Source organism: Pseudorhodoplanes sp. (assembly GCF_046289595.1).
Classification (GTDB): Bacteria; Pseudomonadota; Alphaproteobacteria; order Rhizobiales; family Xanthobacteraceae; genus Pseudorhodoplanes.
This window is the reverse complement of the sequence record NZ_JBKBVB010000024.1, coordinates 1-43,995: the sequence shown is the minus strand read 5'-3', so window position 1 is coordinate 43,995 and position 43,995 is coordinate 1. Positions and strand designations below refer to the sequence as shown.

Annotated in this window: 45 protein-coding genes, 1 tRNA gene and 1 other RNA gene; 28 read left to right on the top strand and 19 right to left on the bottom strand. The window is 64.6% G+C overall.

Going from position 1 to position 43,995, the window contains the following annotated elements; all coding sequences use genetic code 11:
- Positions 1 to 534: pyruvate kinase alpha/beta domain-containing protein (locus ACK41X_RS07645; protein WP_409720892.1), on the top strand; the 534-nt coding region annotated here is incomplete at its 5' end.
- A gap of 73 nt (positions 535 to 607) precedes the next feature.
- On the opposite strand, the gene ACK41X_RS07640 is transcribed toward ACK41X_RS07645, so the two are convergent.
- The 5 genes from ACK41X_RS07640 to ACK41X_RS07620 all read right to left on the bottom strand — a co-directional run bounded on the left by ACK41X_RS07640 (position 608) and on the right by ACK41X_RS07620 (position 4,675).
- A complete protein-coding gene (locus ACK41X_RS07640) occupies positions 608 to 2,602 on the bottom strand; it encodes an HWE histidine kinase domain-containing protein (RefSeq protein WP_409720890.1) in 1,995 nt (664 codons plus the stop codon).
- A 225-nt stretch (positions 2,603 to 2,827) separates the two neighbouring features.
- Complete coding sequence (locus ACK41X_RS07635; protein WP_409720888.1) at positions 2,828 to 3,451, bottom strand: tetratricopeptide repeat protein; 624 nt, start codon at positions 3,449 to 3,451, stop codon at positions 2,828 to 2,830.
- A 118-nt stretch (positions 3,452 to 3,569) separates the two neighbouring features.
- A complete protein-coding gene (gene ykgO, locus ACK41X_RS07630; RefSeq protein WP_325609217.1) occupies positions 3,570 to 3,695 on the bottom strand; it encodes a type B 50S ribosomal protein L36 in 126 nt (41 codons plus the stop codon).
- 395 nt (positions 3,696 to 4,090) lie between these two features.
- Positions 4,091 to 4,333, bottom strand: a complete 243-nt coding sequence (locus ACK41X_RS07625; RefSeq protein ID WP_409720886.1) for a hypothetical protein — start codon at positions 4,331 to 4,333, stop codon at positions 4,091 to 4,093.
- A gap of 267 nt (positions 4,334 to 4,600) precedes the next feature.
- A tRNA-Val gene (locus tag ACK41X_RS07620) sits at positions 4,601 to 4,675 on the bottom strand.
- A 218-nt stretch (positions 4,676 to 4,893) separates the two neighbouring features.
- Here ACK41X_RS07620 and ACK41X_RS07615 point away from each other — a divergent pair.
- From ACK41X_RS07615 to ACK41X_RS07605, 3 genes are all read left to right on the top strand, one after another.
- Positions 4,894 to 5,673: an SAM-dependent methyltransferase gene (locus tag ACK41X_RS07615; RefSeq protein WP_409720884.1), complete on the top strand. Its 780-nt coding sequence runs from the start codon at positions 4,894 to 4,896 to the stop codon at positions 5,671 to 5,673.
- 104 nt (positions 5,674 to 5,777) lie between these two features.
- The gene (locus tag ACK41X_RS07610) at positions 5,778 to 7,118 is read left to right on the top strand and encodes an APC family permease (RefSeq protein WP_409720882.1); all 1,341 of its coding nucleotides are present in this window, start codon (positions 5,778 to 5,780) and stop codon (positions 7,116 to 7,118) included.
- Positions 7,119 to 7,168: 50 nt separating this feature from the next.
- Positions 7,169 to 8,785, top strand: a complete 1,617-nt coding sequence (locus tag ACK41X_RS07605; protein WP_409720880.1) for a phytoene desaturase family protein — start codon at positions 7,169 to 7,171, stop codon at positions 8,783 to 8,785.
- A gap of 19 nt (positions 8,786 to 8,804) precedes the next feature.
- Here ACK41X_RS07605 and ssrS read toward each other — a convergent pair.
- The 3 genes from ssrS to ACK41X_RS07590 all read right to left on the bottom strand — a co-directional run bounded on the left by ssrS (position 8,805) and on the right by ACK41X_RS07590 (position 9,808).
- Positions 8,805 to 8,963: non-coding RNA, 6S RNA (gene ssrS / locus ACK41X_RS07600), on the bottom strand.
- A gap of 152 nt (positions 8,964 to 9,115) precedes the next feature.
- Entirely contained in the window at positions 9,116 to 9,505 is a 390-nt protein-coding gene (locus ACK41X_RS07595) for a cell division protein ZapA (protein ID WP_409720878.1), read from the bottom strand.
- Between the two features lie 21 nt (positions 9,506 to 9,526).
- On the bottom strand, positions 9,527 to 9,808 hold the full coding sequence (locus tag ACK41X_RS07590; RefSeq protein WP_409720876.1) for a DUF4164 family protein: 282 nt from the start codon (positions 9,806 to 9,808) through the stop codon (positions 9,527 to 9,529).
- A 184-nt stretch (positions 9,809 to 9,992) separates the two neighbouring features.
- Here ACK41X_RS07590 and tkt point away from each other — a divergent pair, with 184 nt between their 5' ends.
- The 8 genes from tkt (at position 9,993) to ACK41X_RS07550 (ending at position 18,963) form a co-directional block, all read left to right on the top strand.
- Entirely contained in the window at positions 9,993 to 12,020 is a 2,028-nt protein-coding gene (tkt, locus tag ACK41X_RS07585) for a transketolase (protein ID WP_409720874.1), read from the top strand.
- A 117-nt stretch (positions 12,021 to 12,137) separates the two neighbouring features.
- Positions 12,138 to 13,145: a type I glyceraldehyde-3-phosphate dehydrogenase gene (gap, locus tag ACK41X_RS07580; RefSeq protein ID WP_409720872.1), complete on the top strand. Its 1,008-nt coding sequence runs from the start codon at positions 12,138 to 12,140 to the stop codon at positions 13,143 to 13,145.
- A gap of 289 nt (positions 13,146 to 13,434) precedes the next feature.
- On the top strand, positions 13,435 to 14,622 hold the full coding sequence (locus ACK41X_RS07575) for a phosphoglycerate kinase (RefSeq protein ID WP_409720870.1): 1,188 nt from the start codon (positions 13,435 to 13,437) through the stop codon (positions 14,620 to 14,622).
- Positions 14,623 to 14,707: 85 nt separating this feature from the next.
- The gene (locus tag ACK41X_RS07570; protein ID WP_409720868.1) at positions 14,708 to 15,733 is read left to right on the top strand and encodes a class I fructose-bisphosphate aldolase; all 1,026 of its coding nucleotides are present in this window, start codon (positions 14,708 to 14,710) and stop codon (positions 15,731 to 15,733) included.
- A gap of 127 nt (positions 15,734 to 15,860) precedes the next feature.
- On the top strand, positions 15,861 to 16,508 hold the full coding sequence (locus ACK41X_RS07565; RefSeq protein WP_409720866.1) for a thiamine phosphate synthase: 648 nt from the start codon (positions 15,861 to 15,863) through the stop codon (positions 16,506 to 16,508).
- Positions 16,508 to 17,488, top strand: a complete 981-nt coding sequence (locus ACK41X_RS07560; RefSeq protein ID WP_409720864.1) for a tetratricopeptide repeat protein — start codon at positions 16,508 to 16,510, stop codon at positions 17,486 to 17,488. Before ACK41X_RS07565 ends, ACK41X_RS07560 begins: the two co-directional genes overlap by 1 nt.
- Before the next feature lie 63 nt (positions 17,489 to 17,551).
- A complete protein-coding gene (gene efp, locus ACK41X_RS07555; protein WP_409720862.1) occupies positions 17,552 to 18,118 on the top strand; it encodes an elongation factor P in 567 nt (188 codons plus the stop codon).
- 44 nt (positions 18,119 to 18,162) lie between these two features.
- The gene (locus tag ACK41X_RS07550; RefSeq protein ID WP_409720860.1) at positions 18,163 to 18,963 is read left to right on the top strand and encodes an inositol monophosphatase family protein; all 801 of its coding nucleotides are present in this window, start codon (positions 18,163 to 18,165) and stop codon (positions 18,961 to 18,963) included.
- Between the two features lie 11 nt (positions 18,964 to 18,974).
- On the opposite strand, the gene ACK41X_RS07545 is transcribed toward ACK41X_RS07550, so the two are convergent.
- Together ACK41X_RS07545 and ACK41X_RS07540 are read right to left on the bottom strand one after the other, a co-directional pair.
- Positions 18,975 to 20,000 (bottom strand): SAM-dependent methyltransferase, encoded by a 1,026-nt coding sequence (locus ACK41X_RS07545; RefSeq protein ID WP_409720858.1) that lies wholly within the window; start codon positions 19,998 to 20,000, stop codon positions 18,975 to 18,977.
- The gene (locus ACK41X_RS07540; RefSeq protein WP_409720856.1) at positions 19,997 to 20,818 is read right to left on the bottom strand and encodes a DUF1295 domain-containing protein; all 822 of its coding nucleotides are present in this window, start codon (positions 20,816 to 20,818) and stop codon (positions 19,997 to 19,999) included. The genes ACK41X_RS07545 and ACK41X_RS07540 overlap by 4 nt, the downstream gene beginning before the upstream one ends.
- Positions 20,819 to 20,989: 171 nt before the next feature.
- Here ACK41X_RS07540 and ACK41X_RS07535 point away from each other — a divergent pair, with 171 nt between their 5' ends.
- The 3 genes from ACK41X_RS07535 (at position 20,990) to ACK41X_RS07525 (ending at position 23,580) form a co-directional block, all read left to right on the top strand.
- Entirely contained in the window at positions 20,990 to 21,967 is a 978-nt protein-coding gene (locus ACK41X_RS07535; protein ID WP_409720854.1) for a flagellar motor protein MotA, read from the top strand.
- 5 nt (positions 21,968 to 21,972) lie between these two features.
- Positions 21,973 to 22,995 (top strand): peptidoglycan -binding protein, encoded by a 1,023-nt coding sequence (locus ACK41X_RS07530; protein ID WP_409720853.1) that lies wholly within the window; start codon positions 21,973 to 21,975, stop codon positions 22,993 to 22,995.
- A 102-nt stretch (positions 22,996 to 23,097) separates the two neighbouring features.
- Positions 23,098 to 23,580 carry a GNAT family N-acetyltransferase gene (locus ACK41X_RS07525; protein WP_409720851.1) on the top strand — a complete coding sequence of 161 codons (483 nt, stop codon included), beginning with the start codon at positions 23,098 to 23,100 and terminating at the stop codon, positions 23,578 to 23,580.
- 14 nt (positions 23,581 to 23,594) lie between these two features.
- Here the strand turns inward: ACK41X_RS07525 and ACK41X_RS07520 are convergent, their stop codons facing one another.
- Positions 23,595 to 25,400 carry an ABC transporter transmembrane domain-containing protein gene (locus ACK41X_RS07520; RefSeq protein ID WP_409720849.1) on the bottom strand — a complete coding sequence of 602 codons (1,806 nt, stop codon included), beginning with the start codon at positions 25,398 to 25,400 and terminating at the stop codon, positions 23,595 to 23,597.
- Positions 25,401 to 25,571: 171 nt separating this feature from the next.
- On the opposite strand from ACK41X_RS07520, the gene rpmE reads away from it, so the two are divergent.
- On the top strand, positions 25,572 to 25,811 hold the full coding sequence (rpmE, locus tag ACK41X_RS07515; protein ID WP_409720847.1) for a 50S ribosomal protein L31: 240 nt from the start codon (positions 25,572 to 25,574) through the stop codon (positions 25,809 to 25,811).
- 145 nt (positions 25,812 to 25,956) lie between these two features.
- On the opposite strand, the gene ACK41X_RS07510 is transcribed toward rpmE, so the two are convergent.
- Positions 25,957 to 26,475, bottom strand: a complete 519-nt coding sequence (locus ACK41X_RS07510; RefSeq protein ID WP_409720845.1) for a DUF1465 family protein — start codon at positions 26,473 to 26,475, stop codon at positions 25,957 to 25,959.
- A gap of 415 nt (positions 26,476 to 26,890) precedes the next feature.
- Complete coding sequence (locus ACK41X_RS07505; protein ID WP_409720843.1) at positions 26,891 to 27,085, bottom strand: DUF1192 domain-containing protein; 195 nt, start codon at positions 27,083 to 27,085, stop codon at positions 26,891 to 26,893.
- A gap of 125 nt (positions 27,086 to 27,210) precedes the next feature.
- Between ACK41X_RS07505 and ACK41X_RS07500 the strand changes: the two genes are divergently transcribed.
- The 4 genes from ACK41X_RS07500 to ACK41X_RS07485 all read left to right on the top strand — a co-directional run bounded on the left by ACK41X_RS07500 (position 27,211) and on the right by ACK41X_RS07485 (position 31,804).
- Positions 27,211 to 28,212, top strand: coding sequence for an NAD(P)H-quinone oxidoreductase (locus ACK41X_RS07500; protein ID WP_409720841.1), 1,002 nt, complete (start codon positions 27,211 to 27,213; stop codon positions 28,210 to 28,212).
- Positions 28,213 to 28,247: 35 nt separating this feature from the next.
- A complete protein-coding gene (locus ACK41X_RS07495; RefSeq protein WP_409720839.1) occupies positions 28,248 to 28,502 on the top strand; it encodes an AbrB/MazE/SpoVT family DNA-binding domain-containing protein in 255 nt (84 codons plus the stop codon).
- Positions 28,503 to 28,838, top strand: a complete 336-nt coding sequence (locus ACK41X_RS07490; protein WP_409720837.1) for a type II toxin-antitoxin system VapC family toxin — start codon at positions 28,503 to 28,505, stop codon at positions 28,836 to 28,838. It begins immediately after the preceding gene.
- A 134-nt stretch (positions 28,839 to 28,972) separates the two neighbouring features.
- Positions 28,973 to 31,804: an EAL domain-containing protein gene (locus ACK41X_RS07485; RefSeq protein WP_409720835.1), complete on the top strand. Its 2,832-nt coding sequence runs from the start codon at positions 28,973 to 28,975 to the stop codon at positions 31,802 to 31,804.
- Positions 31,805 to 31,937: 133 nt separating this feature from the next.
- Here the strand turns inward: ACK41X_RS07485 and ACK41X_RS07480 are convergent, their stop codons facing one another.
- Complete coding sequence (locus ACK41X_RS07480; protein WP_409720833.1) at positions 31,938 to 32,567, bottom strand: YqgE/AlgH family protein; 630 nt, start codon at positions 32,565 to 32,567, stop codon at positions 31,938 to 31,940.
- Positions 32,568 to 32,672: 105 nt separating this feature from the next.
- Here ACK41X_RS07480 and ACK41X_RS07475 point away from each other — a divergent pair, with 105 nt between their 5' ends.
- Together ACK41X_RS07475 and ACK41X_RS07470 are read left to right on the top strand one after the other, a co-directional pair.
- Positions 32,673 to 33,524, top strand: coding sequence for a protein-disulfide reductase DsbD domain-containing protein (locus ACK41X_RS07475; RefSeq protein WP_409720831.1), 852 nt, complete (start codon positions 32,673 to 32,675; stop codon positions 33,522 to 33,524).
- Between the two features lie 85 nt (positions 33,525 to 33,609).
- Positions 33,610 to 34,092 carry a peroxiredoxin gene (locus tag ACK41X_RS07470; protein WP_409720829.1) on the top strand — a complete coding sequence of 161 codons (483 nt, stop codon included), beginning with the start codon at positions 33,610 to 33,612 and terminating at the stop codon, positions 34,090 to 34,092.
- A gap of 58 nt (positions 34,093 to 34,150) precedes the next feature.
- Here ACK41X_RS07470 and rnhA read toward each other — a convergent pair whose 3' ends face one another.
- The 3 genes from rnhA to ispH are packed head-to-tail and all read right to left on the bottom strand — an operon-like array spanning position 34,151 to position 36,585.
- The gene (gene rnhA / locus ACK41X_RS07465) at positions 34,151 to 34,609 is read right to left on the bottom strand and encodes a ribonuclease HI (RefSeq protein WP_409720827.1); all 459 of its coding nucleotides are present in this window, start codon (positions 34,607 to 34,609) and stop codon (positions 34,151 to 34,153) included.
- A gap of 25 nt (positions 34,610 to 34,634) precedes the next feature.
- Positions 34,635 to 35,612, bottom strand: a complete 978-nt coding sequence (locus tag ACK41X_RS07460) for a homoserine kinase (protein ID WP_409720826.1) — start codon at positions 35,610 to 35,612, stop codon at positions 34,635 to 34,637.
- 4 nt (positions 35,613 to 35,616) lie between these two features.
- Positions 35,617 to 36,585: a 4-hydroxy-3-methylbut-2-enyl diphosphate reductase gene (gene ispH / locus ACK41X_RS07455; RefSeq protein WP_409720894.1), complete on the bottom strand. Its 969-nt coding sequence runs from the start codon at positions 36,583 to 36,585 to the stop codon at positions 35,617 to 35,619.
- A 168-nt stretch (positions 36,586 to 36,753) separates the two neighbouring features.
- Here ispH and ACK41X_RS07450 point away from each other — a divergent pair, with 168 nt between their 5' ends.
- The 3 genes from ACK41X_RS07450 (at position 36,754) to ACK41X_RS07440 (ending at position 39,217) form a co-directional block, all read left to right on the top strand.
- The gene (locus tag ACK41X_RS07450) at positions 36,754 to 37,179 is read left to right on the top strand and encodes a hypothetical protein (RefSeq protein WP_409720824.1); all 426 of its coding nucleotides are present in this window, start codon (positions 36,754 to 36,756) and stop codon (positions 37,177 to 37,179) included.
- 207 nt (positions 37,180 to 37,386) lie between these two features.
- Positions 37,387 to 38,109 (top strand): DUF1013 domain-containing protein, encoded by a 723-nt coding sequence (locus ACK41X_RS07445; protein WP_409720822.1) that lies wholly within the window; start codon positions 37,387 to 37,389, stop codon positions 38,107 to 38,109.
- Positions 38,110 to 38,653: 544 nt separating this feature from the next.
- A complete protein-coding gene (locus ACK41X_RS07440) occupies positions 38,654 to 39,217 on the top strand; it encodes a L,D-transpeptidase (RefSeq protein WP_409720820.1) in 564 nt (187 codons plus the stop codon).
- A 124-nt stretch (positions 39,218 to 39,341) separates the two neighbouring features.
- On the opposite strand, the gene ACK41X_RS07435 is transcribed toward ACK41X_RS07440, so the two are convergent.
- Together ACK41X_RS07435 and ACK41X_RS07430 are read right to left on the bottom strand one after the other, a co-directional pair.
- The gene (locus ACK41X_RS07435) at positions 39,342 to 39,803 is read right to left on the bottom strand and encodes a hypothetical protein (protein ID WP_409720818.1); all 462 of its coding nucleotides are present in this window, start codon (positions 39,801 to 39,803) and stop codon (positions 39,342 to 39,344) included.
- Positions 39,804 to 39,814: 11 nt separating this feature from the next.
- Positions 39,815 to 41,728, bottom strand: coding sequence for a propionyl-CoA synthetase (locus ACK41X_RS07430; RefSeq protein WP_409720816.1), 1,914 nt, complete (start codon positions 41,726 to 41,728; stop codon positions 39,815 to 39,817).
- A 271-nt stretch (positions 41,729 to 41,999) separates the two neighbouring features.
- Between ACK41X_RS07430 and ACK41X_RS07425 the strand changes: the two genes are divergently transcribed.
- The 3 genes from ACK41X_RS07425 to ACK41X_RS07415 all read left to right on the top strand — a co-directional run.
- Positions 42,000 to 42,761 (top strand): sulfite exporter TauE/SafE family protein, encoded by a 762-nt coding sequence (locus tag ACK41X_RS07425; RefSeq protein ID WP_409720814.1) that lies wholly within the window; start codon positions 42,000 to 42,002, stop codon positions 42,759 to 42,761.
- An 18-nt stretch (positions 42,762 to 42,779) separates the two neighbouring features.
- Positions 42,780 to 43,541, top strand: coding sequence for a sulfite exporter TauE/SafE family protein (locus ACK41X_RS07420; protein WP_409720812.1), 762 nt, complete (start codon positions 42,780 to 42,782; stop codon positions 43,539 to 43,541).
- A gap of 156 nt (positions 43,542 to 43,697) precedes the next feature.
- Positions 43,698 to 43,995 (top strand): glycerophosphodiester phosphodiesterase family protein (locus ACK41X_RS07415; protein ID WP_409720810.1); only part of this gene is annotated, 298 nt, incomplete at its 3' end.

The following is a 43,995-nucleotide window of genomic DNA, read 5'->3' as shown; positions in this document are numbered from 1 at the left end:
GAAGGCGCCGATGCCATCATGCTGTCGGCGGAATCCGCGGCCGGACAATATCCGGTCGAGGCGGTCACGATGATGAACAGGATTGCCGGCGAGGTCGAACGCGATCCGACCTATCGCGCGGTGATCCAGGCGCAGCGGGGCGAACCGGAAGCGACCGGCGCGGACGCGATCGCCGCGGCCGCGCGCCAGATCGCCGAAACACTCGATCTGTCGGCGATCATCTGCTGGACTTTTTCCGGCTCGACCGCCTTGCGCGTGGCGCGCGAGCGTCCGCAGCCGCATGTGGTGGCGATCTCGCCGAATATCTCTACCGGCCGCCGGCTGTCGCTGGTCTGGGGCGTGCATTGCGTCGTGGCCCAGGACGCGCGGGATCAGGACGACATGGTCGAACGCGCCTGCCGCATTGCCTTCGCCGACGGTTTCGCCAAGGCCGGCCGCCGGGTCATTGTGGTCGCCGGTGTCCCGCTCGGCACGCCGGGCGCGACCAACATGCTGCGCATCGCCTTTGTCGGCGGCGAGCATGGCGACTCCTGAAGTCCTTTCGCGTTTCTTCGAGCCGCGAAAGGACTTCACGTTATCGGGTTGGCGCGCTTTCTTGACGCTGTCGTCACAGACCGCCGGCGGTGACCTGCTGGATCGCCCTGGTGAAGTCCGACAGGATAACCGGCTTCGGCAGGCAGGGAAGATCGCGGAAACTCTCGCTCATGGCGTCCACATTGGCGTAACCCGAGGCCAGGATGATGTGCGCGCCGCGAGCGCGCAACGCCTGCACCACCGGCTCCGACGACTCGCCCGCCAGATTTGCGTCGACGATGGCAAGGACAGGCGGAGCGCCCTTCCTCAGCAACGCCAGGGCTTCGGCGACATTCGACGCCGTTTCGACACTGTTATATCCGAGGATGCGGAGCATGTTGGCCAGGTCGAACGCAACCAGCGCTTCGTCCTCGACGATCAAAACCCGTCTTGCATCCGCAGAACGCTCGCCCGGTCCGGAGCCGTCATCGGCGGCGGGCTCTGGCGTACGCGCCAGCGTGGCCATCGGAATCGCAATCCTGCATTTCAGACCATGATCGAAGGTCCTGGAAATCGAGCCGCCAAGCTGCCTTTCGATCACGGACGTGATCAGCTTCGATCCGAAGCCGGTATGCGTGATGCCCGAAACGCCCGGCGCTGAGCCGTCGAGCGTTTCGAGCCAGTCAAGATGCAGATTGCCATCCTGCAGGCGCCAGCGAATCTCAAGCCGCCCCGCCGGGGACGAAAGCGCGCCATGTTTGGCGGCATTGGTGACGAGTTCGTGCAGCAGAAGGGCGATGGTCTGCGCCTGCTCGGATCGCATCATCACCTGGGGACCGCCAAGTTCGATGCCGCAATCGCCGGCGCGGTAAGCTTCGATTTCGCGCTCCACCAGAAGGCCGAATTCGATCGGACCCCAGCGCTTCGCGGATAACAGATCATGGGTCCGCATCAGCGCGGCAATACGGCCTTCTATCTTCTCCCTGAAGGACGTGATGTCTTCCGCGAGCGTCAGCCGGATAACCGCCTGAACAACGGCAAGGGCATTCTTGGCGCGATGGTCGATTTCGCGAATCATCAGCCGCTCGCGGTCGCCGGCCCGCTCGCGCTCGATAAAGCTCCAGATGCGCTCAAGGACCTGTTCGGCGGTGCTGATGTCGAACAGCGTCCAGGACCGTGGCGTGTGCGAATGCACAAACAGGATTGCGACCAATTCCCCATCGCCGAGCTTTGGGACGGCGATCGCGGCCTTCGCGCCCATGGCGGTGAATGCACGGATGGCCTTTTCCGATTTCAGCTCGGCTGCGACATCGTTGATGATGAGCATTCGCCCGGACGCGAGCTGTGCGCCGAGGTCCGGTCCGAGTTCGGACAACACGGCCTTGCCGCCGAGCGGGGCAAGATCGACGCCGCTCCATTCCTCGATCACCGGGAAATCGTCTCTGTGGCTGCTCGCCATTTCCCGCAATCCGACGCGGTCGGCGCCGAGATGTTTTCCGAGCATCGCGAGCGCGTGCTTGCGCGCGCTGTCGCTGTCGGAAGCGCCGCGCATGGCGTCGCCGAGCGCGAGCAGAAACTGCATCTGGCGCTGCGACAGGACGTTGCGGGTGGTTTCATAGCCGGAATTGAAGATACCGACGATGGCGCCGCTGTCATCGCGGATCGCGGTGAAGCTGTAGCTCCAGTAGGTCTCCTCCCGCTGCCCGAAACGCTGCATCGGCAGCAGGTAGTCCTGCACGAAAACGCCTTCGCCGGTTTCAATGACATGCCTGAATTGCGGCTCGATGATCTGCCAGATGTCGGACCACACCTCCCGCCCCGGCGCACCCAACGCCGCCGGATGGCGCGGTCCGGGGATCGGCGCCCAGGCGTCGTTGTAAAGCAGCCGAAGCTCCGGACCCCAATAGATCGCGGTCGGAAACTTGGATTGCAAACAGATGCTCAAGGCAAGCCGCAGCGGCTCCGGCCACGTGTCCGGCGGGCCGAGCGGATGATCGCTCCAATCGCGCTCGCGGATGAGGCGCGCCATATCGCCGACGCCGGCAAGAAAACTCAAGGCGTCGCGGTCGGAACGCTGGAGCCGTAGCATGAACCCGAAAACTCCATCGGTCGGACGCGACTTAGACCATCGCGCGATGGGTGCCGTAAAGAGCCTCGTTGCACCCGGGCGTCAGTTAGCCTTTACGCGTGGAGTGCGGCTTCGGTTCCATGCCGCGCGGCGCTGCATTGCGTGGCCATCACCGGCACAGGACGTGTCCTCACGATTCTGGTGGATGCACCACGACGCAGAGCGCCGCCGCGCATTGCCGGGCCTTCAGATTGGGCGGCCCTCGACCTTCTCGGTCAACGACTTGATCAGGTCGGGGATGCGCGGCAAGTGCGGGTTCACCTCAATCGCCCTGCGATAAATTTCCAGGGCGCGCTTGTCCTCGCCGAGTTCCTGAAGAATGAGTCCAAGGCCCGCCAGCGCCCCGAAATGCCGCGGCTCCCGCGCCAGGGTCTGGCGAATATCCTCAATCGAGCGGGTGAAATCCTTGCGCATGTAATGGATCGTAGCGCGCCGGTTCCAGGCCTCGACATAGTCCGGACGCAACGTCACGATGGAGTCGAGCAGCTTGACGGCCAAATCGAGATCTTTGGCTTCCAGCGCAATCCGAACCCGGCTCATCAGCAAGGTGGCGGTATCGCTCGGCGACACCATCCATATCGCCCAGATCCGCCCCTCCACGGCTTTGGCCGCATCGGCGCTCGGTGCCGCCTTTAGCGCGCCGAACAGGAAATCGATATCCTGCCCGTGCTGCACCTTCGGCAGCTTGTCCGGCGGCTGGGCAAACGCGCGCGGCGGCTCCGGATCGCGGATCTGAGTCAGCGCCGGCGTCGGCAGGACCAAGGCCGTTGCGAGCAGCACTCCGGCGATGTTGAATCGATAACGGCGCATGCCGCCGAGCTTATGCCTTCAGGCCGGATGGGCAAGCCTGCAAAGCGGTCACGCATGCGTGAAAAAGGCACCAGGCGACGGCCGTCTGGCGCAGTGGAACCAAAAAGGCGTCTTTCGCTCAGCCTTGGCGGGCTTTGAAGCGCTTTTGGGTCTTGTTGATGATGTAGACCCGCCCCTTGCGGCGCACGAGACGATTGTCGCGGTGGCGGGCGCGCAGCGAGCGAAGCGAATTGCGGACTTTCATGGCCGTTCTCAAGACATCTGGCGGCCATGCGGGCCGCATCAAAAATGGCCGCGCAAGCGCGGCCGGGTCGGGGCGGAAACTAGGGGCATGCGCGGCCCAAGTCAACGCTGGCTCTGAAAAAGCGGTTCTTCATAGCGTTTTCGAGCGAAGTGGGCACCGGTCCGCGTGAAGAAAACGCGCCAACGCAACAACTTAGAGGCTTTTCGCGATTCGAAGAAAAGCAAAAAGACTCTCGTAGCTCAGCCTTCACCCTGCATGCGGAAACACCGTCCGGCCGCGGCCGCATCGGCGCTCGACCGCATCCCCAGGCAGCAAAACGGCGCCGGGAGCTCTGCGATCTCCGGCGCCGCCTTGTCCCATCAGGATGACAACCGCGTCACCCTAACCCAGGCTCGTTACTTGGGGCACCAGGGCTGCCAGCAGACGAACAACGACGGATACCACTTTCCGTCAGCCCAGCAGCGCTGCATGGTGCAGCCCGCCGGACCGCAGGCCGCCGTCTTCAGCGCGCCAGGGGTGCAGGCAGCGGCGGGGGCGCCCTTCTTCTTGCCCTTCGCCATCGAGTCGCCAGCCGAGCCGGCAATCGCAAGCGCGGCCACGGCGGCGGCCAGCGCAAGTTTCGAAACCAATTTCTTCATGATTCAGCTCCCCAGAGAGATGCGGTAAGTCGGACGCCCGCCGCGCCGAAAGACGCGTTGCAGCGCCGCGCCGCGCCCCGATCGGCAGACCGCACGCAGCCAAGATCGCTTTTGGGTGACTGGGGATGAACCGAATGTGAATGGGTTCCCGGCACGCCCGGGCGTCATGCGGTGTCCGCAAATCGGCGGATCGGCAGATCGGCGCCCGCATCCGCGCACGCGGTCCGGCGGCACGCTGCCATATCATGGTCGGGTCGGATTTCGCGGTGGTGGGCGCGACAGGGATCGAACCTGTGACCCCTACCATGTCAAGGTAGTGCTCTTCCGCTGAGCTACGCGCCCGTTCCAGACTGCGGACGCGCCCCTATAGTCGCTCGCCCGGTGCGAAGCAAGCAGCCGCAGCCCTCCCGCCGGGGCGGCAGACCGCCTCGCCTCTCCCCGGTTTCAATGCCGCCATAAAGGGAATAAGGAACGCGCATAGGGTGTACGCCCTTGCGACCCGGGCGACGGCCGGGACGCAGCGCCACCGCACACCCACAATGCCCATAGGGAGCCCTCGAATGATTTCGCGTTTGGTATCGATCCGTCCGACCGTCTATGCGCTGACCCTGGCCGCGGGCCTTGCCGCCGCGACCACGGTCCACGCCCAGCAGGAGCCGCGCCTCGACGTCATCTACGTCCCGACCCCGCAGGAAGTGGTGGACCGGATGCTGGAACTCGCCAAGGTCGGACCCGGCGACTACATGATCGATTTCGGCTGCGGCGATGGCCGCATGGTTGTGTCCGCTGCCAAGCGCGGCGCCCGCGGCTACGGCGTCGACATCAACCCGCAGCGCATCAAGGAAGCCAACGAGAACGCCGCCAAGGCGGGCGTCACCGACAAGGTCGAGTTCAAGATCGCCAATCTGTTCGAGGAAGACCTTTCCAAGGCCGACGTGATGGCGATGTATCTGCTCACCGACATCAATCTGCGGCTGCGTCCGAAGATTCTCGACACCATGAAGCCCGGCACCCGTATCGTGTCCCACGCCTTCGACATGGGCGACTGGAAGCCGGAAGTGCACGAGAATGTCAGCGGCCGGAATGTGTATTTCTGGATCGTACCCGCCAAGGTCGGCGGCAAGTGGCAGATTGACGGCGCCCAGAAGATGACGCTCGACATCGACCAGAAGTATCAGTTCTTCACCGGCAAGGCCGAGATCGGCGGCAAGACCGTCGAGATCACCGACGGCCAGCTCAAAGGCGCCGACATCTCGTTCAAAGTCGATGGCAAGACCTATACGGGCAAGGTCTCGGGCGACACCATTTCCGGCGACGGCTGGAAGGCCACAAAGGCCTGAGAGCTGAGGCCTGAGGACTTCCTAACGCTCCGGGAAACCGGCACAATCGCGAAGGACGCTTCGGCGTCCTTCCCTCCATTTGCGCGGCGCGCAGGGCAGTTTTCATGACAACACAGAATTCCGGCGCCCCACGCGCGAGCCTCTCGGTGACCGATGGCGCCCTGATGATGGTCGGCATCATCATCGGCATCGGCATTTTCAAGACGCCGCAACTCGTGGCGATGTTCAGCCCGAACGAATACGCGTTCGTGGCGCTCTGGATTTGCGGCGGCCTGACCACGCTGATCGGCGCGCTGGTCTATGCCGAGCTTGCCGCCGCCTATCCCTCCACCGGCGGCGAATATCACTTTCTCAGCCGCGCTTTTGGCCTGCCGGTGGGCTTCCTGTTTGCCTGGGCGCGTACCACGGTCATCCAGACCGGCGCGATCGCCGCCGTCGCCTTCGTGTTCGGCGATTATGCGCAGGAGCTGTTCTCGCTCGGCGCTTATGGCTCGGCGATCTACGGCGCAGCCGCACTTCTGATGCTGACCCTGCTCAATCTTGCCGGTACCTACCAGAGCAAGACGGCGCAGAACGTCCTGACGTCGCTCCTGGTTCTGGCGATGGCTTCCATGGTCGTCATCGGCCTGATGAATCTCGGCGCCAAGCCGCCCGCCCCGGCCGCCGGCGGCGGTCCGGGTTACGGCATGCTCGGCCTCGCCATGGTGTTTATCCTGCTGACCTATGGCGGCTGGAACGAGGCGGCGTACCTCTCCGGCGACGTCCGCAATGTCGGCCGCGACATGGTGCGTATCCTGCTCGCCGGCACCACCATAGTGACGCTGATTTATGTGCTGGTGAATATCGGCTATCTGTTCGCGCTCGGCCTCGACGGCATGCGCAAGAGCGACGCGATCGCCGCGGAGGTGATGCGGACCGCGTTCGGACCCTCGGGCGCCGTGATCGTCAGCGCGATCGTCTGCCTCGCGGCCCTGTCGACCATGAACGCCACCATCTTTACCGGCGCGCGGCTCTATCATGCGCTGGGCCAGGATCTGTCGCTCGCGCGGCTGCGGGTCTGGGATCAGGTCCGCAACAACCCGCGCAACGCGATCATCCTGCAAAGCGCGATTGCGTTTGTGCTGATCTGCTTCGGCGCGATGGCGCGCGACGGGTTCAAGGCGATGGTCGAATATACCGCGCCGGTCTTCTGGTTCTTCCTGATGCTGGTCGGCATCTCGCTGTTCGTCCTGCGACGTCGCGATCCGAAGCATCCAAGGCCGTTCAAGGTGCCGCTCTATCCGGTGACGCCGATCCTGTTCTGCCTGATCTGCGCCTATCTGATCTATTCGAGCCTCGTCTATACCGGCCGCGGCGCGCTGTTCGGAATTGCGGTGCTGCTGGTCGGCGTGCCGCTGATCGGTCTTGTGCGCAAGAAGCGGCGCGTGGCGGCGGCCGCTGAGTGAGCTAATCTCACCCACGGGTCCGGACCGCAGAAAGGTCCCGGGATGCCGGGATGGAAACCGTGAGTGACACCTACGACGCCATCGTCATCGGCGCCGGCCATAACGGCCTCGTCTGCGCCGCCTATCTCGGCATGGCAGGGCTGAAGGTGAAGGTGGTGGAGCGCCGCGACACGGTCGGCGGTGCTGCGGTGACGGGGGAATTTCATCCGGGCTTTCGCAATTCGGTCGCCGCCTACACGGTCAGCCTGCTCAACCCGAAGGTGATCCGCGACCTCGATCTCGCCGGACACGGGCTGAAGATCGTGGAGCGCCGCGCGCTCAATTTCCTGCCGACCGAGGATGGCCGCTATCTGCTCACCGGCGAGGGGCGCACCAAGGCGGAAATCGCGAAATTCAGCACCAGGGATGCCGAGCGCTACGACGCCTATGGCGCCGAGCTCGACGCCGTCACCGACGTGCTGCGCGATCTCGTGCTGGAGCAGCCGCCCAACCTGGTCGAGGGCTGGAGCCTGCGCAGCCTGCGCGAGGCGCTGCGCGCCGCGCTGGTCGGAAAGCGGCTGCGCAAGCTCGATCTCGAGCGCCAGCGCGCGCTGCTCGATCTGTTCGCCAAATCCGCCGCCGACTATCTCGACGGCTTTTTCGAGAGCGATCCGATCAAGGCGGTGCTCGGCTTCGATGCCGTGGTCGGCAATTACGCAAGCCCTTACACGCCGAACTCCGCCTATGTGCTGCTGCACCATTGCTTCGGCGAGGTGAATGGCAAGAAGGGTATCTGGGGCCACGCCATCGGCGGCATGGGCGCGATCACGCAGGCGATGGCGAAGTCGGCAGCCACGTACGGCGCCGAGATCGAGACCAGGATGGGCGTCCGCGACGTCATCGTCGAGAAGGACCGCGCCACCGGCGTGGTGCTGGACGATGGACGCAGCATCCGCGCCCGCGCCGTCATCGCCAACGTCAATCCGCGGCTTCTTTACGAGCGGCTCGTCCCGGACGCCGCGCTGCCGCCGGACTTTCTCGCCCGCATGAAGCGCTGGAAATGCGGCTCTGGCACCTTCCGCATGAATGTCGCGCTGTCGCAATTGCCGAGCTTCACCGCGCTGCCCGGCCGCGCGCTTGCCGATCATCACACTGCGGGAATTATCATCGCGCCGACACTTGGCTACATGGACCGCGCCTATGACGACGCCCGCAAGTCCGGCTGGAGCCGCGAGCCGATTGTGGAAATGCTGATCCCCTCCACGCTCGACGATTCACTCGCGCCCAAGGGTCAGCATGTCGCGAGCCTGTTCTGCCAGCATGTCGCGCCGCAATTGCCGGACGGCTCGTCCTGGGACGATCATCGCGACACGGTGGCCGACCTGATGATCGCGACCGTGGATAAGTATGCGCCCGGCTTCAAAGACAGCGTGATCGCACGCAGGGCGCTGACGCCGCTCGATCTGGAACGCGATTTCGGTCTGATCGGCGGCGACATTTTCCACGGCGCGATGACGCTCGACCAGATTTTCTCGGCGCGGCCGATGCTGGGCTATGCCGATTACCGCTCCCCGCTCGCGGGCCTTTATCTGTGCGGCTCGGGCACCCATCCCGGCGGCGGCGTGACGGGCGCGCCCGGGCATAATGCTGCGAAGGTGATCGCGGGCGATCTCGGCCGACGGCGGTAAGACTTTCCCTCAGGGAAAGCGCGGAGCCACGATGGCCGTCGGAATGTTCGACCCCGGGAACCTACAGAAGTAGGTGGGCGCCATATGCCCGGGTCCACGGACCCGGCCAGGGACAGCTCCCGTCAGGATCGTAAGGCCCCGGGGGTATGATGTTTCCAGTCGCACCACGCAGCCCCGCGCGTGGGAATGTAGTGCGTGAACGGCCGCGCCGCCAGACAGACGTGACCGCCGGGCAATCCCTATCCTCCGTTCATGCCCGCGAAAGCGGCAATCCCGCGCGGCGCGACGCTGGGTCCGCTTCGCGGAGACGGACGGAAAGCATTGATGGACCTATCCCATCGCCAGGCCGGGACCAGGCTGCACCGACTGGTTGATCTGGCGCGTGATTTCCTCGATCCGCTCCGCTGCCGCATTGAGCGCCGCGACCACCGCCGCCTGGGTTTGCTGGGCGCGCTCGGCGGCGACCACGCGAGCGTCCTGCAGCGCCGCGATCTCCTCCTCGAGCCTTCGGATCCGGCGCGCCGATTCGGTCAGTTCGTCGGCAACCGTCAGCGCCGCCATCACCGTGAGCCGCTGGTCGCCGATCTCGCCATGAGCGCCCCGCAATTGTTCGATGCGGCTGTCGATGTCCTGGGCGAGTTGGATAACATGGTCTTCCTGCCCGTCCTCGCATCCCATCCGGTAATGACGGCCGTTGATCGTGACATTTACCTGAGCCATGGCGTCGTCTCCCACAGCGTCTTACCGGTCGTGTTCGTCGAGCAGCTTCTGGATCGTGCCCATCGCAACATCGATGCGGCGCGCCACCTCGCGATTAATCCCCTCCAGCCTGCGCACCTGGGCGGAGGTATTGTCGAGTTCGGATGCGAGCCTCGCCCGGTCGATGCCAAGCGCCTGGAGCTGCATGGCGACGCCGTCTCCACCGGTCTCGGCCTCGCGCTTGCGCGCCACCGCCGCCTGCAGCGCGTCCAGCGCCAGCGCCAGTCTGCGGGTGGCGGCATCGATCGCGCTTGGATCGCTCATGTCACGCAGCACTCATCGAAAACTGTTGCCACACAAGGCGTTAAGGCAGCGAGCCTAAATTGATGGTTCAACCGCGTCAACGCCGCTGCGCGGTCATCCCCATCATCCTTGGCAAAAAGCGCATTTCGCGCCGCCCGTGTGCCCCTGCGTGCTGCCCCGCTGGACTCCATCGGAAAGCGTGACTATGCCCCCCCGCAATACTGGACCGTCCCGGATTCTCCCCATGTCGCGCGCACAACATGACCGCATGGCCAACGCGATCCGCGCGCTGGCAATGGACGCCGTCGAACAGGCCAAGTCCGGCCATCCCGGCCTGCCGATGGGCGCGGCCGATATCGCGACGGTGCTGTTCTCGCAATTTCTGAAATTCGATCCGTCCGCTCCCAAATGGCCGGACCGCGACCGCTTCGTGCTGTCGGCCGGTCACGGCTCGATGCTGATCTACGCGCTTCTGTACCTCACCGGCTACGAGGCGATGACGATCGAAGAGTTAAAGAACTTCAGGAAGCTGCACTCCAAGACACCGGGCCATCCGGAGAACTTCGTCACGCCGGGCGTCGAGACCACGACAGGCCCGCTCGGTCAGGGCATCGCCAATGCGGTCGGGATGGCAATTGCGGAGCGCCACCTCAATGCGGAATTCGGCGACGTGGTCGATCACCGTACCTATGTGCTCGCTTCCGACGGCGATCTGATGGAGGGCGTCAGCCAGGAGGCGATTGCGCTGGCCGGCCACCTCAAGCTCAACCGGCTCATCGTTCTGTTCGACGACAACGGCATCACCATCGACGGCAAGCTGTCGCTGTCGGACTCCGTCGATCAGGTCAAGCGTTTCGAATCCGCGGGCTGGATTGCCGAACGCATCGACGGACACGACCCTGACGCGATTGCATCGGCAATCGCACAGGCACAAAAGGCCGATCGCCCGACCATGATCGCGTGCAGGACCACGATCGGCTTCGGCGCGCCGAACAAGGCTGGCAGCGAAAAGTCGCACGGCTCGCCGCTCGGCGCCGACGAGATCAAGGGCGCGCGCGAGACACTCGGCTGGCCGCACGCGCCGTTCGTCGTACCGGAGGACATTCTCGGCGACTGGCGCAAGGCCGGCCGGCGCTCGACGGATATGCGCAAGGCCTGGGAGACGAAGCTCGCCAGCCTCGCGCCGGAGGCGAAGGCTGAATTCGAACGCCGCATCAAGGGCGACTTGCCCAAAGCGCTTGCCGACGCTGTTCAGAAGGTGAAGCGGACACTTGCAGAGGCCCCCAAGGAGATCGCGACCCGCGCGTCGTCGGAATTCGCGCTGGAGAGCATCGTGCCCGCGGTGCCGGAAATGGTCGGCGGGTCCGCCGATCTGACCGGCTCCAACAATACCCGCACCAAGACGATGAAAGCGATGTCGGCCGCCGATTACGGCGGGCGCTTCATCCATTACGGCATCCGCGAGCATGGCATGGCCTCGGCCATGAACGGCATGGCGCTGCATGGCGGCATCATCCCCTATTCGGGCACGTTCCTTGTGTTCTCCGATTACTGCCGTCCTGCCATTCGCCTTGCCGCGCTGATGGGCGAACGGGTGATCCACGTCATGACCCACGATTCCATCGGGCTTGGCGAGGACGGGCCGACACACCAGCCGGTGGAGCATCTGGCGGCGTTGCGCGCCATCCCCAATCTCAACGTGTTCCGGCCCTGCGATGCCGTCGAGGCGGTGGAGTGCTGGGATCTGGCGTTGCGCGCGAAGGACACCCCGAGCGTGCTGGCGCTCACCCGCCAGAACCTGCCGCAGCTTCGCACCTCGTACACAACCGAGAATCTCTGCGCCGCCGGCGCCTACGAAATTCTCCCGGTCGAGGGCGACAACGTCGATGTCTCGATCTTCGCGTCCGGCTCGGAGGTCGCGATCGCGGTCGAGGCCGCGCAGTTGCTGAACCGCCAGGGCAAGCCCGCGCGCGTGGTCTCGGTGCCCTGTTTCGAACTGTTCCTGGCGCTCCCCCCGGAGAAGCGGCACGCCGTCATCGGCGGCGCCGAGGTCAATGTCGGCGTCGAGGCCGGCATCCGGCAGGGCTGGGACGCGATCATCGGTTCGGACGGCGTATTCGTGGGCATGTCCTCGTTCGGCGCCAGCGCCCCCTACAAGGAACTCTATGCCCATTTCGGCATCACCCCGCAGGCGGTGGCGGCCGCGGCGCTGGCGAAGTTCAGACCGCGGTAAACCCTCGCCGGCATGCGCACCGGCCGGCATTGCCGCAATGCGGCGCGGTGAGTTGAGTTGGCCGGAAATACCGCTATACGGGAGCGCAAAATCTCATCAGCCGGGAGTCTGGAAACCATGACGGTACGCGTCGCCATCAACGGATTTGGCCGCATCGGCCGCAATGTCCTGCGCGCGATCGCCGAGGCCGGCCGCAAGGACATCGAGGTGGTCGGCATCAACGATCTCGGGCCGGTCGAGACCAACGCGCACCTGCTTCGCTACGACTCGGTCCATGGCCGGTTTCCGGGCGAAGTCACCGTCAAGGGCGACACCATCTCGGTCGGCAACGGCGCGATCAAGGTGAGCGCCGAAAAGGATCCCTCCAAGCTGCCCTGGAAGGATATCGGCGTCGATATCGCTCTGGAATGCACCGGCATCTTCACCGCGAAGGACAAGGCTTCGGCCCATCTGACCGCCGGCGCCAAGCGCGTGCTGGTCTCGGCGCCCGCCGACGGCGCCGATCTCACGGTCGTCTATGGCGTCAACCACGACAAGCTGACCAAGGATCACATGGTGGTCTCGAACGCCTCCTGCACCACCAATTGCCTCGCGCCGGTCGCCAAGGTGCTCAACGATGCCATCGGCATCGAGAAGGGCTTCATGACCACGATCCACGCCTATACCGGCGATCAGCCGACCCTCGACACCATGCACAAGGATCTCTACCGCGCCCGTGCAGCGGCGCTGTCGATGATCCCGACCTCGACCGGCGCCGCCAAGGCCGTCGGCCTGGTGCTGCCGGAGTTGAACGGCAGGCTGGATGGCGTCGCCATCCGCGTGCCGACGCCGAACGTCTCCGTGGTCGACTTCAAGTTCGTCGCCAAGAAGCAGACATCAAAGGACGAGATCAACGCCGCGATCAAGCGCGCCGCCGAGCAGCAGCTCAAGGGTATTCTCGGCTATACCGATGCGCCCAATGTCTCGATCGATTTCAACCACGACCCGCATTCCTCGGTGTTCCACATGGACCAGACCAAGGTGATGGACGGCACGCTGGTTCGCGTGATGTCGTGGTACGACAACGAATGGGGCTTTTCCAACCGCATGGCCGATACCGCGGTTGCGATGGGGAAGCTGATCTGAATGAGCCGCGCAAAAGCATTGGGAAGCATTCTAATGCTCGTTGCATTGTCTCATTCCGCTTTCGCGCAAACCTATTACTGTGATCGGCCGCGGAAGCCTTACATTCCTTCGTATTCGACTGACCGGAGCGGGATGGAAAACGCGCGCGACGAAGTGGAGCGATACACTCGTCGCATGCGGGAATATGTCGATTGTCTAAACAATGAGAACAACGACGCAATCGACGAACATCGCCGCGTCATCCGCGACTGGAATCGTACAGTTTCCTCCTACAACAATCGTTAGCTGAATGTTCCGCACCCTCGACACCGCCGACCTTCGCGACAAGCGCGTGCTTCTCCGCGTCGATCTCAACGTGCCGATGGAGAACGGCAAGGTCACCGACGCCACCCGCATCGCGCGCGTCGCTCCGACCATTACCGAGATCGCGGACAAGGGCGGCAAGGTCATCATCCTTGCGCATTTCGGCCGGCCCAAGGGACGCGACGAAAAGGATTCGCTGCGCCCGGTCGCAAATGCGCTGTCGCATGTGTTGAAGCGTCACGTCGATTTCGCCGCCGACTGCATCGGACCGGAAGCCAAAACCGCGGTCGACGCCATGAAGCCCGGCGACATCCTGGTGCTGGAAAACACCCGCTTCCACAAGGAAGAGGAAAAGAACGACCCCGCTTTCGTGCAGGCACTGGCCGCGCTTGGCGACATCTTCGTCAACGACGCCTTCTCTGCGGCGCACCGCGCGCATGCCTCCACCGAAGGCCTCGCCCGCAAGCTCCCGGCTTATGCCGGCCGCACCATGCAGGCCGAACTCGACGCGCTGACCAGGGCGCTGGTGGCGCCGGCAAAGCCCGTGATCGCCATCGTCGGCGGCGCCAAGGTCTCGACCAAGATCGATCTTCTCGAAAACCTGGTCGGCCGTGTCGATGCACTGGTGATCGGCGGCGGCATGGCCAACACGTTCCTGCACGCGCAAGGCGTCAAGATCGGCAAGTCGCTCGCCGAACGCGACCTCGCCGATACCGCACGCCGGATCATGGATAAGGCCGAAGCGGCAAAATGTGCGATCATCCTGCCGGTCGATGCGATCGTGGCGTTCCATTTCGAGGCCAATGCGCCCTCGCAAGCCTATGGGCTCGATGCGATCCCGGCCGACGGCATGATCCTCGACCTCGGCCCGCTCTCGGTCGAGCGCGTCAATCACGCGATCGACGATGCGCGCACCCTTTTGTGGAACGGCCCGCTCGGCGCGTTCGAACTGCCGCCTTTCGACCGCGGCACGGTTGCGGCGGCGCGTCACGCTGCGGAACGAACCAAGGCGGGCAAGCTTGTCTCGATCGCCGGCGGCGGCGACACGGTCGCGGCGTTGAACCATGCGAAGGTCGCGGACGATTTCAGCTATATTTCCACCGCGGGCGGCGCATTCCTGGAATTTTGCGAGGGCAAGCCGCTGCCGGGGGTCGAGGTCTTGCGGGTAAAGTGACCTCCCTCTTTTCCGGCTACCCGCGGAGGATGTAAAAGGCGGGCGAATTCTGCCGGTTTGTCCGGCCTTGCGAACGGAGCAACCGATGAACCTCACAGAACTGAACAAGATCGCCGAAGCTATGGTGGCGCCCGGCAAGGGCATTCTCGCCGCCGACGAATCGTCCGGTACCATCAAGAAGCGCTTCGACGCCATCGGTGTAGAATCGACCGAAGACAATCGCCGCGACTATCGCGAACTGATGTTCCGCTCGGCCGAAGCCATGTCGAACTATATTTCCGGAGTCATCCTCTACGACGAGACGATCTGGCAGAAGGCCAAGGACGGCACGCCGCTGGTCGAGATCATCAGGAAATCCGGCGCCATTCCCGGCATCAAGGTCGACGAAGGCACCAAGCCGCTGCCGCAATGCCCGGGCGAAGTCGTCACCATCGGCCTCGACAGGCTCGCCGACCGGCTGGCCAAATATTACGAGCAGGGCGCGCGTTTTGCGAAATGGCGTGCGGTCATCGATATCGGCGAGCGCAAGCCGAGCTATGCCTGCCTCTCGGCCAATGCGCATGCGCTCGCGCGCTATGCCGCGCTGTGCCAGGAGGCGCAGATCGTGCCGATCGTGGAGCCGGAAGTGCTGATGGATGGCGACCACGACGTCGACACCTGTTACGAGGTGACGGAATTCGTGCTGAAGGAGACCTTTCAGCAGCTCTATTACCAGAAGGTCGCGCTCGAAGGCATTGTGCTGAAGCCGAACATGGCGGTGCCGGGCAAGAAGAGCGCAAAGAAGGCAAGCGTCCAGGAAGTCGCGGAAAAGACCGTGAAGCTCCTGAAGAATTGCGTGCCGGGCGCGGTGCCGGGGATCGCCTTCCTGTCGGGCGGCCAGTCGGACGAAGAGGCGACCGCCCATCTCGACGCGATGAACAAGATCGGCAACCTGCCCTGGAAGCTGACCTTTTCCTATGGCCGCGCGCTGCAGGCTGCCCCGCAAAAAGCCTGGGGGGGCAGACCCGAAAATGTCGCGGCGGCGCAGCGCGCCTTCACCCATCGCGCGATGATGAACAGCCTCGCCTCGCTCGGCCAGTGGAAGCAGGATCTGGAAAAGAAGGCGGCCTGAGCATCCGTCGCCTTTGCCGAGAACGCAAACCCGGCCATGCTGACGGGCGCGCGGCCGGCAAAGGAACAGAACGATAGCGTCGCGCTCCGTCTCACTGCCGCCCGATTGCGGACACATCGGTAATCGGATGACACCGTCTCGACCCGTGGAGCACCGCCGCCCGACGCCGCGTCTCTATCTGGTGACGCCGGCGATGGTTGATATCCAGGCGCTCAAGTTCGATCTGCTGGCAGCGTTCGATTCCGCGGATATCGCAGCCGTGCTGATGCGCCTGCCTGACGGCGAGGACGAACGCGCGCTGATCAACTGCGCGAAGGCCGTCGCCCCGACGGTGCAGAAGGCGGGCGCAGCACTGATCCTCGACGGTCATGCGCGGATCGTCGCTCGCAGCGGTGCGGACGGGGCGCATCTGACCGGACTTGCCGCCTTCGAGGAGGCCGTGGACGCCCTGAAGCCCGACCGTATCGCCGGGATCGGCGGACTTGAGACGCGCCATGACGCCATGATCGCAGCCGAGGCCGGTGCAGACTATGTGATGTTCGGCGACAATGACCGGCCGTCTTTCGAAGCGCTCATCGAGCGCGTCTCCTGGTGGGCCGAAGTCTTCGAGACGCCCTGCGTCGCGTTCGCCACAGCACTCGACGAAATCGGCCCCCTGGTCGAAGCCGGCGCCGATTTCGTTGCGGTTTGCGATGCGGTCTTTTCCGATCCGCGGGGAATCGCGCAAGCGGCTGCGGACGCGGCGGGCCGGCTTTCGGTTGCGGAGACCGCCTGATGACGCGATGGCGCAGCCTGGCCGGCGTCTTGCTGCTGTCGCTCGTGGCGAGCGCAGCGCATGGCGCCCCGAAAAAGGCGACGCCATCGCCGCCCCTGCCGGAGCCGGCTCCGCATTCCGCGCCGAGCGATCCGGGAGACATCGCCTATGCCGCGTTCCAGCGCGGCTATTTCCTCACCGCGCTGGCCGAGGCAAAGAAGCGGGTCGACGCGACTGGCGACCCCAAGGCCATGACCCTGATCGGCGTGCTCTATGCCGGCGGATTGGGGATCGGGCAGGACGACGCCAAGGCGGTCGAGTGGTACGGCAAGGCGGCCGAGCGCGGCGATCGCGAGGCGATGTTCGCGCTGGCCATGATGCGCCTCACCGGACGCGGCGGGCCTCGCGACCCCGATGCGGCGGCAAAGCTTTTTGCCAGCGCGGCCAAACTCGGCCAGCCGGCCGCAGCCTATAATCTCGCCCTGTTCTATCTCGAGGGCATTCAGTTTCCGCGCGACTTCGGCCGCGCTGCGGAGCTGTTCCGTCAGGCCGCGCAGGCCGGCAATCGCGAGGCGCAATACGCGCTCGGCACGATGTACAAGGAGGGGCGTGGCGTTCAGAAGGACGACAAGGAAGCCACCCGCCTGCTCGGGCTTGCGGCGCTGGCCGATCACCTCGACGCCCAGGTCGAATATGCGATCGCGCTCTATAACGGCACCGGAATAGCGAAGGACGAAGCCGCAGCCGCCCAGTTGCTGCGCCGGGCGGCGCGGCGCGGGTCGCCGATCGCGCAAAACCGGCTGGCCCGTATTCTCGCCACCGGCCGCGGCCTGCCGGAGAGCCCGCAGGAGGCGGTCAAATGGCACATTGTGTCCAAGGCCGCCGGCGCCAGCGATCCCTGGCTCGACGACTATACGGGCCGGCAAAGCGAAGAGGTCCGCAAGGCGGCCCAGAAGGAAGCCGAACCGTGGCTGTTCGTCATCGCCAATTCGCGCTCTTGACGGCGGCGAAACCTGCGGGCACATGGCGCGTCAGATACTCCCGAAAAGCGCACGGAACGCCTTATGGCCAAGATCAATGGCAACGAAATCCGTCCTGGCTATGTGATCGAGTACCAGGACACGCTGTGGGTCGCGGTCAAGACCATGGCGGTGAAGCCCGGCAAGGGTCCGGCCTATAACCAGGTCGAACTGAAGAACCTGATCGACGGCCGCAAGCTCAACAACCGCTTCGGCTCCGACGAGCGGGTCGAGCGTGCCCGGCTCGAACAGAAGGACTTCCAGTTCCTCTACAAGCAGGGCGACAGCCTCGTGTTCATGGACACCGACAGCTACGAGCAGATCGAGCTGCCGGAGGATTTCGTCGGCGAGCGCGCCGCATTTCTGCAGGACGGCATGACCGTGACGCTGGAAATGCACGAGGAGCGCCCGATCGGCATCAAGCTGCCCGACCAGGTGACGCTCGAGATTGTCGAGGCGGATCCGGTGGTGAAGGGCCAGACGGCCGCCTCGTCCTACAAGCCGGCCAAGCTCGAAAACGGTCTGCGGGTGATGGTGCCGCCATTCATCACCACCGGCGAGAAGATCATCGTCGACACCAACGAAGTCACCTACGTCCGCCGGGCGGATTGATGTTCTTTCACCCCCGATCCGCGGGAGAGTGAAAGCCGGACACCATGCTCCATTCCGCCCTCCTCAACGTGATGATGAAAGCCGCGCGCAAGGCCGCGCGGCAGCTCAATCGCGATTTCGGCGAGGTCGAGAAGCTTCAGGTCTCGGTCAAGGGACCGGCGAATTTCGTCAGCGCCGCCGACCGAAAGGCGGAACAGACCCTGCGCGAAGAGCTGATGGCGGCGCGGCCGGGCTATTCCTTCGTCGGCGAGGAAGGCGGCCGCATCGAGGGACCGGACAAGACCCATACCTGGCATGTCGATCCGCTCGACGGCACCACGAATTTCCTGCACGGCATCCCGCATTTCGCGATCTCGATCGGGCTGGAGCGCGACGGCGCGATGGTTGCGGCGCTCGTCTACAATCCGATCTCCGACGAGATGTTCATTGCCGAAAAGGGCAAGGGCGCCTTCGTCAACGACCAGCGTCTGCGCGTCGCCGGCCGGCGTTCGCTGCAGGATGCCGTGGTTGCCTGCGGGCTGCCGCATCGCGGCCGCGGCGGCCTCGCCGAATTCCGCAGCGAGTTCGCCTTCGTCCAGGAGCAGGTCGCGGGTCTGCGCCGTTTCGGCTCGGCGGCGCTCGACCTTGCCTATGTCGCCGCCGGACGCTTCGACATCTACTGGGAACGCAACCTGCAATCCTGGGATATGGCGGCCGGCATTCTGCTGGTGCGCGAGGCCGGCGGCTATGTCACCGACTGCGACGGTACCGACGCGATGTTCGCCAAAGGCCATATCTGCGCCGGCAACGAGACGCTGCAGCGCGAGCTATTGACCATCCTGAAGAAAACCGGCGCAGCCGGCTGATCGCGCGAGGGTTACACCGCCCGCATCCGGTAATGGCTGACGCCCCATTCCTTGCCGCCGGCATGGCCGAACATGCCGGCCGTCGCCAGGAAGAAGATGCGCCAGCGCCTGAGCCAAATCGGCGTGTCGGCGCCGTAAATGCCGCGCAGCACCCTTTCGATCTCCTCGCGCCGGGCGTCGAAATTGGCGAGCCAGTCCAGCGCCGTGCGTTCGTAATGGGTGCCGTCCCAGAGCCAGTCCGCCTCCACGGCGAACAGATCGCCGAACTGCCGCGGCAGATTGTGGCTCGGCATGATGCCGCCGGTGAAGAAATAGTGCGCGATCCAGTCGTCGCGGTCCGCCGTTTCGTAGCGATACGGCATCCGGCGATGGCTGAACACATGCATGAAGAAGCGCCCGTCCGGCTTCATCCATGACCGCACCCGAGCAAACAACGCGCGCCAGTTCGACATATGCTCGAACATCTCGACCGAGACGATACGGTCGAAGCTCTGTTCGGCGGCAAATTCGTTCATGTCGCAGGTGACGACGCGCAGATTGCGGATCTGCCGCAATTGCGCTTCCTGCTCGATGAATTCGCGTTGCGAGCGCGAATTCGACACCGCAACGATGCGCGCCTTTGGGAAGGCCTGCGCCATGTAAAGGGACAGCGAGCCCCAGCCGCAGCCGAGCTCCAGGATCTCCTGCCCGTCCTTCAGGTCGGCATGTTCAACCGTCAGGGCGAGTGCGCGCTCCTCTGCATCGGCAAGCGATGCGGTCTTGCCGTCGTAATAGCAGCATGAATATTTGCGGTGCGGACCCAGCACGAGCCTGAAGAAATCCGAAGGAACCTCATAATGCTGGGCATTCGCCTCCGCCGTGGCGATCGCGATCGGACGCGCAGCCATCTCGCGTGCAAACAGCGCTTCTTCCCGCTCATCCATCCGGCGCAATGCGCGCGCGGTGCGCCCGCACAGCATATCGATCCCGGTGCGGGTCAGGGCGTCGGGAACCGGGACGCGCTCGATGATCTTCGATGCGACGGCGACAAGGCTCATGATGACGGCCTCATGAATTTCGGTGGTGCCGGAAAGAACAGGCTGGTGCGCCGCTGATACTCGGCAAAGGCCGCGCCGCGCGTACGCTCCATATGCGCTTCGAGATGCGGCACGCCGGTGGCGTAGCGCAGCACCCAATACATGACCGCAGGACCGATCAGGGCGAGCCAGCCATAGGGGTAGCCCCCGGACAGATCGATCGCGATCACCGGCCAGGCCAGCCATCCGAACCACTGGAAGAAGTAGTTGGGATGGCGCGACCAGGCCCAAAGGCCGGTATCGAGGATCTTGCCGCGGTTCGCCGGATAGCTCTGAAAGCGGCGCAACTGGCCGTCCGCGATCGCCTCCCCGACCACCGCAATCAGCACAATGGCGATGCCGAGATAATCCTGCAACCGCATCCCCGATGCCGGATTTTTCGCCGCGAGATAAATGGCAAGCACCAGCGGCAGGGAGCCGAAAGCCTGCTGCTGCAGGAACACGAACATGCGCCGGGACGCCTGCGCGCCCCAGTCAGCGGCGAGCTTGGCGTAACGCGGATCGTCGGAAATCTTGGCGCTGCGCGCGGCGATATGGATGCCGAGCCTGGCCGCCCATAGCGCGATCAGCACGGCGACAATCATCTCTCGCGGCGGAAAGTTGTGCGGCGGCAGGAGCAGCGCGGCGCCGATTCCCACAACACCGACACCGGCGGTCCAGGTGGTGTCGACCCAGCCGGAATTCCCGGTCCGCTCCCGAATCAGCCAAGCGCCGGACATGATGACGGACAACGCCACCGCCATGGCCGCGAGCGAAACAGCGAGAAATGCCAATGTCATAACGGAACCGTACACATTTGGGCGCGTTTTCGGCGCAATCTGCAAAAGATACGGGCCGGATTCCGATGCGTTTCAACAGCAGGGGCTCACGGCCAAGGCCCGGCGGGTTCAATTTCATCCCGCCTGTGCCATATTGAAGGCCGCTTTTTTGATTTGAAAGGCTGGCCAGTGATGGCTCGCAAACTGGATCCCCACAAGCTTTCCTCCCCGCGCATCTTTCTTGTGCGGATGCTGGTCTTTCTGGTGCTGTGCGGCCTCGTCATCGTCGTGCTGTACCGGCAGATTCTCGCAGCGTTCATGTCGAATCCGGGCCTGAACGGGCTCATCATCGGCGTCCTTCTGATCGGCATCCTGCTGTCATTCCGGCAGGTGTTGCGGCTGTTCCCGGAGGTCGCCTGGGTCAACGGCTTCCGGCTCGCCGATCCCGGCATCGCGGTCGAGCGCCCCCCGACCCTGCTTGCGCCGATGGCCACCATGCTGGGCGACCGGCTCGGCCGCATGGCGATCTCGACCCAGATGATGCGCGGCATCCTGGATTCCATCGCAACCCGGCTCGACGAGGCGCGCGACCTGTCGCGCTACATGACCGGCCTTCTGATCTTTCTCGGCCTGCTCGGCACCTTCTGGGGCCTGATCGAAACCGTGGGTTCGGTGGGAAGGGTTGTGGAAACGCTGAAGCCCGGCGGCGATTCCGGCTCGGTCTTCGAGACGCTGCGCGAGGGGCTTGCCGCGCCGCTCGGCGGCATGGGCATCGCCTTTTCGTCCTCGCTGTTCGGGCTCGCCGGTTCACTGATCCTCGGCTTCCTCGATCTGCAGACCAGCCAGGCGCAGAACCGCTTCTACACCGATCTGGAAGACTGGCTCTCGACCACGGTGCATGACATCAGCAGCCAGCCCTCGCCGGCTGCGTCCGCACCGCTCGCCCCCGACATGAAGGCTGCGATCGAGCGGCTGCGCGAGACCGTCGCCGAGACCGGCGGCAGCAAGGCCGCGACCGCCGCCATGGCCAATCTTGCCGAGGCGATCCAGGGCCTTGTGCATCACATGCGCGCCGAGCAGCAGATGATCCGCGACTGGGCGGATTCGCAGGCCGAGCAGAATCAGGAAATCCGCAAGGTGCTCGAGGCGCTGGCGCGGGAGAAGACGTAACACCCATGGCACTGGCGCGCACGCGCCGCGATCGCGGCGTCGATTACTGGCCAGGTTTCGTCGATGCGCTGTCGACGCTCCTGCTCGGCATCATCTTCCTGCTGTCGCTGTTCGCCGTGGTGCAATTCTATCTGTCGCAGGAAGTGACCGGGAAGGACACCGCCCTGCAGCGCCTGACCGCGCAGATCGCCCAGCTCACCGACCTCCTGGCGCTGGAGCGCACCAGCCGCGCCAACCTTGAGGAGTTGCTGGGCGGGGTGCGCGCCAACCTGTCCGCCACCGAAGCCGAGCGCGACCGCCTGCGCGGCCTTGCCGAGAGCGCCGGTGGCGCCGCCGCCGCCCAGGGCCGCGCCAACGAGCTGGCCGCGCAGCTCGACCTCGAAAAGCAGAGCGTGGCCCGTGCGCTGGCCCAGGTCGAAATCCTGAACCAGCAGATTGCGGCCTTGCGCCGGCAGCTCGGCGCGCTCGAAGCGGCACTCGAAGTCTCCGAGAAGCGCGAACGCGAATCCCAGACCAAGATCGCCGATCTTGGGCAGCGGCTGAATCTGGCGCTGGCGCAGCGGGTGCAGGAATTGCAGCGCTACCGCTCCGACTTTTTCGGGCGGCTGCGGCAGATCCTTGGCAGCCGTCCCGACGTGCGCATCGTCGGCGACCGTTTCGTGTTCCAGTCCGAAGTGTTCTTCGATCCCGGTCAGGCCGTGCTGAAGCCGGAAGGCCGCGCCGAGATCGACAAGATTGTCACCGCGCTCGTCGAACTGGAAAAGCAGATTCCGCCGGATATCCCCTGGGTGATGCGGGTGGACGGCCATACCGACATCCGCCCGATCGCCAATGTGCAATTCCCCTCGAACTGGGAATTGTCGTCGGCACGTGCGATCGCGGTCGTGCAATATATGATTTCGCGCGGCATCTCGCCGCAGCGCCTCGTCGCGGCCGGCTTCGGCGAGTTTCAGCCGCTGGACACCGACAAGACCGAGGAAGCCTTTCGCCGCAACCGCAGGATCGAGCTGAAGCTGACCGAACGCTAGCATTTGCAGTTGCGCGTTTTGTTGACGCGATCCGGTTCCCACCGCGCTTGAAAACGCGCTAACGTCCCGCCGCGGCAATATGCGGGGGGACATTGGCGAACCATGCCACAGACAGTGAAGCTCCGGCCGTACCGGCTGGCCGACGAGCCTGCAGCGGTCGGGCTTTGGCAGCGGTCCTGGCAGCTCGCCTATCCGCAGATCGATTTTTCGCAGCGGCTCGAGTGGTTTCGTGAACACTGGAGCGGGCTGCAGCTGGATTCACGCATTGTTGTCGCGGAATGCGAGACGGTGCCGGATCATCTGGCGGGCTTCGTCGCGGTATCGCCGCGTACCGGCTATCTCGACCAGATCGTTGTCGCGCCGGAAATGCAGCATCGCGGGATCGGCAAGGCGCTGATCGACGCCGCCAAGCACCTGGGACGTGAGGGCCTTTATCTTCATGTCAACAAGGACAACAGCCGCGCCATCGCGTTCTATCGCAAATCCGGCTTTACGATTGCAGGCGAGGACATCAACCGCAGGTCCGGCGCTCCGGTCTACATGATGACCTGGCGGCCAGCGGCCGACCTTCCGCCGGAGCCGTAACGGGCAACCGCACGTCAGGCCGCGCCGAACTGCAATCGCGCCAGCCGTGAATAAAGGCCGCCCGCTGCGGATAGCCGCTCGTGTGTCCCCTCCTCGACAATGCGGCCATGGTCGAGCACCAGAATGCGGTCGCACGACAATACGGTCGCCAGCCGGTGCGCGATCACGAGCGTCGTGCGCCCCTCCATCGAATGCGCCAGCGCCGCCTGCACCAGCGTTTCGCTCTCCGCGTCGAGCGAAGACGTCGCCTCGTCGAGCAGAAGGAGCGGCGCATCGCGCAGGATCGCGCGCGCGATCGCAATGCGCTGACGCTGCCCGCCTGACAGGGTGACGCCGCGCTCGCCGATCCGGGTGTCGAAGCCCTGCGGAAGACGGCGGATGAATTCGCTTGCCGCCGCCATGTCGGCGGCACGCGCGATCTCGGCATCCGTTGCATCCGGTTTGCCGAAGGCGATGTTGTCGCGCACCGAGGTGGCGAAGATCGCAGCCTCCTGCGGCACCAGCGCGATATGCCGGCGCAGATCGAGCGGGTCGGCCGAGGCGACATCGATACCGTCGAAGCTGACGCGCCCGGATACCGGATCGTAGAAACGCAGGATCAGATGGAAGACCGTGCTCTTGCCGGCGCCCGAAGGACCGACGATCGCGACCTTCTCGCCCGGAGCGACGCGGAACGAGACGCCATCGAGCGACGGCGCATCGGTCCTCGTCGGATAATGGAACGAGACCCTGTCGAAGGCGATTTCGGCACGCGGCTGGTCAGGCAGCCTCACGGGGTTGGCAGGCGCCTTCACATCCGGCTTGACGTGCATGATCTCGAACAGGCGTTCGGCCGCGCCTGCGGCCTGCTGCACTTCGCCCCAGGTTTCGCTGAGCTGGCCCAGACCGCCGGCGGCAAACACCGCATAGAGCACGAACTGGCCGAGCCGCCCCGGCGTCATCTCGCCCGCCAGCACGTCATTGGCGCCGACCCAGAGCACAAGAACCACACTGGCGAAAACGAGAAAAATCCCGATCCCGGTCAGCACCGCGCGCGACAATGTGGATTGCCGCGCCGACTCGAACGCCGCCTCCACTGCATCGCGGAAGCGCCGCGCGGCATAAGTTTCGCTCGTGAAGGCTTGCACGGTGCGCACCGCGCCGATGGTCTCCGCAGCATAGGCCGAGGCGTCCGCAAGCGAATCCTGCGCCTGGCGCGCGCGTTTGCGCACCGCGCGCCCGAAAGCCACAAGCGGCAGGACGATGACCGGGATCGCCGCCAGAACAAACAGCGACAGCTTCGGGCTCGTGATCACCATCATGGCGCCGGCGCCGACAAACAGTACGAAATTCCGCAATGCCACCGACACCGACGCGCCGACCGCGGCCTTGATCTGGGTGGTGTCGGCGGTGAGCCGCGACATCATCTCCCCGGTATGGGAGCGGTCGAAGAACGACGGCGACAGCCGCGTGAGGTGACTGAAAACCTCCTCGCGCAGATCCGAGACGATGCGCTCGCCGAGCGTGGTGACGAGGTAGTAGCGAAGCGCGCTCGCCGCGGCGAGGACGAAGACCACCCCGATCATGACTGCGAAATAGTCGTCGATCAGCGCCCGTTCGCCGGAAAAGCCGTGGTCGATCATCCGGCGGACCGCGACCGGCACCGCGAGGGTGGCCAGCGCCGCCACGATCAGCGCGGCGCAGGCAGACAGCGCACGGGTCCGGTAGCGCAGGAGATAGGGAACAAGGAGCCTCAGCGGCTTCAGGGACCGCCGCGCCGCCTTTGCCTGTGCGGGGCTGCCCGCCGCCGCATCTTTTCTGCTTTCCGCCACAAGGGCCATTCCGACCGCGCTCCGGCTCCGCTCGGCCCCCTGAATGCCGCGTGCCGGTGGGCCCCGCAAGGCGAAATCGCGCAACTTGTGCCGGCGCCGGGGTTGCGTTATAGACCCCCCGAATTTTCAACCAATCCGCTAGGTCCGACAGGCGCGGCGCAGAGCCCGCGGGAGCCCATCATGAAGTCCGGCATTCACCCCGATTACCACACCATCACCGTCAAGATGACCGACGGAACCGAATTCACCACCCGCACCACCTGGGGCAAGGCGGGCGACACCATGGCGCTCGACATCGATCCGAAGTCGCACCCGGCCTGGACCGGCGGCAGCCAGCAGCTGCTCGACCGCGGCGGACGCCTGTCGCGCTTCCAGAAAAAGTTCTCGGGCTTCATCAAGGAAGACGCCGGCAAGAAGTAGCCGGCCGAAGCAGCCGGTTTGGCCGGTGCGCCGCGCGGCGGCGCGATCCGGCCATCCTATCTGCGACGTCTGCCAACCGTCTCGCGAAGAATGATGGATCGCCGGGTCACGCCCGGCGATGATGTTTTGGGGCGACCGCTTTTGCTCAGCCTCTGCGCTCGAACGCAGCCTTGAGCATGTCGAGCTGGTGCTCGACCGGATTGTTGCCGTTATGCGGCGCGTCCGATGGCGCGTGGATCGTGGCGTCGAGCCGGCGCACCTGATCGGCGAGAACGATCGACCGGCGGATCAGCGACACCAGCGTGTCGGGCAAGAGCTCCAGGGTCTCCTCGTCGGCTGCAAAGGTCGGCGACAACTTTACCTTGGTCTTTTCCTGATTGACCTGGGAGAGCGACATCTCGCCTTCCTTCACCGCCCGATGCAGGAGCAGCCACGAAGCGAGCTGCATCAGCCGCGTCGTGAGGCGCATGCTTTCGGTGGCGTAGGTCAAGGCGCCCGCGCGCGACAGCGCCTTGGATTCCTTGCGGCCCGCGCCATCGAGATAGGCCGCGGTTTCCTCGACGAGCCCCATGCCGTCGCGAAACAATTGCGCGAAGGCCTGCGACCCTGCGAGCTTTTCCCGGAACAAGATCGGGCCGTTTGTCTCTGCGGACGTTTCCGACATTACGCTACGCCTCACCCCCACGCACCGGCAGGCCATGACGTCGCAGATAAGGACGTCAAAGAAGTCCAGGCCGGTGCAGCGCCACTTTCTGAATGCCGGAGCATAAAGGCAGGGCGCCAGCCGGGTAAAGCGCAGGCGGCAAGTTAATTTGCTGTCATAGTTGCCAAGCGGCGGCGGACGCATCCAGCTGTTCCGATTTGGCACAGAACAAAAAAGAGCCGCCGTTGCCGGCGGCTCAAGTGGATAACAGGGAGGCGTCAAACAGAGTGGACAGGAGCCACTCGATGTCCAGAAGATGGACGCCGACAGTAATAGCGGGGAAAGCTTAAAGACGGGTTAAATGCAAAACGATCGGTAAAGCCGAAGCTGAAAATATGGATGTATCGGGAACCGCATTCGCACGCGGTTAAGCTTGTTATTTCTTGAAGAACAGATCGGCAGCGCTGCGTGACGATTGCTTCTTCGCGATGTCCGCTTCGAGGCGCGCAATCTCGTCGCGCAACAGTGCGATGCGCTCGTTCAGTTCCGCGACCGAGAGCAGCATCAGATCCTGACCGATCTCGTGAACGATCTTCTTTTTCGGACGGTCGTCGTCGTCGAATGCGGGCATCGGTCCGGCCTCTCGTTGCGCCGCAAATTTAGCGGCAGCGGAGCGGGTTGTCACACCGGCGCGCGGCGATTATCAGAACCTCCGTTTCCCGCCGCGATCACCCACCGGATGTCAGGCAAAGCATCATGACCGATATTCCCGCCCGCATGACCGTCATCGGCATCAAGGAACCGGGAGGCCCCGAAATGCTGGTGCCCGAACAGCGCGAGGTGCCGAAGCCGGGCAAGGGCGAGATTCTGGTCAAGGTGGCCGCGGCCGGCGTCAACCGGCCGGACGTGCGCCAGCGCCAGGGCTCCTATCCGCCGCCGAAGGGGGCTGGCGACATTCCGGGGCTCGAAATCGCGGGCGACGTGGTCGCATGTGGCGATGGCGCGACCAAGTGGAGACCCGGCGACAAGGTCTGCGCGCTGGTCGTGGCCGGCGGCTATGCGGAGTATTGCATCGCGCATGAGAGCCACGCCCTTGCTGTACCGCCGTCGCTGACCATGGTCGAAGCTGCGGCGATGCCGGAGACCTTTTTCACCGTCTGGCAGCATCTCATGATGCGCTGTCACTTCAAGAGCGGCGAATGGGTGCTGGTGCATGGCGGCACGTCGGGCATCGGCACCACCGGCATCATGCTGGTCAAGAATTTCGGCGGCCATGTCGTCACCACCGCGGGCTCCGACGAAAAATGCGCCGCTGCAAAGACGCTCGGCGCCGATGTGGCGGTGAATTACAAGACGCAGGACTTCGTCGAGGAGACGAAAAAGGCGACCGGCGGCAAGGGCGCCGACGTCATCCTCGATATCGTCGGCGGCGACTATATCGACAAGAATTTCGACGCCGCCGCCGATCAGGGCCGGATCGCGCAAATCTCGTTCGCCGGGTCCGCGAAGGCGACCGCAAATTTCGCAAAACTGATGGCCAAGCGTCTGGTGCACGAAGGCTCGACCTTGCGGCCGCGCACGGTGGCCGAGAAGGCCGAGATCGCGAAGGGCATCGAGGAGAAAGTCTGGCCGCTGGTCGCCGCCGGCAAGATCAAGCCCGTCATCGATTCCACCTTCCCCCTGGCAAAGGCCGCCGACGCCCATGCCCGCATGGAATCGAGCCAGCATATCGGCAAGATCGTGCTGACGGTGGGCTGACGGACAATCGCCTGACGTGGGCACGCAATCGGCTGATGGCGCGCCCGATGGCCGCAATGCGCATCACATCGAAGGGGCAAGTCACGATCCCGGCCGACATTCGCGCCAAGGCGGGACTGCTGCCGCATACAGAGGTCGCCTTTGAGTTCGACGGCAAGTCCGTACGGATCGTCCGCGCACGGCCATCGAAAACGGATGGCCGGGGCGCGCGTCTCGTCGCCCATCTCCGCCGCCGCGGCGACGTCGCCATGACCACGGACCAGATCATGGCGCTGACACGGGGAGAGTGAATGGCCTCCGTCATGGTCGACAGCAATGTCCTGATCGACCTCTTGACGGAGGATGCCCGGTGGTTTGCATGGTCCTCGCAAGCCGTCGCGCTTGAGGCCGACCGTCAACGGCTCGTTATCAATGCAATCATCTATGCCGAAATCTCGGTCCGCTTCTCACGGATCGACGATCACGCGGGACGTGGCCCGATACCGGCGCTATTTTCGCAAGCTGTCCCTGATCGCGCCGGACTGAGTCGGGTGCGGCGGGGCTCGCCTGCTGCCCCTTCCCATTCGACGCGGGAACCCCCTATAACTGACGTCCTGCCGCACGGCTGCGCCCCGAAAACGGCGTAAATGTCGGACTTCTGTACCTCCACAGGACGGGGAACTTGCCGGAACGCCGCGACAGACACGCAACATCGCGACGCGGAGCAGGCCTGCGGCAAACCATGCCGCGGGCCGCCGCAGCGCTTGCATGCATCTGCGCAATGCTGTGGCTTGCGCTTGCTCCCGCCGCCGCGGTCGATGCCGTCAACGTCCGGACCGACGCCGCAGCCATCGATCTGACCGCGGTCGCGGAGCGGCCCAAGACCGACGGCGACCGCGTGCAGGTCTCCACCGCGCCCGGGCCCGACGGGATCGTGCGCCGCATCGAAGTGCGCGGCCGCGAGGCCGGCAACCATTGGGCGGTGTTCGCGCTCGCCAATACCGGCGACGAACAGCTCGACCGGCTGATCGTCGTTCCGCATTACCGCATGGTCGGATCGGGATTGTTCTGGCCCGATCTCGGGCTGTCGCGCGTCGTGACCGTCACGCCGAGCGCGGGCGAGCGGCCGGAGCGGCAGGACTCGGCCACCGCCGATGTCTATCGCATCACGCTCGATCCGGGCTCGGTCGTGACCTATGTGCTTGAGCTGCGATCCGAGAAGCTGCCCCAGCTCTATCTGTGGGAGCCCGATGCCTACAAAGACAAGGTCAATTCCTTCACGCTCTACTATGGCATCGTCATCGGCATTTCCGGGCTTCTCGCGCTGTTTCTGACCATCCTGTTCGTGGTCAAGGGATCGGTGATGTTCCCCGCGGCTGCGGCGCTCGGCTGGGCCGTCCTTGTCTATATCGGCATCGACTTCGGATTCTGGGGCAAGGTGTTCGACATGTCTGCGGGCGCCGAGCGCATCTGGCGCGCGATCGGCGAATGCGTGCTGGCGGCGACGCTCCTCGTCTTCCTGTTCGCCTATCTCAATCTCAGCCGCTGGCATGTCCGCTACGCGCATATCACCATCGCCTGGCTTGGCGGACTGGCGGCGCTGATCGCGGTCGCGCTCTACGATCCGGCGGTCGCCTCGGGCATTGCGCGCTTCTCGCTCGCCGGCGTCGCCTTCCTGGGCTTCGCGGTCGTGTTGCTCCTGTCGACCCAGGGCTTCGACCGCGCCGTCCTTCTCATCCCGACCTGGTTCCTGCTGTGCATCTGGACCGTCGCTGCGGGCCTCACGGTCGGCGGCCTCGTCACCAACGACATCGTCGGCCCCGCGCTGCTCGGCGGCCTGGTGCTGATCGTGATGCTGATCGGCTTCACCGTGATGCAGCACGCCTTTGCCGGCTCCATCGCCCACGGCATCGTGAGCGACGTCGAGCGCCGCGCGCTCGCCCTGACCGGCGCCGGCGACATGATCTGGGACTGGGACGTTTCCTCGGACAAGGTCTATACCAGCCCCGAAACCGAGGCGATGCTCGGCCTCAAGCGCGGCGCGCTGGAAGGTTCGGCAGCAAAGTGGCTCGACGTGCTGCATCCGCTCGACCGCGACCGTTTCCGCGCCACCCTCGACAGTGTAATCGAGCAGCGCCGCGGACGGCTGATGGAGGATTTCCGGCTGCGCACGCCGGACGGCCATTATCTGTGGTTCACGCTGAAGGCGCGTCCGGTGGTCGGCTCGGACGGCGAGGTGGTGCGCCTGGTCGGCACGCTGACCGACGTCACCGAATTCAAGACCGCGGAAGAGAGGCTCTTGCACGACGCCGTGCATGACAATCTCACCGGTCTGCCGAACCGGCAGCTGTTCCTCGACCGGTTCGAGGCGGTGCTGGCCTTCGCCAAGAACGATCCGGCGATGCGACCGACGGTGATCGTCATCGATCTCGACCGCTTCAAGCAGGTCAACGATTCCGTCGGCATGGCGGTCGGCGATTCGATCCTGCTGACGCTGGCGCGACGGCTGACCCGTCTGCTGAAGCCGCAGGATACCCTGGCGCGTTTGTCGGGCGACCAATTCGCGCTGATCCTGCTTTCCGAGCGCGATCCGGGCCGCATCATCGCCTTCGCGGAGAATGTGCGCCGCACCATCCGCGCACCGATCGCCTTCAACGACCGCGAAATCTTTCTCACCGCATCGATCGGGCTGTGCCTTGCCGATGCGCAGGCAAACCGCACCGAGGAAATCCTGAAAGACGCCGAGCTTGCGATGTATCACTCGAAGCGCATCGGCGGCGACCGCATCGAGGTGTTCAAGGCCGCCATGCGGGCGCGCAAGTCCGACCGGCTGACGCTCGAGTCCGAACTGCGCCGCGCCATCGAGCGCGAGGAGATCAAGCTTCATTACCAGCCGATCGTGCGGCTCGAAGACCGCACCATCGCCGGCTTCGAATCTTTGGCGCGCTGGGAGCATCCCAAGCTCGGCCGGATGTCGCCCGCCGAGTTCATCACCATCGCCGAGGAGATCGGACTGATCGTCGACCTCGGCATGTTCGTGCTGGAACGCACGGCGCGCCAGCTCAGCATCTGGCAGCGCACGATCCACGCCCAGGAAGCGCTGTTCGCCAGCGTCAATGTCTCATCGAAGCAATTGTTGCGACAGGATCTGATCGGGGATTTGCGCACCGTGCTCGCACGTTCGTCGCTGATGCGCGGCACCCTGAAACTGGAACTGACCGAATCCGTGGTGATGGAGAATCCGGAGCAGGCCGCGCAGATTCTGGCGCGCCTGCGCGAACTCGGCGCAGGTCTCGCCCTCGACGATTTCGGCACCGGGCATTCCTCGCTCGCCTATCTCCAGCGCTTCCCGTTCGACACCATCAAGATCGATCAGTCCTTCGTGCGCATGAGCGCCAAGGGCACCCGTCCGGTGATCCTGCGCTCGATCATCGCGCTGGCGCACGATCTCGGGATGGAGACGGTCGCGGAAGGCGCCGAGACGGACTCCGATGCGGTCGAGCTTTATCACATGGGCTGCGAATATGCGCAGGGCTTCGTGTTCGGGCAGCCGATGACCGCGGAGGCTGCAACCAAACTATTGTCCAGCGACCGGATGGAATTGGCGCGGTAGCACCACCGTCATTCCGGAGCATTCGCGAGGCCTGTGAACCCGGAATTCAGAAGGCATCGAATGCTCGTGATAGGTCCGCGCGTGGCGCTGGATTCCGGGCCGCCGCTGCGCGGCGTCGCGGAATGACAACGTTTCAAGCGTGCCCCGCCTCGCTCGACAGCATGCCCGGCGCGATGCCGAGCTTGCGCATGGCGCGCTCGTATTTGTATTGCGGATCGCCGAAGATCAGGTCGGAATCGGCGGAGCAATGCAGCCATCCGTTGTTCTGAATCTCGTTTTCGAGCTGGCCGGGCGCCCAGCCGGCATAGCCGAGTGCCAGGATCGCACTCGAGGGTCCGTCGCCACTGGCGATCGCCTTCAAAATGTCGATGGTCGCGGTGAGACAGATGCCGTCGTCGATCGGCAGCGTCGAGTTCTCGATAAAGAAATCGGCCGAATGCAGCACGAAACCGCGGCCGGTTTCGACCGGACCGCCCTTCAGAACCATGATGTCATCGTTGCGCGTCGCGACCTGGATGGCGTCGCGGTCGGGTACCACATTCAGCTGCACCAGAAGATCCGGGAACTTGATGTTGCTGGCCGGCTGATTGACGACGATCCCCATCGCGCCTTCCGACGAATGCGCGCAGATATAAACCAGCGTCCGGGCGAAACGGTCGTCGCTCATCGACGGGGAGGCGATCAGCATCTGCCCGTCGAGATAGCCGCGCGCCGACGTGCCGCCTGACGCCTTGAGGCCCAGTCCCGCTTTCGGAATCTTCATGCTCTGAAGGTTAGCCCCTTCACGCCGCCTTGTGAAAGGGAAGTTTGGCCACACCTCACGGCGAATTCAGTGGTCGCCGACGCCCAAATTGCCTAGATCACTGCCATGTTTCCGGCCCTCCCCCGCTTTGTCCTGATCGCTGCAATCGCCCTCTCCGGCGCGGTTCCGGCTGCGATATCCGCCCAAGCCGCGGAATCGGGGTGGGATGGAGACCCGCGCGCCGCCGTGCGGCTGATCTCGGGGGGTACCAAAGTCGACGATGGCGGTCCGACCCTGCGCGCGGGAGTTGAAATTCGCCTGGCACGCGGCTGGAAGACCTATTGGCGGTATCCCGGTGATTCCGGCGTTCCGCCCCATTTCGACTTCTCCAAATCCGAAAATGTGAAATCGGCCGACGTCTTGTGGCCTGCACCCGAGCGCTTCGTCGAGGCCGACGGCGTCATCATCGGCTATCGGGACAACGTGATTTTCCCGGTCCGCATCGAACCGAAGGATCCGGGCAGGCCGGTCACGCTGAGGCTCGCGCTCGATTATGCGATCTGCGAGAAGGTCTGCATTCCGGTTCAGGCCAAGGCCGTCCTGGCTCTGAAGGCGGGCGGCACCCCTGCACCCGCGGTCGCCGCAGCGGAAAAATCGGTGCCACGTCCGATGCCGCTCGGCGCCAACGCGCCGTTGTCGGTCAAGGCGGTGCATCGCGACAACGGGACGAGACCCGAACGCATTCTGGTGGATATTGCCGCCCCCGATGCGCCCGCCGTGACCGCTTTTGCGGAAGGCCCCTCCGCCGATTGGGCGCTGCCGGTGCCCGACAAGATCGAGGGCGCGCCGGCCGGACAGCAGCGCTTTTCCTTCGCACTCGATGGCCTGCCGCCCGGCGCAAGCGGCAAAGGCGCGGAGCTGAAAGTCACTGCAGTCGCCGGCACCGAAGCCATCGAGACCACCTTCCGGCTCGACTAACGCGCCGCCCCCGCCTATTTTGCCCCGCCTTTCCGTGCGGCCCGTCGGACCGCGCGACAACAACGTGACACGCAGAGAGGATTCCATGGCCATCAAGGTCGGCGATAGATTGCCCAACGCCACGTTCCGCGTCATGACCGCGGACGGCCCGAAGCCGAAAACCACGGACGAGGTCTTCAAGGGCAAGAAGGTCGTTCTGTTCGCGGTGCCGGGCGCCTTCACGCCGACCTGCACCAAGAACCACCTCCCCGGTTTCGTCGCCAATGCCGCTGCGATCAAGGCCAAGGGCATCGACGCCATCGCCGTCACCGCGGTCAACGATCCGTTCGTCATGGCCGCCTGGAAGAGCGCGGCCGGCTCCGACGATATCGAATTCCTCGCCGACGGCAGCGCGGACTTTGCCAAGGCGATCGGGCTTGAACTCGACGCCTCGGCCGGCGGGCTCGGCATCCGCTCCAAGCGCTATTGCATGGTGGTCGATGACGGCGTGGTAAAGTCGCTTGCGGTCGAAGACGCACCCGGCAAGGCCGACGTGTCAAGCGCCGAGGCGCTGCTGAAATCGCTTTAAGACGAGTAGCGAGTAGCGAGTAGCGAATGGCTTCTTCCTATTCGCTATTCGCCACGCACTACTCGCTAATTCCCTTCAACCGCAGTTCCGCGATGCCGGCACGCGCCAGTTCGTCGGCGCGCTCATTGAGGTCATGCCCGGCATGGCCCTTGACCCAGTGCCATTTGACCTCGTGGCGCGCCAGCGCCGCATCGAGCCGCTGCCACAGATCGACATTCTTCACCGGCTTCTTGTCGGCAGTGCGCCAGCCATTTCTCTTCCAGCCATGGATCCAGCCGGAAATGCCGTTCCGGAGATATTGACTGTCGGTGTAGAGATCGACGCGGCACGGCTTGTTCAACGCTTCCAGCGCCGAAATCGCCGCCATCAATTCCATGCGGTTGTTGGTGGTATGCGCCTCGCCGCCCTTCAATTCCTTGGTGTGCGCGCCCGATTGCAGAATGGCACCCCAGCCGCCCGGCCCGGGATTGCCCGAACAGGCGCCGTCAGTATGGACGATGACGTGCGGCAGGCTCATTGCGAGGGGTTCGTTTCCGGCAGACTCACGCGAGCTCCCGCGCCTCGATGCCGTAATCGTGCACGGACCTGGCGTGCTGATGGAAGCGCAGCTTGCGGAAATATTCCTGCGGCGCCTTCGGCCGCACCAGGGCGCCCGGCGGCACGTTCAGCCAGTCGACCACGCGCGTGGCGAGAAAGCGAAGCGCCGCGCCCCGGGCCAGCATCGGCAACGCCGAAAGTTCGCCGTCGGTCAGCGGGCGCACCCTGGCATAGCCCTGCAACAGGGCCCGCCCCTTGGTGACGTTGTAGGAATGATCGTTCTCGAAACACCAGGCGTTGAGACAGATCGCCACGTCATAGGCCAGCATGTCGTTGCAGGCGAAATAGAAATCGATCAGGCCGGTCAGCTCCTCGCCGAGAAAGAACACATTGTCCGGAAACAGGTCGGCATGGATCACGCCCTGCGGCAGGTCGCGCGGCCACACCCCTTCCAGAAAATCGAGTTCGGCGCCGATCGCGTCCAGCATGCCATGCTGGATGGTGTCGATGCGGTCGGCGCAGGATTCGAACAGCGGCCGCAGCTTCGGCACCGCCAGCGCATTGGCGCGATGACCGGAAAAATCGGCCGCAGCGAGATGCAGCTTCGCCAGAGCCTCTCCCACGGCGGCGCAATGGCGTGCCTCGACCCGTCGCATCCACACGCCATCGAGAAAGGTGACGATCGCCGCCGCGCGGCCGCAGAGTTCGCCGAGCGTCTTGCCATCGCGCATGCGCACGGGCTGCGGGCAATTGATGCCGCGGACCGCCAGATGCTCCATCAAGGCGACGAAGAACGGCAGATCCTCGACCGCGACCAGCCGCTCGTACAGCGTCAGAATGAAATAGCCGGCCTCGGTATGCAGCAGAAAGTTGGAATTCTGCACGCCCTCGGCGATACCCTTGTAGGACAACAGCTTGCCGAGATCGTAATCGGCAAGAAAGGCGTCGAGGTCGTCGGCCGAAACATCGGTATAGACTGCCACCCGCTTACTCCGCGGCTTCGGGGCGCAGCGGACGCGGCAGCGGAAAGAACATGTTTTCCTCGGTGGCCGACATGGTCTCCACATTCAGGGTGTAACGGGTGGCGAAGGCGTCGAGCACTTCCTCGACCAGCACTTCGGGCGCGGAGGCGCCGGCGGTAACACCGAGCGAGGTTAAGCCGCAAAACCGGTCCCAGTCGATATCGGCGGCGCGCTGGACAAGGACCGCATAGGCGCAACCGGCGCGCTCGGCCACTTCCTTGAGCCGCTGCGAATTGGAGGAATTCGGCGCCCCCACCACGACCATCGCCTCGACCAGCGGCGCGACAAGCTTCACCGCCTCCTGGCGATTGGTGGTGGCGTAGCAGATGTCCTCGCGGTGCGGGCCGACGATGGACGGGAACCGCGCCCGCAGCACCTCCACGATTCCCGCCGTATCGTCGACCGAAAGCGTGGTCTGCGTGACGAAAGCAAGATTTTGCGGATCTTTGGGGACGATGCTCAGCGCCTCCTCGCGCGTCTGCACCAGAGTCACGGCGCCTGCCGGCAATTGACCCATGGTGCCGACCACCTCCGGGTGCCCGGCATGACCGATCAGCAGGATCTCCCGGCCGCGGCGGAAATGGATATCGGCCTCCCGATGCACCTTGGTGACCAGGGGACAGGTGGCATCGAGAGTGATGAAGTTGCGCTGCCTGGCGGTCTCTGGCACGGATTTCGGCACACCATGTGCCGAAAATACCACGGGCGCGCTGGTCTGCGGGATTTCGTCCAGTTCCTCGACGAAAATCGCGCCCTTGGCTTTCAGGCTGTCCACCACATACCGGTTGTGGACAATCTCGTGCCGGACGTAAACCGGCGGACCATAGAGCGCCAGCGCCCGCTCGACCGAGTCGATGGCGCGCACGACCCCGGCGCAGAAACCGCGCGGAGAACAAAGAATCACCCGGAGCGGCGGCTTTTCGCCGCCGGGCATGCCCGCCAGGCCGGTCATGGACTCAGGTTTCATCGGAACGCTCTCTGCGAGATGGGGTCGGGAGCCCTCCGAAGTCAAGCCATGGCATTCGACTTAACGCCTCGGAAAAGCTATAGTGATAATGGTCCGGGACAGGGGCTGCTGGGGCACACACCGATGTCAATCCAGATGAAATTGTTGACGGCAGGGCTTGCCGTCTCGCTTGGCGGCTGTATCAGCACCGGCGGCGGCTACCACGTCGAAAACGCCACCGGCCAGCCGATCCCGCAGCACGCGCTGGCCGACGAGGTCTATCTCGACGGGACCGGCCCGAGCGCCCGCCGTATCGCGCACACCCGGTCTGCCGGGATGGCTGAACGGCGTTATGTCGCGCCCTCCGCGCAAGATGCTCCGGCCCGTGCGGTGGTCCGCACCCGCCCGACCGCGATCGAGCGCGCCGATCAGATGTCAAGCACCACCGGTTCCCGGCATTCGGTCCAGGCCGAAGCGAGTGCGGCAGACGCCAACAAGCCGTTCTCGGATCAATGGTGGGAAAAGGAACGGCGTGAGGACGCCCGCCTGAAACGGGTCATGGATATCTGCAGCGGCTGCTGAGCCCCTTAACGCCAGACCCCCGCAGAGACGTCCGAAGGCTCGGCGCAATCGCGGGAGCCGCCGAACCGGCCAGGAAGGCTTTCGGCGGCGGTTGCCCCGCAACGGCGCAAGGCCTATATTCCCGCCATCCCTGTCATCCCCGATGACGACTGTTTCGCCTTCAAATACGCCCTGACGGGCGGGCGGAGCGCGAAGGAGATTTTTGCCATGCAGGAAGCGCCGCTGATGCCGAAAGCCACCGCCGTGTGGCTGGTCGAGAACACCGCGCTGTCGTTCGATCAGATCGCCGAGTTCTGCAAGCTGCATCCGCTCGAGGTGAAGGCGATCGCCGACGGCGATTCCGCGCAGGGCATCAAGGGGCTCGATCCGATCCAGACCGGCCAGTTGACCCGCGAGGAAATCGAGCGCGCCGAGGCTGACAAGAACCGCCGGCTGCATCTGGCCGATCGCAAGGTCCGCGTCCCCGAGCAGAAGACCAAACGCGGCCCGCGCTACACCCCGGTGTCGCGGCGCCAGGACCGTCCGAACGCGATCCTCTGGCTGATCCGCAACCATCCCGAATTGAAGGACAGCCAGATCATGCGGCTGGTCGGCACCACCAAGTCGACGATCCAGAGCATCCGCGAACGCAGCCACTGGAACGCGCCCAATCTGAGCCCGCTCGATCCGGTGACGCTCGGCCTGTGCTCGCAGATCGACCTCGACATGCAGGTCGCCAAGGCGGCGAAGGAAAAGCCCGCGCCGTCCGATCACGAGCGCGTCACCCTGCTGCCGGCCGCGGTCACGACCGCGCCCGAGCAGGAGCCGGAGCAGGAGCAGGCGGATCGCCGCGCCGCGGCCGCCGCGGCAAAATCGCAGGAAGACGCCGATGTCGCCTCGGTGTTCGCCAAGCTCAAGAAGATCGGCGGCACCCGGCCGGACGAGGATTGAGGTTCTTCTCAACGGGTCGTCCGGCTTTTCATGGACGCGCGCAAAGACCTCTCCAGCGTCTTGCCTTGACGCGCTTTCATCACGCGAGCCCGGTCCCTGCGTCGCCCCAAAGCGCTTGAATGAATTGCTGCGTGCGCGGTGCGCGGCGGCAATACGCATCCGTTCGAGGGTGTGGCCTGTCTGCACTGGTGCTGTGCCGGTACGCCGCTATTCTCCGCGCGCTCATCGGCGGGGGGCGTCGAAGGGAATTTGGATGAAATTGCAGGTTATTCTGGCCTTGTCGGCGGCCGCGGCAGTGACTGCGCAGGCCGCCGCCGAACCGGCCCCGCTGCGGTATGCTGCCGCATCCGTATCTGTCTCAGCCGAAGCGGCTCCTGCGCCGCCGCAGCCGGTCGCAGCCTCGGCGCTTCCCGCGGCCTCTGCTGCCGTCAACCCCTCCGCTGTCGATGAAACAAGGGCGCGGTCGCGACCGGTGCGGCGCGCGGCTCCGCAGCGACAGCAGCGACAGCAGCAACCGCAGCGGCCTGCGACCTGGCAGGAGCGCATGCGCGCCATGTGGGGCCTCGACAATCCGCCCGCCGGACCGGGCGCAGCGCAGCCCAATCCGCGCAATCCGGGCTATACGTCGCGGCCGAACAACCGGCTGCTGTTCGGGCGGTTCTATATGCGCATCCCGCGCCAGACCGTGGCCTTTCCCGGCAACCATGCGCCGGGCACCATCATCGTGCGCCACAGCGAGCGGCGGCTCTATTACGTGCTCGGCAACGGCCAGGCGATCCGTTACGCGGTCGCGGTCGGCCGCGAGGGCGCGGCCTGGTCGGGCACGTCGACGGTCTCCAACAAGCGCGAATGGCCAAGCTGGACGCCGACGCCTGCGATCCTGCGGCGCCAGCCCGACCTGCCGCGTTTCATGGAGGGCGGACCGCAGAACCCGATGGGCGCGCGCGCGCTTTATCTTGGCGACACGCTGTACCGCATCCACGGCACCAACGAGCCCTGGACCATCGGCGAGGACGTCTCGTCCGGCTGCATCCGCATGACCAACGAGGATGTCATCGACCTTTACAACCGCACGCGCCTCGGCGCGCGGGTGATCGTGCAGCGCTGACCAAGGCGCCGGTCGAGGCCGCCAATCGAGGCGGAGCAAGAGAGATACAGGGGGCGTTCGCAACGGAATGTTGCGGGGGCCAGACGGCCGGGTGACAAGCCCGGCCGTTTTGTTTTGGACTACGTCAATGACTGGCAGGCAAAGCAATCCCGTGTTCGGTCAGTCGGCTCTTTGCAAGCGAGACGACGTCTTGCGGAAACCTGTGCGCATACAGCACGACAAGAAATTCACCGGTATATTCGGGCAAGCCTTTTTCAACCAATAGCTTGAAACCATTCGTCTCGGTCTTGCCGCGCGTCCATTCGATCAAGCTTTGATGAACGCCCTTGTTTGTAATTTTCTGCCGCGTGCGCGACGCGATGGTATTGCGCTCGTTCTTTTCGGAAAGCAGTTGCTCGTACGCGGCCAGGGTCTTGTAGAAATCAGCGATGAGCGGGTCGGATGGGTCGTCGTTTGCCGCCCCTGTCAGTTCACAAAGCCTCTTGAACGCGGTGTTGTAGACGTCGGGGAGCTCTCGCTCTTGTGCGCGCCGCATTACGATACGGCATTCATTCGGCGTCTTTAGTTTGCTTGCGTCGTAGCCCATCGCGTCGAACCCTAAGCCCCCCTGCCCTTCACCGCCGCGCCGATCTCCTCCAGCACCTTCGGGTCCTCGATCGTCGCCGGCATGGTCCAGCTTTCGCCGTCGGCGATCTTCTTCATGGTGCCGCGCAGGATCTTTCCCGAGCGCGTCTTCGGCAGCCGCGGCACCGTGATCGCAAGCTTGAACGCAGCGACCGGGCCGATCTTCTCGCGCACCAGCGCCACGATCTCCTGCTCGATCGCGGCGTGATCGCGCGTCACACCGGCCTTCAGCACGACGAAGCCGCAGGGCACCTCGCCCTTTAGCGTATCGGCCATGCCGATCACCGCGCATTCGGCGACGTCGGGATGCGACGCCAGCACCTCCTCCATGCCGCCGGTGGACAAGCGATGCCCCGCGACATTGATGATGTCGTCGGTGCGGCCCATCACATGAATGTAGCCGTCCGCGTCCTTGAATCCGGCATCGGCGGTTTTGTAATAGCCCGGAAACTCCGCGAGATAGGCTTCCCTGAAGCGTTCGTCCTGCTGCCACAGCGTCGGAAATGCGCCGGGCGGCATCGGCAGCTTGGCCACGATCGAACCGATCGTGCCGGTCGGCACCTCCTTGCAGCTCTCGTCAACGACGCGGATGTCCCAGCCCGGCATCGGCACCGTCGCCGAGCCGTGTTTCACCGGCAGCATGCCGAGCCCCACCGGATTGCCGGCGATGCACCAGCCGGTCTCGGTCTGCCACCAATGGTCGATCACGGGCTTGCGCAATTTCTCCTCAGCCCATTCCACGGTCGGCGGATCGGCGCGCTCGCCCGCCAGAAACAGCGTGCGGAATTTCGACAGATCGTATTGCGGCAACAGCTTCGCGTCCGGGTCTTCCTTCTTGATGGCGCGAAACGCGGTCGGCGCGGTGAAGAAGGCGACCGCCTTGTGCTGCGCGATGACGCGCCAGTACGCGCCGGCATCGGGCGTGCCGACCGGCTTGCCCTCATACATGATCGAAGTCGCGCCATGAATGAGCGGTCCGTAGACGATATAGGAATGCCCGACCACCCAGCCGATATCGGAGCCGCACCACCAGACTTCGCCCGGATCGACGCCGTAGAGATTCTTCATCGACCATTTCAGCGCGACCGCGTGTCCGCCATTGTCGCGCACCACGCCTTTCGGAATGCCGGTCGTGCCGGAGGTGTAGAGAATGTAGAGCGGATCGGTCGCCAGCACCGGCACGCAATCGGCGCTCTTTTTCGCCGCGATCGCAGCATCGCGCAGCGTCGCCCAGTCGTGATCGCGGCCGTCGACGAGGCTCGCCTGTTCCTGCGGACGTTGCAGCACGATACAGGCCGACGGTTTTGTCTCCGCCATCGCGATCGCTTCGTCGAGCAGCGGCTTGTATTTGACGATGCGGCCCGGCTCGATGCCGCAGCTGGCCGAGAGCACGAGCTTCGGCTTGGCATCGTCGATGCGTTTTGCGAGTTCCTTCGCAGCAAAGCCGCCGAACACCACCGAATGCACGGCGCCGATGCGCGCGCAGGCCAGCATGGCGAACACCGCCTCCGGCACCAGCGGCATGTAGATGATGACACGGTCGCCCTTGCCGACGCCGAAATCCTTTAAGGTAGCGGCGAGCGTCGCCACCTCGAACAGCATCTGTTCGTAGGAGTAGGACACGACCGTCGCGGTGACCGGCGAGTCGTAGATCAGTGCAGCCTGCCGCGCGCGGCCACCCAGCACGTGCCGGTCGAGCGCATTATAGCAGGTGTTGAGCACCCCGCCCGCGAACCAGCGGCCATAGACGCCCATCGACGGATCGAACACCTTTTTCGCCGGCTCGAACCAGTCGATGTCTCTGGCCGCTTCGGCCCAGAAGCCTTCGGGCTCGCGCTGCCATCGCGCATAGACCTCGTGATAGCGGCTCGCGGTTTTGGCATCCATGGGTTCTTTCCTCCCTCTCCGCGTCACCCTGAGGCGCTTGGCAAAGCCAAGCCTCCAAGGGTGCGGCCCGGCATCCCTCGGGGTCCGCTCGCGTCCGCCCGCTCGCATCTCAGGATGACGGGTATTATCGCTTTGCCCGCATTGTGGGCGAGCGCCGCCCCTTTGCAAGCACGACTGAGGTCGAAAGCACCACGCAGGCGCGCCATTCGCAAAAAGCATTAGCCGCAGCGCGGCGGCTCGTATTTGATCCGCCGCAAAACGAGACCCCTCCTTGACCCTCCCCACCGACCCCGTTTTCTGGACCGTCGCCATCGTCGCCGTGACGCTCCTTGGCCTCGCCAAGGGCGGCTTCACCGGCGTCGGCATGGTCGCGACCCCGCTCTTCGCACTGATCGTTCCGCCGCTGCAGGCGGTCGCGATCATGCTGCCGATCCTGCTGGTGCAGGACGTGGTGTCGGTCTGGGCCTACCGGCGGCACTGGGACGCCTGGAATTTGAAGGTGCTGATCCCGGGCGCGCTGATCGGGATCGCCGCTGCGGGCTTTCTTGCGGCCTATGTGCCGGACGCCGCGGTGCGGCTCGCAGTCGGCATCATCGGCGTGTCGTTCGTGCTGTGGCAATGGTTCGGACCGAAAAGCGGCGATATCGGCATCCGGCCGAGCGCTGCGAGCGGGGTGTTCTGGGGCGCGATCTCCGGCTTCACATCGACGCTCGCCAATGCCGGCGCGCCGCCCTGGCAGGTGCACATGATGCCGCAGCAACTGCCCAAGCTGATCTTCGCCGGCACCGCGACCATGTATTTCGCAGCCACCAATCTGGCGAAAGTGATCCCGTATTTCGCGCTCGGCCAGTTCACCACCGACAATCTGCTCACCTCGGCAGTGCTGTTTCCCTTGGCGATCGCCACCAATTTCCTCGGCATCTGGCTGGTGCGCGTCACGCCGCAGGATTTGTTCTACAAGATCGTGTACGTGATCACCTTCGTGATCTCGCTCGAACTCATCCGCAACGGCGTGATGGGATTTGCGGGCTGACGCGCCACTGGACCGATCATGTCCATCATCACCGATCCTCTTTTTTACGCGGTGGCGATCCCGGCGATCGTTGCGCTCGGCCTGTCGAAGGGCGGCTTCGCCGGCATCGGCGTGCTGGCGACGCCGCTCACCGCGCTCTATCTGCCGCCGCTGGAGGCCGCGGCGCTGATCCTGCCGGTGCTGATCGTTCAGGATGCGATCTCGGTCTGGTGGTACCGCAAGGATTACGATGCCTGGAACCTCAAGGTGCTGCTGCCCGGCGCGCTCGCCGGGATGGGGCTTGCCTGGATTTTCGCCGCCTATGTGAGCGACGCGGCGTTGCGGATTTCAGTCGGCGTGATCGGCATTTCCTTTGTGATCTATTCGATGTTCGCCCATATCCCCGCGGAGGGGCGCAGGGCGTCGGCGGCGAGCGGTGTGTTCTGGGGCGGCGTTTCCGGCTTCACCTCGTTCCTGTCGCAGGCCGGCGGACCGCCCTTTCAGGTTCATACGCTGCCGCAACGGCTGCCGAAGCTGACGCTGGTCGGCACCACCACGATCTTCTTCGCCATCGTCAATGCCCTGAAGATCGGCCCCTATTTCGCGCTCGGCCAGTTCTCGGCGGTCAATTTCGCGACCTCGCTGCTGCTGTTGCCGCTCGCAGTTGCGGCCAATGCGCTCGGCATCTGGCTGGTGCGCGTGACGCCGATGGAACTGTTCTACCGCATTGCCTACACGCTGGTTTTCTGCGTCTCGGCGATGCTGCTGTGGCAGGGCGTCACAGGCCTGATGAATGGATGAGGCTGCGTCACTGTGCCGACACAGGCTGTTTCTAGCGTTGCGCCTCCATCATCGGTCATGCCCGGCCTTGCGCCGGGCATCCACGTCTTCTGGAGCGCGTGGGACTCAAGACGTGGATGGCGGGGACACGCCCGGCCATGACGAGGAGAATCGTCGATGCGTTATCTCTCACTTGCTCTATTGTGCGCCCTCATGACCCTTCCCGCATCCGCCTTCGACCTGCAGGGCCATCGCGGCGCCCGCGGGCTTGCGCCGGAAAACACCATCGTCGGTTTCGAGACCGCGCTGCGCATCGGCGTCACCACGCTGGAACTCGACCTCGCCATGACGAAAGACGGCGTCCTTGTCGTCAGCCACGACTCGCATCTCAATCCTGACCATACCCGCGGTCCCGACGGCGAATTCCTCACAGCAACCGGTCCGGCCATCCGTTCCCTCACTTTCGACGACTTGC

What these genes read in the sequence shown, in the direction of transcription:
- tkt (WP_409720874.1), top strand. Translation starts at nt 9,993, where the DNA reads ATGCCCCCCCGCAATACTGGACCGTCCCGGATTCTCCCCATGTCGCGC.
- ACK41X_RS07525 (WP_409720851.1), top strand. Translation starts at nt 23,098, where the DNA reads ATGCCACAGACAGTGAAGCTCCGGCCGTACCGGCTGGCCGACGAGCCT.
- ACK41X_RS07550 (WP_409720860.1), top strand. Translation starts at nt 18,163, where the DNA reads ATGCTCCATTCCGCCCTCCTCAACGTGATGATGAAAGCCGCGCGCAAG.
- ACK41X_RS07520 (WP_409720849.1), bottom strand. Translation starts at nt 25,400, where the DNA reads ATGGCCCTTGTGGCGGAAAGCAGAAAAGATGCGGCGGCGGGCAGCCCC.
- ACK41X_RS07565 (WP_409720866.1), top strand. Translation starts at nt 15,861, where the DNA reads ATGACACCGTCTCGACCCGTGGAGCACCGCCGCCCGACGCCGCGTCTC.
- ACK41X_RS07435 (WP_409720818.1), bottom strand. Translation starts at nt 39,803, where the DNA reads ATGGGCTACGACGCAAGCAAACTAAAGACGCCGAATGAATGCCGTATC.
- ACK41X_RS07625 (WP_409720886.1), bottom strand. Translation starts at nt 4,333, where the DNA reads ATGAAGAAATTGGTTTCGAAACTTGCGCTGGCCGCCGCCGTGGCCGCG.
- ACK41X_RS07440 (WP_409720820.1), top strand. Translation starts at nt 38,654, where the DNA reads ATGCGCGCCATGTGGGGCCTCGACAATCCGCCCGCCGGACCGGGCGCA.
- ACK41X_RS07470 (WP_409720829.1), top strand. Translation starts at nt 33,610, where the DNA reads ATGGCCATCAAGGTCGGCGATAGATTGCCCAACGCCACGTTCCGCGTC.
- ACK41X_RS07420 (WP_409720812.1), top strand. Translation starts at nt 42,780, where the DNA reads ATGTCCATCATCACCGATCCTCTTTTTTACGCGGTGGCGATCCCGGCG.
- ACK41X_RS07635 (WP_409720888.1), bottom strand. Translation starts at nt 3,451, where the DNA reads ATGCGCCGTTATCGATTCAACATCGCCGGAGTGCTGCTCGCAACGGCC.
- ACK41X_RS07490 (WP_409720837.1), top strand. Translation starts at nt 28,503, where the DNA reads ATGGCCTCCGTCATGGTCGACAGCAATGTCCTGATCGACCTCTTGACG.
- ACK41X_RS07545 (WP_409720858.1), bottom strand. Translation starts at nt 20,000, where the DNA reads ATGAGCCTTGTCGCCGTCGCATCGAAGATCATCGAGCGCGTCCCGGTT.
- efp (WP_409720862.1), top strand. Translation starts at nt 17,552, where the DNA reads ATGGCCAAGATCAATGGCAACGAAATCCGTCCTGGCTATGTGATCGAG.
- ACK41X_RS07575 (WP_409720870.1), top strand. Translation starts at nt 13,435, where the DNA reads ATGTTCCGCACCCTCGACACCGCCGACCTTCGCGACAAGCGCGTGCTT.
- ACK41X_RS07640 (WP_409720890.1), bottom strand. Translation starts at nt 2,602, where the DNA reads ATGCTACGGCTCCAGCGTTCCGACCGCGACGCCTTGAGTTTTCTTGCC.
- ACK41X_RS07495 (WP_409720839.1), top strand. Translation starts at nt 28,248, where the DNA reads ATGGCGCGCCCGATGGCCGCAATGCGCATCACATCGAAGGGGCAAGTC.
- ACK41X_RS07445 (WP_409720822.1), top strand. Translation starts at nt 37,387, where the DNA reads ATGCAGGAAGCGCCGCTGATGCCGAAAGCCACCGCCGTGTGGCTGGTC.
- rpmE (WP_409720847.1), top strand. Translation starts at nt 25,572, where the DNA reads ATGAAGTCCGGCATTCACCCCGATTACCACACCATCACCGTCAAGATG.
- ykgO (WP_325609217.1), bottom strand. Translation starts at nt 3,695, where the DNA reads ATGAAAGTCCGCAATTCGCTTCGCTCGCTGCGCGCCCGCCACCGCGAC.
- ACK41X_RS07615 (WP_409720884.1), top strand. Translation starts at nt 4,894, where the DNA reads ATGATTTCGCGTTTGGTATCGATCCGTCCGACCGTCTATGCGCTGACC.
- ACK41X_RS07505 (WP_409720843.1), bottom strand. Translation starts at nt 27,085, where the DNA reads ATGCCCGCATTCGACGACGACGACCGTCCGAAAAAGAAGATCGTTCAC.
- ACK41X_RS07475 (WP_409720831.1), top strand. Translation starts at nt 32,673, where the DNA reads ATGTTTCCGGCCCTCCCCCGCTTTGTCCTGATCGCTGCAATCGCCCTC.
- rnhA (WP_409720827.1), bottom strand. Translation starts at nt 34,609, where the DNA reads ATGAGCCTGCCGCACGTCATCGTCCATACTGACGGCGCCTGTTCGGGC.
- ACK41X_RS07480 (WP_409720833.1), bottom strand. Translation starts at nt 32,567, where the DNA reads ATGAAGATTCCGAAAGCGGGACTGGGCCTCAAGGCGTCAGGCGGCACG.
- ACK41X_RS07535 (WP_409720854.1), top strand. Translation starts at nt 20,990, where the DNA reads ATGGCTCGCAAACTGGATCCCCACAAGCTTTCCTCCCCGCGCATCTTT.
- gap (WP_409720872.1), top strand. Translation starts at nt 12,138, where the DNA reads ATGACGGTACGCGTCGCCATCAACGGATTTGGCCGCATCGGCCGCAAT.
- ispH (WP_409720894.1), bottom strand. Translation starts at nt 36,585, where the DNA reads ATGCCCGGCGGCGAAAAGCCGCCGCTCCGGGTGATTCTTTGTTCTCCG.
- ACK41X_RS07485 (WP_409720835.1), top strand. Translation starts at nt 28,973, where the DNA reads ATGCTGTGGCTTGCGCTTGCTCCCGCCGCCGCGGTCGATGCCGTCAAC.
- ACK41X_RS07595 (WP_409720878.1), bottom strand. Translation starts at nt 9,505, where the DNA reads ATGGCTCAGGTAAATGTCACGATCAACGGCCGTCATTACCGGATGGGA.
- ACK41X_RS07430 (WP_409720816.1), bottom strand. Translation starts at nt 41,728, where the DNA reads ATGGATGCCAAAACCGCGAGCCGCTATCACGAGGTCTATGCGCGATGG.
- ACK41X_RS07510 (WP_409720845.1), bottom strand. Translation starts at nt 26,475, where the DNA reads ATGTCGGAAACGTCCGCAGAGACAAACGGCCCGATCTTGTTCCGGGAA.
- ACK41X_RS07500 (WP_409720841.1), top strand. Translation starts at nt 27,211, where the DNA reads ATGACCGATATTCCCGCCCGCATGACCGTCATCGGCATCAAGGAACCG.
- ACK41X_RS07540 (WP_409720856.1), bottom strand. Translation starts at nt 20,818, where the DNA reads ATGACATTGGCATTTCTCGCTGTTTCGCTCGCGGCCATGGCGGTGGCG.
- ACK41X_RS07605 (WP_409720880.1), top strand. Translation starts at nt 7,169, where the DNA reads ATGGAAACCGTGAGTGACACCTACGACGCCATCGTCATCGGCGCCGGC.
- ACK41X_RS07530 (WP_409720853.1), top strand. Translation starts at nt 21,973, where the DNA reads ATGGCACTGGCGCGCACGCGCCGCGATCGCGGCGTCGATTACTGGCCA.
- ACK41X_RS07590 (WP_409720876.1), bottom strand. Translation starts at nt 9,808, where the DNA reads ATGAGCGATCCAAGCGCGATCGATGCCGCCACCCGCAGACTGGCGCTG.
- ACK41X_RS07450 (WP_409720824.1), top strand. Translation starts at nt 36,754, where the DNA reads ATGAAATTGTTGACGGCAGGGCTTGCCGTCTCGCTTGGCGGCTGTATC.
- ACK41X_RS07610 (WP_409720882.1), top strand. Translation starts at nt 5,778, where the DNA reads ATGACAACACAGAATTCCGGCGCCCCACGCGCGAGCCTCTCGGTGACC.
- ACK41X_RS07560 (WP_409720864.1), top strand. Translation starts at nt 16,508, where the DNA reads ATGACGCGATGGCGCAGCCTGGCCGGCGTCTTGCTGCTGTCGCTCGTG.
- ACK41X_RS07570 (WP_409720868.1), top strand. Translation starts at nt 14,708, where the DNA reads ATGAACCTCACAGAACTGAACAAGATCGCCGAAGCTATGGTGGCGCCC.